The sequence below is a fragment of the Streptomyces sp. NPDC050147 genome (assembly GCF_040660195.1).
GTDB lineage: Bacteria > Actinomycetota > Actinomycetes > Streptomycetales > Streptomycetaceae > Streptomyces.
In genome coordinates this window covers 1-56153 of the sequence record NZ_JBFALJ010000019.1, presented here as the reverse complement: position 1 = coordinate 56153, position 56153 = coordinate 1, and the positions used below count along the sequence as shown (strand labels likewise).

Below are 56153 nucleotides of genomic sequence, written 5' to 3'. Positions count from 1 at the left end.
GGCACGGCCTTGCCGGGGGAAGGCGTCGCGGCGAGGACGCGGCGGGCCTCGGCCGCGTCGGTGACGGCGCCGCCGAGGTCGGGGAACGCGGCGCTCAGCGCGTCGACGAGGGGCCGTGCGGCCGGGGCGAGGCGGTCACCGTCCGCGCTCACGACGTGCGGGCGCGAGGCGGGGTCCCGTTGGTCGCCGTCCGTGCTCGCCGCCATCACCCCGCCTCCTGGGCGCGAAAGTAGGGGATGACCTTCTCGCCCCACTGCCGCAGGGTCTCCATGCATGCCTCCTGCGGGACGGTGCCCATCTGGATGAGGCACATGATCTCGTCGGCGCCCGCGTCGCGGAGCCGTTCCACGTACGCGATGGCGTCGTCGGCGGTTCCGTAGGCGTGATCGGCGTTGAAGGTGGCCGTGGAGGTGGGCCGTACCGGAATGTCGTGCTCGTGCAGCCGCGCGACGACCTGCTCGGCGGCCTCCCGCATCGCGGCCGCCTCGTCGGCCCCTTCGACCACGGCCTCGTCGGGGATGCCCGCGCCGCCGTACCAATGCCCGATGGACTGAGCGAAGAACCGCTGCCCGCGGATGCCGACGCGCCGGGCGCTCTCCCGGTCGTCGAGCACGATGGTCGGACAGAGCACGGAGAAGTGGTCGTTGACGACGCTGGACACGAGGCGCGCGTCACCGCGGCCCGCGATCGCCGTGTCGTACGCCGCCCGCATCTCGGCGATCGACTCGGGCCCCGCGAAGCCCATCACCAGCGCGCCGACGCCGAGTTCCGCGGCCTGCCGCAGGGTCTCGGTCCTGCTGCAGGCGAGGAAGAGCGGGGGGTGGGGGGTCTGCCGCGGCCGGGGCAGGATGGGGTGCGGATCGATGTCGAGCAGCGCGCCGTGATGCTCCAACTCCTCGCTCTCCCAGGCCTTCCCGATGATCTGCAGCGCCTCTTCGACCTCCTGGGTCGTACGTTCCTTGTCCACGCCGCACAGTGAGGTCTCCTGGAGCGTCCCGCCGCGCCCCGCCCCGAGGTCGAGCCGTCCGCCGGACAGCAGGTCGAGCATGGCGGCGCGCTCGGCGACCCGCGCCGGGTGGTTGAAGGCGAAGGGCATGCAGACCACGCCGTGTCCGATGCGGATGGTGCTGGTGCGCGCGGCGACCCAGGTCAGGAAGATCTCCGGGGCGCTCATGTGGGCGTACCACTTGAGGGAGTGGTGCTCGACGGCCCACACCCGGTCGAACCCCATCTCCTCGGCCCGGACGGCCTGTTCGACGCAGTCACGGATGAGTTGGTGCTCGCGCTCGACGGTGGGGTCGGCGAGCTGCGCTTCGAATATGACGGAGAACTTCACGTGCCCTCCAGGGAGTTGTGCCGCTGCGGTGTGCCGCTGTGCGCGCGGGCGCCCTTGTTTCGATTAGCCATATGACTAGTCGTCAGGTGTCGAATCCGCAAGAGGTCGCGCGCGGCGCCGGTGACGGTCTTCGGCATGTTTCCCAGGCAGCACGAAGACTTCCCCGGCAGGGCCGAAACGGCCCTGCCGGGGAAGCGCTGTCCCTCAGGTGCGGGGGGTCAGTTCGTGTTGAGCGTCAGGCCGTAGTGCCGCAGCGTGTCGTCCAGCGGCTGGAAGTACGAGGAGCCCTGGTCGTTCACCCCACCGCACGACTGGTTCGTCGGGCCGCCCGAGGTCATGCCTTGAGCCTGGTTGCCCGCGATGTACGCGCCGCCGCTGTCGCCGCCCTCCACGCACACCGTGGACCGGCCCAGGCCACTGACCACGGTGTCCGGACCGCCGTTGCGATCGGTGTAGGTGACGGTCACGTTGTACGCACCGACCCGTCCGCACGTCCAGCCCGTCGTCGAGCCCGACTTGCACAGGGTCGCGCCGACCGCCGCACGCTGACCGCCGCGCACCGCGACCGAGGCGCCGTTGCCCCAGGTGCCGACGGCCGTGGTGATCGAGGAGCCCGCCTGGATCGTCGCCAGGCCCATGTCCACGCTGTTGCGGCCGACCGCGAAGCGGGTCGTGGAGCCGGTCGCGAACTGCGAGCCGTTGAAGTAGAGGCCCGGGTTGCCGACCACGCAGTGGCCCGCGGTGACGAGGTACTGCCGGCCCGCGGCACTGCGTGCGCCGAAGCCGACCGAACACCACGAACCGGGCTGGTTGTTGATGTTCATGCGGCTGCCCGGAGCGACGGCCGCCTTCGCCTCCAGCTCCTGCCCGTTCTTGACGATACGGACGGCGTCGCCGTATCCGCGGGCCTTCTTGAGGAAGGCGCGCGCCGCAGGGGCGGTGGAGTCGGCCACCGTGACCTTGACCGTGTCGGAGGCCAGATCGGCTTCCCAGGAGGCTATGCCGCTCGGCACTCGCTCGGCCGCCGCCGCGTCGAGTGCGGAGGTGACGCGCGTCAGCTCCGCCTCTCCCCGACTCGGTATGCGCGCGGTCAGGCCGGTGGCCTTCACCTGCGCCGCCGCACGGGACGCGCGGACGTTCACGGTCAGTTCGCCCTTCGCGTCGAAGAACGCACCGTCCGTCCGGACACCGTCCCGGTGCAGCCGGTCCAGTCTCCGCTGCTGGCTCGCCTGTTCGTCCAGACGCCGTACGGCGGCGCTCTCGCTCACACCGAGCGTGTCCGCCAAGGCCTCGATCATCTGCGGCTCGTAGCGCGGCGTCGGGGGCACGTCGGCGTGCGCACCAGTGGCACCCGTCGTGACAACCAGGGCTCCGGCTGCCGCGGCAGCGAGGAGGTAATGCCGAACATGCGCCATGGGAATGCCTTCCAAGGGTAAGTGGGGGGTGGCATAGGGACGTTCGGCGCACCGGGGTGGGGTCAATTGGTGCACCGAACATCCATCGACGCCGTACCCGGGATTTCCCGGACCGCGCCGTTGGGCGAAACCTTCCCGTCACTTCGGTGGCCGCACAAGGCATGGCGAAGCACCGGCCCTTAAGGCGAAAGGGGTAAACACTTAATGCGCGCCCGCAGGCCTGGAGCGTGGGAAGAGGAGCCTCCTGCGCGTGCACAGCGGAACGCCGGGAGGCGGGAGTTGACGGCCCCTGAGCTGCTCGGCGTGAACGCCCGCACCGCGCCTCTTTCGACGAGGGCCGATGCCGGCGTGCCGATCGGTCCGAGCCCGATACGTGACGCGGAAGCGGCGTTACGGATATTGACGTACGCGGCCCGGCGGGGTTTGGTAGGCGAGGCGTCAGGCCGGGAATTCTTTTGTCCGTCGCCCGTGTCCGGCCATGTCCAGCGATGACACACAACGGCATTCATCGGGCAGTTGCGCCTGCTCCGTGAGTGCGGCTCGTCATCTGTCATGCCGGGAGGCGAAATTCGTGACGGTCACATCCGGGCTGACGTCGGACAATTCGGAATCCGGTACTGGGACGGTCTTTTCGACGGATTCCCCCGCTCCGTTCGCCGTGGCCCTGCGCGAAGCGGTGCGCCGCCGCGGGCTCCCCCTGGACCGGATCTGCGAGCGACTCACCGCCCGCGGCATCCGCCTCACGCCCGCGACCCTCAGCTACTGGCAGCGCGACCGCACCCGCCCCGAACGCTCGGACTCCCTGCGCGCCGTGGTCGCGCTGGAGAGCATCCTCGACCTGGCGCCCGGAGAACTCTCCGGTCTTTTGCGACCCCAACGTCCGCGCGGACGCCGCCCGGCCGTACGCATCGACGAGCACGCGACCCGCCGTCTCTATGGTCCCGCGTCCCGGCAGGAACAGGCACTCGGCGATGCCTTCCCCCGCTTCAACCAGGGGATCGCCATTCTCCTCACCCGCGAGGTCCTGCACCTGGACCGGCGGGGCTGCGTCAGCCGACTGACCATCAACCACCTGGTCCGCGCCGTCTGCGACGGTCCCGACCAGCTGATCAATCTGCACTTCCTGGACGATCCCGACGCCGGACTGCCCGAAGCGACCGTCCACTGCGGACAGCTGGAATCAATGCGGCAGGACGCGGCCTCGGGCGGTGTGATGCTCCAGATCGGCTTCGGCCGTCCGCTGTCGTTCGGCGAGACCACGACCGTCGACTACGAGATCCGCACCGCCTCGCAGGAACACCCGACGACACTCCACGAGCGGGGCATCCGCGGCAACCAGGACGCCTATCTCCTGCAGGTGCACTTCCCCCACGACCGGCCACCGGCGATCTGCCACTCCTACTACCGGGAGAACGCCTCCGCCCAGCAGCGCAAGGTACGCCCCCTGACCGTGGACTCCTCCGGCGCGGCCCACCTCTACGCGGCGCAGTGCCGCCAAGGCATCTACGGCATGAGCTGGCAGTGGCCGGACGAGGACTCCTAGGCCGGGGCCCGCACCGCTGGGCGCGGGCCCCGGCCCCGGATCACGCACCGACGTGCGCCCTGTGGATCAGAGGCCGAACTCCTGCGGGGAGAGGCCGAGCGCCGCGCACGCTTCGCGCAGGACCTGCTCCTCGGCCGGGGCGATGTACCCGTCAGCTCCGGCGACGACGAAGCCGGTCTGCACGACCGCCTTGGCCTCCATCGGCTTCTTCGCCGCCTTGGCGATCTCCTGCATGACCTCGGTCTTGCCCTGCTGGAAGTTGAACGACAGCTGGTCGACGTGCTTGTTGAACCGCTGCTGCAGCTGCTCGGGCGGGAAGTTCTTCAGTACGTCGTTCTGCAGGATCAGTGACTCCACGTGCCGGCGCTCGGCCGGGTCGACCGTGCCGTCGGCGGCGGCGACCAGGGCGCACATGGCCATGCTCGCGTCGCGATAGGCACCGCTCTTGAGCTCCGTCTTGAGGGAGGAGAGCTGGGACTTGAGCACGCCCACGAGCTGCGCCTTGGACCCGCCCGACCCCGACCCCGACCCCGGTCGTCCCTGACCGCCGGAGCTGCTGCGTGCCCCCTGCGACTGCTGCAGACCCTTGGCCTGGTCCTTGATCCGGTCCCACATCGCCATGCGTGCCACCTCGGCTACCTGTTAGCTCGTCCGCGCGCGTTCCACGCGTCTTTCTGCCAACGCCTCCCCGCCCCGCGAAGTTCCGTCGTCCACGGCGCCGGGGGACGGCTCGAACCAATGAACACCGATCAGGAACGAAGAAGCACCCAACGCCCCGCCCCGCCTAGCGTGATGGACATGGCAAACATCGCATCCGTCACCCTCGACGTGGCCGACCCCACGGCAGCCCAGCACTTCTACACCACGGCCTTCGATCTGGAGACGCAGCTGCGTCTGCGGGCCTCCGAGGAGCCGAGCACCGGCTTCCGTGGGTTCTCTGGGGCTACGGCGGCGTCATACAGGCCCCGGACGGGACGATCTGGAAGGTCGCGACCTCGGCCAAGAAGGACACCGGCCCCGTCACCCGGCTGATCGACGAGATGGTGCTCCTGCTGGGCGTCGCGGACATGACCGCGAGCAAGCGGTTCTACGTGGAGCAGGGCTGTGCCGTGGCGAAGAGCTTCGGACGCGTGTACTGCGAGTTCCGGGCCGGGGCGAACGCCTTCAAGCTGGCGCTCTACCGGCGTCGCGCCCTGGCCAAGGACCTCGGTGTCTCCCCTGACGGCACCGGCTCGCACCGCCTCGTGATCAGCGGCGACGCCGGGTCCTTCACCGACCTGGACGGCTTCGCCTGGGAGGCCGCGGCACCGGCACCGCGCGCCCACTCCGCGTGAAGCGGCCAGGTGTGCATGGGCCCGCGGGTCGTCGACGTCACCGCCAAGGCGCCTCGGCCAACGGCATCCCACCGTCCGCGCGTTGAGCCCGACCCGTCCTCAGCCGACCTGCGTGTGGAACTGCACGAGGCGTTGCTGGACGAGGTTCACCGTGCCGCGCTGACGGCCCGGCACGCGGCGCCGCAACGCGACCAGGGCCGGGCCGAGTTCGCGGACGGTGTCCGGGTCACGGATTTGCTCCCACTGGTGGTGGGCCAGGTCCGCGGCGGCCTCGACATCGGGGGCGTCGGGGGCTTGACCCGCGGTGAGCCTGGTGGAGACCACGGCGAGCCAGATCTCGCAGCTGCGTTCGGGGTCCTTGGCGAAGATCGCCAGATGTCCGCGAACCTCCATCCAGTGCACCACCTCGGGCGAACAGGGCCCGTACGTCCGCAGCGCCTCCTGCTCCCAGGCGGCGGCCATGGCCGCCGCCTCGCCATGGCGTCCCGCCTCGACGGCCTGGGTGATCGCCGCGTGCGGGTCCGCGCCGGGAGCCCCCGGCGCCGCCGCAGCCGGCACGTCGGAGGTGGGCGCCTGCTGCTGGGCGGGGACCGGTGCCCGGCCGCGCGGGCCCGCGGGTGCGCCGGTGGGGAAGGCGACGAGGGCGGGGTCGACGGACAGCAGCATGACGTCGGTCGCGCCCTCCTCCGCCGTCTGGGCCGCGACGTGCTGATGCAGCTCCGGCAGCGGCGGCCGGTGCCCGCTGCGCAGGACCGTCGCCAACGCCTTCATGTACGAGGGGGCCGCGACGGCACGCCGGCCGGGCGGCGGAGCGATGCGTCCGTAGAGCGCCACGCCCGCCCCCACTTCCAGGGGGCGCTGCGCCAGCTGCTGCCAACTGTCGGCGTCGGCATGCAGGTCGGCGACGACGGTCGTGCTGCCGGGCGGGCGCAGCCGTAGCTCCTGGGCGATCCAGTGCCAGGGGAATCCGGTGTAGCGCACCGTCGCCGCCGTGGTCCGCGCCAGGGCGACATGTTGCAGTCGCTGACGGCGATCGAGACTCAGCTGTCCGATCAGGTACACCGTCAAAGGCCCCGGCGCCATGGCGGCCGCACGCAGCCGAGTCAGCACGGTCTGCGGGTCGAGCGGGTCCGCCAGCTCCACGACACTCGCGGTCGCGGTACCGGCGAGCACCGCCGGAGACACCGCGGCGAGTACGGGCAGCACGGAAGCCGCGTCCACCATACGGGCCTTGCCGACCGGCGCCGCCGCAATCAGCAGCGCGGTCCCGGGCACCGTCCCCTCCCCATCAGTCACCAGAGCACCGTATCCGCTGCTCACCTCGGGGGCGGCAGCGGTGCTCACCATTTCACCTCGCCCGGCCCCACCGGCTTGCCTCCAGGGCTCCCTGACGGCGCGGGTGTCGGGCCGTACAGGGCGGGTATGGAGGGTGTTGCTCGGGGCAGCGGACGGTGTTGCCGGAGCCTGCGGCCGCCGCCGGTTTCGGCGGCGGCGGCCGCGGCGCTCCTGGGGGCGGGCTCCCCTTGGTGCCCCAGGAGCGGGTGTCCGCACCGGCCGGCGACCGGAGGCCGCGGGAGTGGCCCCCGACGCGACAGCCGGCGGGACGAGCCGGTGTCCATGCGTCCGCTGCAAGGAAGTACGGAACCGGCAGCCTGAGTTGCCGCTGTGCCTGCCGCTCGGCGTCAGAGCCTGAGCCGAGCGGTCGGGCCGGTCCGGGGGCTGGGGGCGGGCCTCGGCGCCAGGGTAGAACGAGCGGGCGGGGGCGGACAACGCCTTCTCCCTCCGGAACGACCTTGCCCTGGGCGCGAAATGGCCCGGCCGCCGAGGCGGGCGCGTCGGAGGTCCGGTGGCCGGTTCGGAAGGATGACCGATTACTTTCCGCGAGAGCTCCGGTCAGAACCCCCGTAACCGCGAAAATGAAGCGGCGACCACGACCGAATCCTTCAGGAGAGTTCCAGATGCGTACGTTGATCAGCACCGCTTTCGTCTCGCTCGACGGCGTCGTGGAGGCCCCGGGCGGCGAGCCCGGTTACCGGAACTCCGGATGGACCTTCAAGGACATCGAGTTCCTCCCGGAGGCGTTCGAGATCAAGGGCCGGGAGCAGGAGGAGGCCACGGCGATGTTGTTCGGCCGGGTCAGCTACGAGGCGTTCAGCCCTGTGTGGCCGGGCATGGAGGAGTTCGCCGCTTACAAGGAGATGCCGAAGTACGTCGTCTCCACCAGCCTCACCGAGGGGGACCTGGTGTCGGAGTGGGGCGAGACCACGATCCTGCGCTCCTTGGACGAGGTGGCCGCGTTGAAGAAGACCGAGGGCGGCCCGATCATCATGCACGGCAGCGCCGCCCTGAACCGGAACCTCTCCGACGCGGGTCTGATCGACCGCTACCACCTGCTCGTCTTCCCGCTGCTGCTCGGTGCGGGCAAGCGCCTGTTCAGCGACACGGACAAGGACGCCCAGAAGCTGCGGCTCGTGGAGCACGAGGCCTACGCCAACGGCCTGCAGAAGAACGTCTTCGACGTCGTCCGCTGAGGCCGTGGCCACCGGCCGCCAGCCCACTAGCCGCCCCGTACGACACAGTCCTCGGGCTGTGGCTTTCCGGTGGGCCAGGCCAGCTTCACGTACTCCAGCGTGCCCGGTCCCGCCTTCGTGCCGGGCTTCAGGGCTACGACCGCGAGCGGCTTGTCGTACGGGTTGCCCGCCTTGGTGAGGCAGATGCGGCCGCTGGTGCCGTTCACGCGGTTCTTCGACTGCATCGTGGCCCAGCGGTTGCCCACCTGCTCGGCGGAGGGGACGGCTTCTCCGGTGGGCTTCGCACCGCGGATCGCCTCGACCGCGGTGCGTACCCCGTCGTGCACCATCATGGTGCGGGAGTCGCCCAGTTCCTGTTCCGTGGTGAGCAGCGGCATCCGCAGGAGCAGCACACCCTGGCCCGCCCGGCCGCGCGGGGCCAGCCGCCGCCAGTGAGGCGGGTCCTCCTGGTCCGGACGGTAGTCGGCGAGTTCCTCGGTGCGCGGCTCGTCGGCCAGGAACAGTGGCCGCGCCATCCGTTCGCTCGCCACGAGCACCGTGCGCTCGCGGTGGCCGTCGGCCCGGTCGGCGAGCGTGGCCGCCAAGAGTCCACGGCCCACCGGCCAGTTGGCGTGTTGCAGCAGCACGGCGGGGCGGCCGACGCGGGTGAGTGCGGCGCCGATGCCGGTATAGGCGGCGTCCAGGTCTTCCCGCAGGGCGCGGAAGAGGAAGCCCTCGGCGAACTTGCGCTCCTCGCCGCCTGTTGGAAGTCGTGGGCGAGCAGCCGCAGTGCGGTGCCCGCGCTTCCGGCAGCGCCGGGATAGTCGCCGTAGGTGGCGCGCACCGGTTCGGCGCCGGTGCGCGCCAGCTTTTCCAGGAACTCCGTCAGCGTGGCTCCCACGAGGGGCGCCGCCGCGGGGGCGACGACCCCGGCGAGGGAAGAAGCCCTCGTCGTCGATGAGCCCCTCGAAGCCCAGTTCCCGGCCCATCCGGCTTACCCCCGTGCCGTGCGTGGCCGCAGCGCGGCGAGTGGTCAATGTCGCACGGAGCGTACTTGCATGGCTTCCGAATACATCAACTTTCCTGCATGAAAGGTCAGTTGGCGTATTCCCTGCGTGCGGGCCCCTCGGCTTCACTTGGTCGCGATGTGTCCGAGGGGGTCGGGCGCGGCCGCCAGCGCTTCGCACTCCACCTGCCAGGCGGGGTCGCCGGCACGCAGCTCGCTGCGGAGATAGGCGCAGGTGAGCCGCTGGACGGCGGACACGCGTGCGGGGTTCTCGTCCGTGGTCTCGGCGACGTCGTATCCGGAGATCCCGCCGAGCCCGTGCTCCGCGCCGAACAAGGTGAGCAGCGCCTTGCGGCCCGGCGAGAGGACGTACGGATCGGTGTGCCAGTCCGCGCCCGCGACCGTCATGTGGGCGGACTCGTCCTTGTCGCCCGCGACCACGAGCGTCGGCGTCGCCATCCGGGAGAAGTCCGCGGTCGAGAAGAAGGGCCAATTCCTGGCCACCTCGCCGGTGAGTGCGTCACCGCCCCTGCCGGGCGCGGCAAGAAGGACGCCCGCCTTGACGCGCGGGTCGGCCAGGTCCACCTCCGTTCCGTCCTGCGGGTCGGTGAGCCGGGCGCCGAGCAGCAGGCTCGCGGTGTGCCCGCCCATCGAGTGCCCGGCCACGGCGACCTTGCCGCGGTCCATGCGCCCGCGGAGCTGCGGGACGGCGGTCTCGACGGCGTCGAGCCCGTCGAGGACGCGCTTCATGTCCTCGACCCGCGACCGCCAGTACAGGGGCGCGCCGGGGGTGTCGGGGTCCAGGCTCAGCGTCCGCGAGCTCAGATGGGTGGGCTGGATCACGACGAATCCATGGGCCGCCCAGAAGTTCGCGAGGGGGGCGTAGCCGTTCAGGGAGGAGAGGTGGTGGGAGGGGCCCTGGCCGTGTGAGATGAGGATGACCGGCAGGTCGGTCCCGGTCACCGGCGCGGAGACCCGGATCTCCAGATCCACGGGCCGGTCGGGGGCCGGCAGCGCCACGGGGCTGACCGAGAGAACGGGGCTCGGCGAGCCGAAGACGTCGGCGTCATCGGTTATGGCGTTCATGTCACTCATGTCGGCCATCGGACTCTTTGCACTCATGGTGCGCGTTTCCCTTCGGTGGCCTCCACTGCCGGTTCCTTGCGGACCGGCAGCCAGGGAGGCGGTGAGGCAGCGAGGCGGTGAGGTAGACAGCCAGAAGCGTCCGGCTTCGGATATGCTGCAAGCGGAACGTTGTTCCGATTACGTGATGACGATACGGAACATCGTTCCGCTTTGTCAACGACCCCTGACCCGAAGGAAGGAGAGCGTGATGCCCACCGCAAGCAACTCCGGAGAGGTACCGGCCCGCAGCGCGCCCCGAAGCAAGCGGGCCGACGCGCGGCGCAACGAGCGGACGCTGCTCGCCGCCGCCGCCGCGGTGTTCGTCACCTCCGGCGTCGACGCGCCGATCCGCGAGATCGCGGCCAGGGCGGGTGTCGGGGTGGGGACGATCTACCGCCACTTCCCCACCCGGTCCGATCTCGTCGTCGCCGTCTACCGTCACCAGGTCGAGGCGTGCGCCGAGGCGGGCCCGGCCCTGCTTGCGGACGCCGAGTCCCCGCTGGCGGCGCTGCGCCAGTGGGTCGATCTCTTCGTCGATTTCCTGGTCACCAAGCACGGGCTCGCCCACGCGCTGCAGTCGGACAGCAGCGGCTTCGAGGCGCTGCACACGTACTTCCTCGACCGCCTGGTGCCCGTCTGTGAGCAACTACTAGAGGCCGCGGCCGACGCCGACGAGATCGAACCCGGTACGCGCGCCTACGAACTCATGCGCGGCATCGGCAACCTCTGCATCGGCCACGACAGCGACCCCGACCGCTACGACCCCCGCCGACTGATCGAACTGCTCCTTCAGGGACTGCGGCGGCCTCAGCCGTCCTGACTCCTGCCGGTCACGGCAACCACGGCGCCCCGGATTCAGCAAGCCGCCAAGGACAATTCAGTACGGCTTCTGGAAGTCGCCGGCCGAGCCTCAGACGTTCCGGCCGTGCTCACTCACCGCGACCCTGGCCAGCTTCGTCAGCATCATGCCGTTGCGGACCCCGATCACGTAGTCCACGGGGAGCCCGTGCATCCGGGTGCCGGGGCCCCTCAGAGGGTGCCAGTCCAGGATGAAGAGGGTGTGTTCGCCCCAGGGGATCAGGTTCATGGCGATCCGGGCCGCTCCGAGGGGGCCCGCCTTCGCCTCCAGTTGCAGGCGGCTCTCCGGTTCGCTGATGCGGACGACGCAGGTGTCGTCCAGGGCCAGCGGACCGACACCGACCCGGACCTTCAGGCGGGCGCCCACCGCGGGCCAGTGCGGGTCCACGGCGAGAACCTCCTGGGTTCCCGTCACCCACTCCCCGTACCGGCGGCCGTCGGACAGCAGACGCCAGACCTCGGTCGGCGAGGCCAGGATCAGACGGCGGCTCCGGGACACACTGACCACGCTCCTCCTGAGGGGTATGTGCCGATTTTTGCACTTTGCCGTCTGAGGTACCTTCCGGAGCGGCCGCTGCCGGGCGCCACGCCTTGTGCGAAGGTGACCGAAAGGGTGATCCCGTCCCTCGGACGCCTCGATCGCCTCGAACACTTCGATCGCCTCGACCGCAAGGAGCCGCATGCCCACCGCAGCCACCTCAGCGAGCCTGGCCCTCGACCTCACCTCGGGGCTGAAGACGCCTGACCTGGAGAAGCTGTACCAGGATCTGCACCGCCACCCCGAGCTCTCCTTCCAGGAGCACCGCACGGCCGGGATCCTCGCCGGACGGCTGCGCGGCGCCGGATACGCGGTCACCACCGGCGTCGGCGGCACCGGGGTCGTCGGCGTCCTGGAGAACGGCGAAGGGCCCGTGGTGTGGCTGCGCGGCGACATGGACGCGCTGCCGGTCACCGAGACCACGGGGCTCACGTACGCCTCCACCGTCGACGGTGTCATGCACGCCTGCGGCCACGACATGCACGTCACCTGGCTGACGTTCGCCGCCGAAGCCCTCGCGGCCGCACGCGACACCTGGTCGGGCACCCTCGTGGTGATCGGGCAGCCCGCCGAGGAGGCGGGCGGCGGAGCCCGGGCCATGGTCGTCGACGGGCTCCACGAACGCGTTCCCCGCCCCGACGCCGTCTTCGGCCAGCATGTCGCCCCCGGCCCCGCGGGCCTGGTCTCGCACACGCCAGGGCTGATCATGTCGGCCGCCGACGACGTGCACATCGTGGTGCCGGGGGTCGGTGGCCACGGCTCGCGGCCCGAGGCGGGCGTCGACCCGGTGGTGACGGCCGCGTACATCGTCACCCGATTGCAGAGCGTCGTGTCCCGTGAGGTGTCCGCGGCGGACTCGGTGGTGCTGACCGTGGGGCAGTTCCACGCGGGCCAGCGGCCCAACATCATCCCCGCGGAGGCCCGGCTCGGCCTGAACCTCCGTACGCAGGACGTGAAGGTGCGCGAGCGGGTGCTGGCCGCCGTCCGCCGCATCGTCGAGGGGGAATGCCAGGCCGCCGGGTGCCCGACGCCGCCCGAGGTGAACACCGGTGCCGGCTTCCCGGCCACGGTCAATGACGCGGCGCTGGACGCGGAGATCGCGGACGTGCACCGCGAACTGCTGGGCAGCGGCGGCGTGTTCGACTTCGGGCCCGCGATGGGCAGCGAGGACTTCTCCCTCCTCGTGCCCACCGGGGTGCCCTACGACTTCTGGTTCGTGGCCTCGACACCGCGGGCCGCCTGGCACGCCGCGCCGGGCGAGGAACTCGGTGAGAAGATCACCTCGGTGCCGGGCAACCACAGCCCCCTGTTCGCCCCGGACCTCTCGGTCCTGCTGCCGGGCGTACAGACCTTGGTGGGCGCCGCGCTGCACAAGCTGAGCGGCTGAGGCCCCGGGTGAACGACCCTCAGCGGACGGCCGCGTGGCCGGTGAGGGCCTGGCCGAGGGCGAGCGTGTGCGTCCCGCTCGTGCCCTCGTAGGTCGGCACGGCCGCGCCCGTGACACCTCCGACTATGCCGTAGCGCGCTTCGAGGCGGACGGTGCGGGTGGTGCGGGTGGTGCGGGTGGTGCGCTCGAACGCCGGTGACCTTACTACGCCGGTCAGCGGCTTGAGACCCCGCCGCTACCGGCAATTCGTCTGATCGTCTTCCGCTGGCCGCGCCGGTATGGGAGAACGCTCTGATGTGCGATGACGAACTGATGCCGCCCCGGGCGGACTTGACCGAACAGCAGTGGCTGCGGGCCGACGCCCCGCTCGCGAGGGACCTCGCCGCCACGTGGGGCCCGCGAGCCCTCGCCCCGCACCGGCGCACCCTGCTGGGCGGTGCCGCCGCCGGGGCCGCGCTCGCCGTGCTGCCGTTCGGCGTGGGGCAGGCCGCGGCGACGCAGGGCGCGGCGTCCCGGGGTGCGGCGCCCCAGGGCGTGGCGAAGTACCCCCTCCCCGACGCTCCGAACCCGAAGGGGGAGTTCGCCGTCCTGGTGACCGGGGACGCGGGAACCGGCGGCGAGGAACAGTTGGCCGTCACCGAGGCCGCCCGGCGGGTCTGCCGTGACGAGGGGATCTCCCTCGCCGTCGGCCTGGGCGACAACATCTACGAGAACGGGCCCGAGTCCGACCACGACTCCGAGTTCCGGGACAAGTTCGAGACGCCCAACACCGGCATCGACGTCCCCTGGCTCATGGTCCTCGGCAACCACGACTGCTCGGGCCTGATCCCGGGCAGCGGCGGTGACCCCTCGCGCGGCGACCGCGAGGTCTCCTACGCGGCGACCTCACCGCGCTGGTACATGCCGAGCCGCTATTACAACGTCGCCCTGCCGTCGCCCCAGGCCCCGGGCGATCCGGTGGTGGAGTTCTTCGCCCTCGACACCAACCCCGTGGCCTCGACCGTCGCGCAGACCTCGCCGCACTACCAGTGGGACGGGCCCTACATGCGCGCCCAGCGCCAGTGGCTGGACGCCGCGCTCTCCGCGTCCCAGGCCCGCTGGAAGGTGGTGCTCGGCCACCACCCCTACCTGAACAACGGGAAGCACGGCAGCGCCGGTTCGTACGACGGATTCCTCATCGGCCACTACACGCGGGGGATCCACCTCAAGGAGCTGTACGAGCAGGTGGTGTGCGGCCGTGCCGACCTGATCCTGTCCGGGCACGACCACACCCTGCAGATCCTGGAACCGACGACCCGCACGGCGGGCACCCGGCAGATAGTCTGCGGGGCCGCCGCCAAGTCCGGTGACGGCAGGGCCCACTTCGACCACCCCGCTGCCTGGCAGAACTTCTCCGACGTGGGGTTCATGGTCCTGAAGGCCTCCGAGCGGGCCATGACCGTGGACACCTACACGGTCGACGTCCCCGCCCGGACCGCACGTCTGGCCCACTCCACGACGACGTCCACCACGGTCGCGGGCCGCAGCGGCGTGGGCGCCGCGCGGGCCTGAGCCCTCGCCCCGAAGGCGCCGCCACGCACCTCGGTGGCGGCGCCTCACGCCTCACAGCAGCCGTGCCCCGCGCTTGGCGAGATAGCGGACCGGATTGACGTCGGAGCCGTAGCGGCGCTTGGTCCGGATCTCCAGGTGGAGATGGGGCCCGGTGGCCCGCCCCGTGGACCCGCTCCTGCCGAGCCGTTCGCCGGCGCGGACGCGCTCCCCCCTGCGCACGGAGATGCGGGAGAGGTGCGCGTACACGGCGTAGTGCCCGTCCCGCAGGCGCACCGTCACCGCCTTGCCGTACGCGCCCGACCAGCGCGCGAGGACCACGGTGCCCGCGCCGACGGCGTGCACCGGGGTTCCCGTGGGGACCGCCAGGTCGATGCCGGTGTGGTGGCCGGCGAGCCAGTTGCCGCGTATCCCGTAGCGGGCGGAGACGCGGAAGTCCCGGCGGATAGGCAGGGCGAACTTGCGCCGTGGTTTTTCCGGGTCGCGCGCACGGTCCTCGGGGATCGCCTCGTCCGCGTCGGCGAGGGCTTCCTCGAACTCCGCGTCGTAGCCGAGGCCGCAGCCGCCGTCCGGTTCCGATTCCGCGGCGGCCTGCGGCACGGGGCCCGCCACCGCCGTGAAGGCGCCGCCGGCCAGGAGGACCGCGGCGACGCCCAGTACGTCGCGTCGTGTGCTGCCCGCTTCACGCGGGCTGTCTATGTCGTAGCCCATGAAGGCCAGCACACCGGCGACGGGCCCCGCGCGCACCCCGAGTGCTCCGCTTGGCGTAAAGCCTCTCGGGCTCGTCCGCGCTCAGTCGAGGGTCGGCCGGTACACGGTGAGGGCCTCGGGGAGCTTGTCGAGGAGCAGCGCGGCGGGCGCCGGAGCGAGTTCGCCGTCGTACGCCATCTGTGTGCCCTCGGGAAGGCCGGAGATGACCAGACGCTGGGCCTTGGCGGAGGCGTACAGGCGGGTCTTGGTCAGCTGGCCGACGACCGCCGCGGCCAACAGGCGGCTGCGCGCGAAGCGCCCGCCGTGCGCGATGCGGATGTCGAGCAGCCCGTCGGCCAGGTCGTGCCTGCGCACCGGGGCGATGCCGCTGCTGCGGTAGGCGCCGTTGCCCGCGAAGAGCAGCCACATCGAGCGGGTCTTGCCGTTCACCACCGCGCGCAGCGGCCGCCCTGTGTGCAGGATCTGGGCGACGCCGAGCAGGGTGGCGGGCGGACCGCCGATTTTCGGGGACCACTCCTCCCTGATGCGTACGAGTTCGGGGTAGGAGCCGAGGCTGAACGTGTTCAGGAAATACACCGGCTCGGAGTGCGTCCTGCCGTGGGGGCCGGTGCCGACCAGGGGCTTGATCCGTCCGACGTCGGCCCGTACGGCACTGCCCTCGGCGAGGGCGACGCAGGCGTCCGCGACCGTGTCGACGCCGAGGTCGGCGGCGAAGTGGTTGAACGTTCCGCCGGGCAACACCATCAGCGGCACGTTGAAGTGCAGGGCCGCTGTCACCGCGGCGTTCACCGTGCCGTCTCCCCCGCACACGCCGAAGACCCCGCCGCGCCGGGCGGCGTCCCTGGCCGCCTCCTCCAGGACCTTGGGCAGCGGCCCCGCTTCCTCCTCGTACAGCACCACCTCCGCACAGGGCAGGATCGTCTTCAACTGCCTCACCGGGTCCATGAGTTGTGGCTGAGTTCCGGAAGAGGGGTTCACCACCACGATCAGGCCCTCGCCCTCGGGCAGCGCGGGCGCGTCCGCCCGGGGACGCGCGGGTGGCGGCATCTGCGACCTGGAGGGGACCATCCCGCGCACCGCGTAGGCGGCGCCCGCGCCGAGGGCCGCGCCGACCAGGACGTCACTGGGGTAGTGCACGCCCGTGTAGACGCGGGAGAAGGCCACCGACGCCGCGACCGGGGCCACGACCGCGCCGAGGCCCCGCGATTCCAGGGCCACACCCGTGGCGAAGGCCGCCGCCGATGCGGAGTGTCCGGAGGGGAACGAACTGGTGATCGGCTGCCGGGAGAGGTGCCTTATCACCGGCACCGTGTCGAGAACCGGCCGGGTGCGGCGCACCGCGCTCTTGCCCAGCGTGTTGACCGTGGCCGACGCGAGGGCCAGCGAGGCGACGCCGCGCACCGCCGCACGCCTGCCGCGCGCACCGCCGAGCGCCCAGATCCCCGCCGCGATGCCGAACCACAGCAGCCCGTGGTCGGCGCTCCGGCTCAGCCGGGGCAGGACGGGCTGCGCCGCCGGCCAGGAGCGGGCGGCCACACGGTGGAACACCAGGCGGTCGGTGGCGCCGAGCAGCCTGCGGATGTGCGACGTCGGGAGATCACTCATGAACCCCGTATACCCCCGCACGCTCTTCGCACCGCACACATCTTGCGCCGGGACCGTGACGTTCACTTCAATCAGTCATATGGCAGGTCCCCGCCCCACCTCACCGCAGCGCCCGGCCGCTCCACGGGGGCCCGCCGAGCTGCCGCCGACCGCGTGGGCCGTGCTCGGCCTGCTGTCCTTCCCCGGGGAGCGGACGGGGTACGAACTCAAGAAGTGGGCGGACGCCTCACTGCGCCACTTCTACTGGGCCCCCGCCATCAGCCAGATCTACGCGGAGCTGCGCCGCCTCGAAGCGCTCGGGTACGCGACGTCCCGGCGCTCGGGGCCCGAGGAGCCTCGCGCGAAGCGGTCGTACTCCATCACCGCCGAGGGCCGCGCCGCCCTGGTCGGATGGGCCGGGGGCGCCGAGGACGCGGGCCCCGCCGTCCTGAAGCACCCGCTGCTCCTGCGGGTCTGGCTCGGTCACCTCGCGGCGCCGGAGCACCTGCGGGCTCTGGTGGCCGAGCACATCGCGCACACGCGGGGCGAGCTGAAGGAGGTTCACGACGCGCTCGCGCGCGCGGACGGGGAGGCGGCCTGGACCCACCCGCAGATCGCCCTCCGCTGGAGCGGGCGGCGGCTCGAGGCGGAGATCGCGCTGGCGGAGGCGATGCTCGTCGATCTCACGGAAATGGCGCCGCCGACGGCCGCCCAGCACACGGAGGGGGGCGCCCGCACTCCCCTAGGTCAACCCCCGGGGGACTCGCCCACCCGCGGGTGACGTGGCTCGCGGCCCAGGGGCTCGAGCCGGTAGGACGGGCGGGGTCAGCCGACCCCGCCGTATGGAGCAGTGCAGCCGTGACCACCCGCGCCGTCCTTGTCGCCGCCGTCATCACCGGTCTTCTGCTCGGGATCGTGGGAAGCGATACGGACGACTCCGGTTCCGCCGGGCACCCCCGTACGGGCGGTTCCTTCGCGGAGGCGGGCCGTTAGGCTGCGACATTGCCGCGTGGCACCTCCCCGCGGCCACCGAGCCGCCGTCGACGGAAGCGAGTGAACCTTGAACTTCCTCACCATCGGTCACCGCGGGGTCATGGGTGTCGAACCCGAGAACACCCTCCGGTCCTTCATCGCCGCGCAAGCCGCGGGCCTCGATCTCATCGAGCTCGATCTGCATCTGAGCAAGGACGGCGCCCTGGTCGTCATGCACGACGCGGACGTGACCCGTACGACCGACGGCAAGGGACCGATCGCCGAGAAGACCCTGGCCGAGCTGCGGGAGCTCGACGCGGGGCGCGGTGAGCGCGTCCCCGTCTTCGAAGAGGTCCTGGACGCGGTGAAGGCGCCGCTGCAGGCCGAGATCAAGGATGTGGCCGCCGCCCGCGCCCTCGCCGAGGTGATGCACCGGCGCGACCTGGTCGCCCGCGTCGAGGTGATCTCCTTCCACGACGAGGCGATCGCCGAGATCGCCCGCCTGGTCCCCGGCGTACGCACCGCTCTCGTCGCGAGCCGCTACGGCACCGACGTCGTGGAGCGTGCCACGGCCGTCGGTGCCACCACCCTCGTCCTCAACATCAGGCGGTTGACGCTGGAGATCGTCGAGCGTGCCAAGAAGGCCGATCTGCGGATCATCGGCTGGGTCGTGAACACGCAGGACGATCTGCGGCTGGTGCGCGCGCTGCAGCTGGACGGGGCGACCACGGACTACCCGGAGATCAAGCGGACGGGTCGCTTCACGGCGTGACCCGGGCCCCGCTCAGACCAGCGGCTTGACGAGCAGCTCGAACTGCAGGTCGTCCCGCTGCGGAATGCCGAACCGCTCGTCGCCGTACGGGAAGGGAGTCATCTTTCCCGTACGGCGGTAGCCGCGCCGCTCGTACCAGGCGATGAGGTCGTCGCGTACGGAGATCACGGTCATGTGCATCTCCCGCACGCCCCACTCCTCGTGGACCCGCCGCTCGGCCTCCGCCATGATCACCTTGCCGAGACCCGCGCCCTGGAGCGCCGGGCTCACCGCGAACATCCCGAAGTAGGCGTGCTCCCCGCGGTGTTCGAGCTGGCAGCAGGCGACGATCCGGCCGTCCCGCTCGACCGTGAGCAGCTTGCTCGCCGGTGACTCGATGACGTCGACAACACCCTGCGGGTCGGTCCGCTGCCCCTCCAGGATGTCCGCCTCCGTGCTCCAGCCGGCCCGGCTGGAGTCACCGCGGTACGCCGACTGGATCAGCGAGACGAGTACGTCGACGTCCGCGTCGGTGGCGTCCCGGAAGGTGAGGTCGCTCGTGCTGGGGCGCGGGGCGGTGTCCATGGGGCGGGTTCTCCGATCTCTTGGGCCCACCGCTGCCGGACGCGGCGTGGGCGGGGCACCGTCGAGCGTATCCCCCCACTAAGGTGCGGCTGCATGGTGCATGTACTGAGCAGCAGGACCCTTCTCCGGCCCACCGACCCCGAGCGCTCGCGCGCGTTCTACGGCGAGGCGCTCGGCCTCGCCGTCTACCGCGAGTTCGGCACGGGCCCCGACCGCGGCACCGTCTACTTCCTGGGCGGCGGCCACCTGGAGGTCTCCGGCCGCTCGGAGGTCCCGCCCGCGCCCGGCCTCCAGTTGTGGCTCCAGGTGGCGGACGCGCGGGCGGCGCACGCGGAACTCGTGGCGCGGGGCGTGGAGGTGGTGCGGGAGCCGCTGAAGGAGCCCTGGGGGCTCGTCGAGATGTGGATCGCGGACCCCGACGGCGTCAAGATCGTCATCGTCGAGGTGCCGGAGGACCATCCGATTCGGTACCGGCCCGGGATCTGACGTAAGAATCCCTGACCTCTTGTTCTCTCTAGACCGGTCGGTCTATTGTCTCCCTGTGACCAAGACACGCGGAGAGACCCGCGCCCGCATCCTGCGCACGGCCGCCGATCTGTTCCAGCGGCAGGGCTACGGCGCGACAGGGCTCAATCAAGTGCTCGCGGAGAGCGGCGCCCCCAAGGGGTCGCTGTACTTCCACTTTCCCCGGGGCAAGGAGCAGTTGGCCGCCGAGGCCGTGGCGCTCGCCGGGGGTGAGATGGGCGCCCGCATGGCCTCTGTCGTCGGCTCCGCCGGTGGCCCGGAGGAGGCCGTTGTCGGGGTCGGGGAGTTGCTGGCGCGGGGGCTGCGCGAGTCCGGCTTCCGGGACGGCTGTCCCGTCGCCACCGTCGCGCTCGAACAGGCGGGGGGCGAGGGGCCCATCGGCGATGCCTGCCAGGTCACTTACGACGCGTGGCTTGCGGGGCTCGCGGAGGCGTTTCGCGGGTGGGGCGCCGCCGACGACGAGGCCACCGAGCTTGCCGAGCTCGTGATGTCGTCGTTGCAGGGGGCTCTTCTCCTCGCACAGGTGCGGCGTGACACCTCGGTCGTCTCGTCGGTCGCCCGGCGCGTCGGCTCGGTCGTCGCGCGGAGCCTGGAGAACGAGAAGGAGACGGGGAGGAACGCGTGAAGGTTCATCACCTCAACTGCGGGTCCATGCTGAAGATCGAGCCCACCTACGACGGGCCACCGCCACTCCACGCCGTGTGCCACTGCCTGTTGGTGGAGACCGACACGGACGGGCTCGTGCTCGTCGAGAGCGGGCTCGGGCGGGACGATGTGCGCGGGCCGCACGTGACCCTCGACCCGGAGTGGACCCAACTCGCCGCTCCTGAGCTCGACTTCGCCGAGACCGCGCTCTCCCAGGTCGAACGGCTGGGGTACGCGGCGTCCGACGTACGGCACATCGCGCTCACCCATTTGGACGTCGATCACAGCGGCGGTCTTCCCGACTTCCCCGAGGCGCGCGTGCATCTCATGGCCGCCGAGCTGACCGCGGCCCTCACCGAGGCGCCCAGCCGTCGCTACCGGCCCGCGCACTGGGCGCACGGCCCGCGCTGGGAGACGTACGAGGAGAAGGCCGGCGAGGAGTGGGCCGGATTCTCCGGGGTCCGGCAACTGAGCGGTCTCGGCGAGGAATTCCTGATCGTGCCGCTCGGCGGGCACAGCGCCGGGCACGCCGCCGTGGCGGTGCGCGACGGCGAGCGGTGGCTCGTGCATGCCGGGGACGCGTACTTCTACCACCGCGAGATCGCGCCGGACGCCCCGCACTCGCATCCCCTCATGGACATCATCCAGCTGGACGCCCAGGTCGACGCCGAACTGCGGGTCGCCAATCAGGGGCGGCTGCGGGAGGTGGCCACCCGGACGGAGGAGTTCACCGTCCTCAACGCGCACGACCCGTGGGACTACCTGCGGCTCGCAGGGGCAGGCGCCTGACGCGACGGTCCGGGGGTATTCGTCCGGCGGTCGCGGGGTACTCGGATTCCTCGCCCGGCGCACCCGACGTGCGCCGGGACGCCCCTCGTCGGAGGATTGACCGGACCCCTCGCCCAACCCTGGAGCGATCTCGTATGCAACGTCCCCGGATTCTGATCATCGGCGGTGGCTTCGCCGGTATGGAGTGCGCGCACAAGCTGGAGCGGTTGCTCAAGGCGCAGGACGCCGAACTGCGGCTCGTCAGCCCGCAGGACCACCAGCTGTATCTGCCCCTGCTCCCCCATGTCGCCTCGGGCGTGCTGACCCCGCAGTCGGTCGCGGTGCCGCTGCGCCGGATGCTGCGCCGTACGGCGATCGTGCCGGGCGGAGCCATCGGCGTGGACCCGAGCTCGAAGGCCGTGATCGTACGGAAGATCAACGGCGAGGAGGTCGTGGAGCGCTACGACTACCTCGTCCTGACCCCGGGCAGCGTGACCCGGCAGTTCGACATCCCCGGTGTGGACCAGCACGCCGTGGGCGTGAAGACGCTGGCCGAGGCAGCCTGGATCCGCGACCACGTGATCTCGCAGCTCGATCTCGCGGCGGCGAGCTCGGACCGCGCCGAGCGCGAGTCGCGGCTGCAGTTCGTGGTGGTCGGCGGCGGGTACGCGGGGACGGAGACGGCGGCGTATCTGCACCGCCTGACGAGTGCCGCGGCCGAACGGTACCCGGGGCTCGATCCAGCGGAGATCAAGTGGCACCTGGTCGATGTGGCGCCGAAGTTGATGCCCGAACTGGGTGACCGGCTCGGGGAGAAGGCCCTGGCCATCATGCGGCGGCGTGGCGTCGAGGTCTCGCTCGGTGTGACGGTGGACAAGGCCACCGAGGACACCGTCACCCTCACCGACGGGCGCGTGCTGCCCTGCCGGACACTGATCTGGACCGCCGGTGTGGCGCCGAGCCCGCTCATCGCCACGCTGGGCGCCGAGACCAACCGGGGCCGCCTGGTCGTCGACCCGGAGCTGACCGTCCCGGGCATGGACGGTGTGTTCGCGCTCGGCGACGCGGCGGCCGTGCCCGACCTGGCCAAGGGCGGCGACGCGATCTGCCCGCCGACCGCGCAGCACGCGATGCGCCAGGGATGGGCCGCGGCGAAGAACCTCACCGCGGCGGTGCGGGGCACGTCCCTGACCTCCTACCGGCACAAGGACATGGGCCTGGTCGTGGACCTCGGCGGCACCCAGGCCGTGTCGAAGCCGCTGGGTGTGCAGCTGACCGGGCTGCCCGCACAGATCGTCGCGCGCGGCTACCACCTGGGGGCGCTGCGCACCGTCACCGCCCGCTTCCGTACGGCCGCGAACTGGGGGCTCAACGCGCTCGCCGGCGACGACTACGTACGCACCGGGTTCCAGGCCCGGCGGCCGGCCACCCTCAAGGACTTCGAGATGACGGACGTCTATCTCTCGCCGGAGGAGATCCACGCGAGGATGACGTCGGAGGTGGCGGCACGTTCGATGGCCCCGGAGAAGCCGCTGTTCCCGTAGGGCCGTCGACAGGGACCACACGAAGGCCGGTGCTCGCCAGCTGCGGGCACCGGCCTTCGCGCGGGTGCACGACCCGGTGACGCGCGCACGCCGGAGCAGCGGATTCCTCCCTGGTCGTGCGGGCGGGCGGCGACTACCTGTGGTGGGGTAGGCGCCGCTTCGACGTGCCGAGGCGCTGGGCGGGGCGACGAAAGGCCGGTGCTTCAGGGCTCCGGAACGGCGCGGGGGCCGTCTGAGGACCGACGCCGCCGCCCAGATGCCCGACAGACGCCCCGGAATCCGCCGTCTGATTGATCACGGCGCGCGTCACGTCCGTACTACGCATCACCCGCCTGTCGCCACACGAAGGACTCCACCACCATGCGTATCGGCATCGATGTCGGTGGGACGAACACCGACGCCGCCCTTCTCGGGTACGACGACCACGTGATCGCGGCCGCCAAGTCACCGACCACCCCCGACATCACCTCCGGCATCACCGCGGCGATCCGGGGCCTCGCACCGCCCGTCGAATCCGTCACCGCCGTGATGATCGGCACCACGCACTTCCTCAACGCGCTCGTCGAGGGCGCCCGGCTCACCCCCGTCGCCGCCGTGCGCCTCGGCCTTCCCGCCACCGCCGCCCTGCCGCCCATGGCCGACTGGCCGGCGCGGCAGCGGGCCGCCGTCGGCGGGCACGGCTATCTCTGCCACGGGGGACGGGAGTTCGACGGGCGGCCGCTGTCGCCGCTCGACCCGGAGGAGTTGCGGCGGACAGCCGCCGACATCGCCGCGCGCGGCCTCACCTCGGTCGCCGTTTCGTCGGTGTTCTCGCCGGTCGCGGAGGAAGACGAGTGGCGCGCCGCCGACATCCTGCGGGAGGAGCTGGGCGAGGGCGTGCACTTCTCGCTCTCGCACGATCTCGGCCGGGTGGGGCTGCTCGCGCGGGAGAACGCCACGATCATCAACGCCTCGCTGCGGGATCTGGCCACCGTCATCGTCGAGTCGTTCGGCAAGGCACTGGCCGAGATGGCGATCACGGCGCCGTTCTTCCTGTCGCAGAACGACGGAACCCTCATGGACGTCGACTTCGCGCGCGCCTGTCCCGTCGCGACGTTCGCGTCGGGACCGACCAACTCGATGCGGGGCGCGGCGCTCCTCTCCGGGCTCGAGGACTGCGCGGTCGTCGACGTGGGCGGCACGACCGCCGACATCGGCGTGGTGACCGGGGGCTTTCCGCGGGAGGCCGCGGGCGAGAGCCTGACCGCGGGAATCCGCACCAACTTCCGTATCCCTGACGTCCTTTCCCTCGGCATCGGTGGCGGGTCCTTGGTGTCGCGCGACGGTGAGACGGGGCCGCGGTCGGTGGGCTACTCGCTGACGCGCGAAGCGCTCGTCTTCGGCGGTACGCGGCTGACGGCGACGGACCTCGCGGTGGCCGCGGGCCGCGCGGACCTCGGGGACAGCTCGCACGTGGCCCATCTGAGCCGTGAGTTCACCGGGCGCGCCCTGGACCGCGTGGCCGAGCGGCTCGCCGAAGGCGTGGACCGGATGCGGACCTCGGCGGCGGCGGTGCCGGTGGTCGTCGTGGGAGGCGGTTCCCTCCTCGTGCCCGAGGCGCTGCCCGGCTTCACCGATGTGCGCAGGCCGGACCACTTCGACGTGGCCAACGCGGTGGGTGCGGCGACAGCGCAGGTCGGCGGCGAGGTCGACCGGGTCTTCAGGGTTCCCGAAGGGCACCGGGACACAGTGCTCGCCGCGGCCCGCGAGGAGGCCGTCGGGCGTGCGCTGGACGCCGGGGCGCGCGCCGGGAGCGTACGCGTCGTCGACATCGAGGAGGTGCCGCTCGCCTATCTGCCCGGCGGTGCGACGCGCATCCGCGTCAAGGCCGTGGGCGATCTGGACCTGGGGCGTCCCGGTGAGGCCACCGCGTCCGGCGCCGGGATGGTCGCCCATGCGTGAGATCACCCTCGACAACCTCGACGACATCGCGCGGGGCGCCGGCATCCTGGGCACGGGTGGCGGCGGCGACCCGTACATCGGCAAACTGCTCGCCCGCGAGGCGATCCGCGCGCACGGCCCGGTGCGGGTCGTCCACATCGACGAGGTCGACGCGGACGCGACCGTCGTCCCCATCTCCGGCATGGGCGCGCCCACCGTCCTCCTGGAGCGGCTGCCGAACGGGCGGGAGGACGTGGCCGCGCTGCGTGCCCTGGAGAGACGCCTGGGGCGCCGGGCCACGCACCTGACGCCGCTGGAGGTCGGCGGGGTCAACTCGATGCTGCCAATCGCGTGCGCCGCGCGGGCCGGGCTTCCCTTGGTGGACGGGGACGCGATGGGGCGGGCGTTCCCCGAGGCGCAGATGGTGCTGCCCGGTCTCGCCGGGATCGCCAACTCGCCGATGGCGCTCGCCGACGACAAGGGAAACACCGTCGTCGTCGACGCCGTCGACAACCACGCCGCCGAGCGGATCGCACGCGCGGTGTGCGTGGAGCTCGGCTGCCAGATCAGTTGCGCGGACACGGTGCTGCGCGGCGATCAGCTCGCCGACGGCCTGGTCCCGGCGACGCTGACGCTCGCCGGGCGGCTGGGCGCCGCGGTCCGCGAGGCGCGTGCCGCGCACGGTGATCCGGTGGCGGCGGCGCGGTCGCTGCTGGCCGGCATCCCCCTCCTGACGGGCACGGTGGCCGACGTGGCCCGTCGCACGGAGGGCGGCTTCGCGCGTGGACACGCCCGCGTCGAGGGGACGCGGGGTGACGCGGGCCGGGTGCTCGAACTCGGCTTCCAGAACGAGCACTTGCTCGCCACTCGCGACGGGGTGACCGTGGCGACCACGCCCGACCTGATCTGCGTACTGGACAGCGAGACCGGTGACCCGGTGACCACGGAGGGCCTGCGTTACGGCCTGCGCGTCAGCGTCATCGCCGCCCGCTGCGATCCACGCTGGATCACTCCGGGCGGCCTCGCGCTGACCGGGCCCCGCTGCTTCGGGTACGAGGTGGACTACCTGCCCTTCGGGTCGGCCGCCTGATGCGCGGTGCTGGACGGTCGCAGGGTGATCGTCCGTCGCGTGTGCTTCTCCACCGCCTGCCTGGAGTAGAGGAGCGGGAAGGAACCGTCGGCGGCCCAGCTCGCGAACAGGTCGTCGTAGTGCGGGCTGCCCGGAAGGCCGGACTGACCCGGCGAGTTCATCGCCACGGAGTCGTCCCAGGAGCCGACGTCCACGACGATCCGAAAGGTGGCCCCCGCGGTCTGCCGGAACCCGGGCCCGTAGGCGGCGGCTCCCACGGTGTCCCCGCTGCCGCCACGCGGGACCGGGCCCACGGCGGCCCACTCCGGGGCGGTCCCGTCGAGCAGAGCGGCGATGGGGTGGTGCGGGTGGGCGTGGTGGAGGGCGCCCCAGGACCAGGTGGCGGGGTCGTCCCCCAGGAGCCCGGTGAGCTCGTCCACGGCCGCGGCGAGCGTGCCGAGCAGCAGCGCGGGGTCCGGGTCGCCGTCCAGGAGCTCCAGATCGACGCGGGCGTCCGCCGCGGCGTCCTCGGCGGGCAGGACGCACGTCAGGGCCCGCTCACGCCGCTCCTCGCCCACGACCCCGCGAAGGGCACGCGTCAGGAGGGCGGGCCGCAGATGCCGCCGGTACCAGACCTCGAAGAGGGCGGCGGCCGGGGACTCGGCGGTCAGGCGCGTGTCCCAGTGGCGGAGGAGGGAGAGGGCGGTGGTAAGGCGGGCGGCGGGTGCCGGGGTGTGGCCGGTGACGCTCGCGTCCGCCGGGATGCTCGCGTTCGCTGGACTGCCCGAGTCTGCCGGGATGCTCGCGCCGGTGCCGGTAGCGGCCGCTGGAATGCCCGAGACGGCCGGGATGTCCGCGCCGGTGCCGGTAGCGTCCGCCGGAATGCTCGCGTCCGCCCGGACGTCCGCGTCGGCGTCGGCGTCGGCGTCGGCGTCGGTAGCGTCCGCCGGAATGCTCGCGTCCGTCCGGATGTCCGCGCCTGTGCCGGGAGCGGTCGCCGGAATGCTCGCGTCCGCTGGGACGCTCGCGTCCGCTGAATTGCTCGCGTCCGCCGGAATGCCCACACCTGCGCCGCTAGCGGCCGCCGGGTCCGCGCACACGCCGTCGCCGGGCCCGCTGACCCCGTTCGCTCCGTCTTCGGAGGCGACCTGGCCGGGGGCGGAGGTGTCGGCAACCGAGGTGTCAGGCGCGTTGGATCCAGACATCTCCGGCACGCTGGATCCGGGCATCGCTGGGTCGCGGGCCGGGGCATCGGCGTCCACCAGCGCCGTGAGCAGCCTCTGTATCCGCCGCGCCGGCAAGCTCACGTAGTCCGTCTGCAGTCGTACGCACTCCTCGACCGTCCAGGACTCGTGTGCGCCGAGCTCCTCCGCGATGCGGTCGTGGCGGGTCGGTGCGTACCAGTCGTACGTCACCGTCTTCTCCGCGTTCGGGTACGTCGGCGGCAGGTTCAGCTGGTTGGCCGTGGCGAACCAGCCCTCGGCCGGGTCGCGGACGGAGGGAAGCTCCTCCACGTCCAGGAAGCCGTCCCATTCGTAGCGGCCGTCGCCCGGCACCGGGAGCGTGCCGTCCCAGCCAGGGCGGACGGGGACGCGGCCGGCGGGCCGCCAGCCGATCGTGCCGTCCGGGGACGCGTAGACCTGGTTCTCGCCGGGGGCGCCCCAGCGGCGCATCGCCGCCACGAACGCGTCGGGACTCGCCGCCCGCATGTAGTCCATGCTGCCCAGGTAGGGGGCCATGCCAGGGCCGAGCCAGGCGGCGCGGACCGCGAACGCGGCGTTCTGCTCGGGGAGTTCACGGATGACCGGACCGTGACGCGTGAACCACAGGTCGGCAGCGATCGCCTCGCCGTCCCGTACCGGAATCGTCTCCGTGACATGCGTCATCGGCTCCCAGCGTTCCTGATACCAGTACTCGTGCGGGTTCTTCGGGTTCGTGCGGTAGACGTACAGATCCTCTTGGTCGATCGGGAAGATCGTCAGGCCGAAGGCGACGTGACCGTTGTGGCCGATCGAGATGCCGGGCAGGGCCGGTTCTCCCGCGCCGATGGCGTCGATGCCCGGCGCCGAGAGGTGCGCGAGGTAGCGCAGCGCGGGCAGCGCGATCCCGCGGTGCGGGTCGTTGGCCAGGAGGGGGCGGCCGGTGGCCGTCCTGGACGGGGCGATGACCCAGTTGTTGGAGCCGTCCAGGCCCTGGCGGGGCGCCGCGTCCGCTGCCCACGGGGGCGTGGTCGCCATCTCGTACACGCGCAGGACGTCGGCCGGGATGACGGAGAGGTCGAGGCCCTCGGGGACGCGGAGCCGGTGCGGGGCGGGCTCGCGGCGACGGCGCAGCTCCTCCGCCTCGGGGCCGTGGTCGCGGAGGGTGAGCGCTCGGACGACCTCGTCACGGAGGTTGTACTGCAGGCCGTGGCTGCGGATGCGGGCCACGTCCGAGGGATGCCAGTACGCCGGCCGGTAGCGCAACAGGGCGAACTCGGGCGGCAGTTGTGCCGCGTCCGCGCGGCACAGCGACACGTACGCGTTGATGCCGTCGACGAAGGACGTCGTCACCCGCTCCGTGTCGTCTCCGTACGCGCGCCACTCCTCGGCCATGTCGCCGCGGTAGAGGAAGAGGCGGGCGGCGCGATCGTGTTCGGCGTACCGCTCCCCCAACACCTCGGCGAGCAGGCCGAGTCCGCGTCGGCGCCACAGGTCGAGCTGGAAGAGGCGGTCGCGGGCCGCGTTGAAGCCCTGGGCCAGGAAGAGGTCGTCCTGGGACGCGGCGTACAGGTGCGGGACGCCCCACCGGTCGATCCGGATCTCCACGGGCTCCTGAAGACCCGGCACCTCAAAGATGTCCCTGTCCCGCCTGTCCCGCCTGTCCCGCCTGTCCTGCCTGTCCCGCCTGTCCTGCTTGCCCTGCCTGTTCTGCTTGTTCTTCATACATGCCTCACTCACGCGGGTCAGGTGAAGTTACGCTCCGGTCGCGGCCGGAGGTGTGGGGGTGCACCGGCCGGGGCATCCGCACCCGGACGGCCGAGAGGTTTAGGGTTCAGATGTGAGCAGCGAGCAACCGCGTGAGACCTACGTCCCCCGCGCCACCGTCGTGGTGGCTTCGTCCGCAGGCGGCATCGAGGGGCTGCAAGTGCTGCTCAGCGGCCTTGGCGCCGATTTCCCGGCGGCAGTGCTGGTGGCCCAGCATCTCCGCCGCGCCCGTGAGACGCACATCGTCGCCATCCTGTCCCGCCACACCGCGCTGGCCGTCAAGCTGGCCGAGGACGGCGAGCGCCCCGGACCGGGAACCGTGTACATCGCCCCGCCCGACCACCATCTGTGCGTCCGGGAGGACGGCACACTGCAGCTGACCCGGGAGCCCCCGGTCAACCGGTCCCGTCCCGCCGCCGACCCACTCTTCCGTACGGCCGCCGAGGCGTTCGGGCCCCTGCTGATCGCCTGTGTTCTCACCGGGGCCGACGGCGACGGCGCCCGTGGAGTGGAAGTGGTGAAGTCGGGCGGCGGCACCGTCATCGTCGAGGACCCCGCCTCGGCCAAATTCCACGGGATGCCCAAGGCCGCGATCGAGACCGGACGGGTGGACTACGTGCTGCACGCCGAGGACATCCCCGCCCGCATCCAACTGCTCGTGCGGCGACACCAGGGCTGAGCGGCCGGTCACCGGGCCTCTGCCTGTGTCGCGTGCTCGTCCGGTACCGCCGGGGCGGTGGCGGTCTTTCCGGTGGGACCTGGGCCCGGGGCGAGCCGGACGACCGCGAGCAGCACGACGAGGTTGGCGGCGAGCGCGATGATGCCGCCGTTCACGCCGTGGTACGGATCGTTGTCGGTGGCCCACAGCGCCGTCATCACCGCGAGCCCGGTGAGCATGCCCGCGACTGCGGCCCGCGCGGTCAACCGCCGCCAGTACAAGGCGAGGAGCACCACAGGCACGAGCTGCGCGAGACCCTCGTACGACAGGACGGAGAGCTCCACGAGGGTGTTCGGGTAGAAGAGACTGCCCGCGAGGGCGATCAACCCCGCGACGACGCAGACCAGTTGAGAGAGCCGCTTGGCCCGCATGTCGTTGGCGTCGCCGGACGTCCCGGCCGCTCGGCGGCGCGCCCTCGGATCGGCGCCGTTGCCTCCGCCGAGGACCGTGCGGCCCCACAGCGTGCCGATGGAGAGCATGAAGACGCTCATCGGGACGATCGCGGAGAGAGCGCCCGCGACGCCGATGAGCGCGACGACGGGTGCGGGCAGCGAATCGGTGACGAGGCTGAAGAGGGCCAGGTCGGGGTTGCCCAGGGTCGGCATCACGAACAGGGCCGTCGCACCGACCACCATCGGGACGAAGAGGAGCAGTTGGTACCAGGGCAGGAGCAGCGCGTTGCGGCGCAGCGCGTTCGGGCTCTTCGCGCTGAGGTAGCCGGCGACGGTGGTCGGGAAGATGGTGATCGTCACGGCGTTGAGCACCACGGTGCTCAGGAACCACATGGCGTTGCGCCCGCCGGACTCGTGCCCGGGGAAGGTCAGCCACTCGGGCTTCTCGGTCACCATGCGCTGCATGAAGTCGCTGAAGCCTCCGAGGTAGTGCATCGGGATGTACACCGCGAGGAAAACGACGGCGACGATCACCAGCATGTCCTTGAGCGCGCTCACCCACGCCGAGCCGCGCAGGCCCGACACGAGGATGAAGACCTCCGCCACGACGAAGGAGATGACGGCGGCGACCTTGAGATCGACGCTGCCGTACGTCATCGCGTTCACGACGACGCCCATGCCCTGAATCTGCACCTGGATGTAGGGGACGATGAAGACCGTCGCGACGACGGCGACGAGGATGCCCACCGGTCGTGAGCGGAACCGGAATTCGGCGATGTCCGCGATGGAGATCAGGCCGTGTCGGGACGCGTACGTCCACAGGGCGGGACCCACGACGTACGCGACGGCGAAACCGACGGTCAGATAGGCGACCAGGTAGAGGATCGGCGCGCCGAAGGAGTACGACCATCCCGCGGTGCCGAGGAACGAGAAGCTCGTGTACGTCTCGCCGGCCATGAGCAGCCAGATGAACAGGACGCCGAGTCCGCGGCTGGAGACGGACCACTCGGCGAGGCCCTTGGACCTGCCGCGGGCGCTCCACACACCGATCAGGATCGTCGCGACCATGGCGAGCCCGAAGATGGTGGTGGCGACGGCTGCGGAGCCGGTCATCGGCGGCCTCCTTCGGTGTCGGTGCGCGCGAGGTCGTCGGCGAGGTCATCGACGAGGTCGTCGGCAGGGAGAGGTTCGACCGCGCCCGTGCGGTACGCCGGGTCGAGCCGGGCCGCGAGCCAGATGACCAGGGGGCTGATCACCGTGGCGGCGATGACCCAGGCCAGGAGGAAGGGGACGCCCAGGATGCGGGGCTCGATGCGGTTGGCGATAAACGGGGCCGAGCCGTAGAGCAGGACGGGCACCAGGAGCAGCCAGAGAGAGGGGCGGGCCACGCTGCGGAGGGTGGGAAGGCCGTCGAGGGGGCTGCCTTGCTCGTTGACTTTCGCACTGTGTTGCGCGCCGTCGTCAGCTGTCGGGGGCATGGGGGGACTCCTTGTGGGGCGGCATCAGGGGCACGCCGGGAAGCGGGGGGGAGAGGGGAGGGGGAGGGAGCGAAGGAGCGTCACACGGACGGGTCGTAACGGCCGTCGACCGCCGTCCAGCCGCCGTCGACGCTCAGCACGGCGCCGGTGACGAAGGTGGACGCGTCCGACACCAGATAGGCGGCGGCGCCCGCGAGTTCGTCGGCGCGTGCCCACCGCTTGAGCGCGGAGGCCTGGGCGTAGGCATCGAACCATGCGGGATCGGCGGCGATCTGGTCGGTGAGTGGAGTACGGACGACGCCGGGCGCGACGGCGTTGAACCGCACGCCCCGCGGCCCCCATTCCGCGGCTGCGGTCCGCAGCAATTGGATCAGCCCCGCCTTGGACGCGGCATACGGCCCCTGCCCCGGCTCCACTTGGAAGGCCCGCATCGAGGCGAACCCGACCACGCTCCCCCGTCCGCGCTCGGCCATGCCGGGGGCGACCGCCTGGATGAGCGTGAGGTAGGAGCGCAGGTTCAGCGCGATGACACGGTCGAACTCGTCGAGGCTGTAGTCGGCGAGGCGCTTGCGCACGTTGGCCCCGACGGTGACGACGAGCCCGTCGAGCGGTCCCCACGCGGCGACGGCGGCGCGTACGGCGTCGGGGTCGAGGACGTCCAGGGGGTGGGCGACGGCGGTGCCGACGCGCGGGTCCGCCACATCGTCCGGGTTCACCGCGAGCGTCGCCGTCCGAGCCGCCCCCTCCATGTCCCGGTCGGCGACGATGACGTGCGCGCCTTGGGCTGCCAGCGCGCGAGCGGCCTCACGGCCGATGCCACTCGCGCCACCCACGACGGCGACGCTGCGGCCGTCGAGCCGGAACAGATTGCTGTAGTCCATGGTGATGTTGCCTTCCGTGCCAGGGCTCAGGGCCGGTTGTGATGGTTGTCTGCTGAGGGGCTGGGGGTGGGGGGTGGGGGCGTGGAGAGGGCTGAGGCTGGGGCCCGTGGCGGTGGTCGGGACCCGTGGCCGAGGCCGCAGGGCCCGTGGCCGGAGCCGGTGCCGGAGCCGGTTCCGGTGCCGGAGCCATGGCCCGAGACCGGGACCGAAGCCGGAGCCGTGGCCCGTGCCCGTGCCCTTGCCCGGAGCCGGGACCGGAGCCGGAGCCGGGGCCGTGGCCCGTGCCCGGAACCGGAACCGGAGCCGTGGCCGAGACCGGAGCCGTGGCCGGAGCCGTGGCCGAGACCGGGACCGGAGCCGTGGCCGGAGCCGTGGCCGAGACCGGGACCGAAGCCGTGGCCCGTGCCCGGGACCGAGACCGAGACCAGGACCGGAGTCGGGGCCATGGCCCGTAGCCGGAGCACGTGGCCCGAGGCCGTGGCCCGTGGCCCGAGGCCGAGGCCGTGGCCCGTGGCCGAGGCCGTGGCCCGTGGCCGTGGCCGTGGCCGTGGCCCGTGGCCGTGGCCGTGGCCGTGGCCCGTGGCCGAGGCCGTGGCCGTGGCCCGTGGCCGAGGCCGTGGCCGTGGCCCGTGGCCGAGGCCGTGGCCGAGGCCCGCGCCCGAAGCCCGCGCCCGAAGCCCGCGCCCGAAGCCCGCGCCCGAAGCCCGCGCCCGAAGCCCGCGCCCGAAGCCCGCGCCCGAAGCCCGCGCCCGAAGCCAGCGCCCGAAGCCCGCGCCCGAAGCCAGCGCCCGAGGCCAGGTGTCTCGGCAGAAGGGCGGCTTCGGTTGGGGGGAGGCGCGAGCGAGGCAGCCGTGCAGCGCGGCCCCGCCCGGCCACCCGGCCCTCGGGAAACCGCGGTTTCGCCGGGATGGCGGAGCGCGTCCGCCGCGGGTTCCGGGGCGGTGGCTGCCTCCCTTCCGGGCCCAGGACCCTAGGGCCGGACGACCGCCATCCGTGTCACCGTCATTTCCTCGATCGCGAATCTGGGGCCCTCGCGGCCGATGCCCGAGTCCTTGACGCCGCCGTAGGGGGCGATGTCGCTTCGGTATCCGGGGACTTCGTTCACCACTACGCCGCCGACCTCCAGACGGTCCACGGCCTCCAACGCGGCCCGCAGGCCGCGGGTGAAGACGGCCGCGTGCAGGCCGTAGCGGCTCGCGTTGACGACGTCGTACGCGGTGTCCAGATCCGGCACCGTGCGCAGGCAGACGACCGGACCGAAGATCTCCTCGTCCCAGGCGGGCTCGCCGTCGGGGACCTCGGCGAGCAGCGTCGGGGCGACGCACCGGCCACCCGTGTCGCGGGCTCCCCCGGCCACAAGGCGCGCGCCCGCCGCCCGCGCGCGTTCGATCCAGTCGAGCACCCGCTCCGTGGCCGTCTCGTCGATGAGCGCCGAGACGCGGGTCCCGTCGTTGCGTGGGTCGCCGACCACCACGTCCGGCAGCCGCTCGGCGAGCCGCTTCTCGAACTCCTCCGCGACGTCGGCCACGACGACGACCCGCTGTACGGAGATGCAGGCCTGGCCCGAGGCGTAGAACCCGCCCCGCACCACCGCGTCGGCCGCCGCGTCGAGATCGGCGTCCGCGGCCACGACGAGCGCCGCGTTGGAGCCGAGTTCGAGGACCACCTTGCGGGGCGCCGCGTCCCGCGCGATGCGGTGGCCGACCGCGGCCGACCCGGTGAAGGAGACCGCGGCGACCTCCGGATGCGTGGTGAGCGTACGGCCGACCGCCGCGTCCCCCGTGACGAGCTGCACCGCTCCGGCCGGCGCGCCCGCCGCCACGAGCCGCTCGCGTACGAGATGGACGAGCCGCAGAGTGGCCAGCGGCGTCGCGGGGGCGGGCTTGACGATCACCGGGCAGCCCGCGGCGAGCGCCGGTGCGATCTTGTGGGAGGCGAGAAGCACCGGGTAGTTGAAGCCCGCGATGCCGACCACCACGCCGACGGGCCGCCGCGTCCAGTAGCCGAAGAGGCCCTCACCGGACGGCTGGAGGTCGAGCGGCACGGTCTCGCCGTGCAGATGGGCCACCTCGTCGGCGGCGGACTCCCAGGTGGCCACGGACCGCCGCATCTCGACCTGGCAGTCGATCCGCGGTTTCCCGGTCTCCAGGACGAGGAGGTCGACCAGTTCCGGCACCGCGTCGGCCAGCGCGGCGGCCACCCCGGCGAGCACCTGCCGCCGCATCCCGGCGGGCATCCTGCCGACCTTCGCGCGTACCGCCGCGGCATGCTCGACGGCCCGCCCCGCGAGGTCCGCGTCGCCGATCGGCGCCGTGCCGATCTCGCTGCCGTCGTACGGGAAGCGGACGGGCCCACTGGCGGGCGCGGCCACCCAGCCGTCCCCTACGGGCAGCCCTTCGGGGCAGGTCATCGCGCACCTCCGGTGGCGCCACCGCTGTTCAGGAACGCGTGCGCCGCGGCGGCGTACACGCGCGTGTACTCGACGATCTCGCGCACCTCGACGAACTCGTCCTTCTGGTGCGCGATCCACTTCCCGCCGGGTCCGTAGACGACGGTCGGCAGACCGGCGTCGCGGGTGAGGATGGTTCCGTCCGTGGTGCCGGGCACGGCACCGAACGGCGGCGGGGCGCCGTGCACCTGGCGGTGCCCCTCGACGAGAGCGGTGACCACGGGGTGGTCCTCGGGGACTTCGACGGCGGGCCGGTCGTCGACCACGGTGAGCCCGACACCCACCCCGACGGTCCCGGCCGCCTCCGCGGCGAACCCCCGCACCCGCTCGACGAGTTCGGCGTGGTCGGTGCCGGGAATCGTACGTACGTCGATGCCGACGAGGCCATGTGCGGGGATCACGTTGAGCTGGTCCGGGTCTCCGCCGTGCAGGACGGTCGGCGTGACCGTCACGCTTCCGGCGTGCGGATGGGTGCCGTACCTCTTCTGGGCCCAGTCCTGCACGTGGGCGAGCGCCTCGACGATGCGCGCCCCGGCGACGACGGGGCTCTTGGCCTCCTGCGGCATGGCGCCGTGGGCCATCACCCCGTCGAGATCGAGCCGGAGCCGGATGCCGCCACGGGCGGAGGTGCACACCTCGTACCCCTCGGGCTCGCAGACGATGACCCCGTCCACCTCGCGCGCGAGCGGGGTGGCGGCGAACGCCTTCGCGCCGAGCATCAGTCCTTCCTCGTCGCACAGCACGCCGATGACGACGCGGCCCGGGAAGGGGCCGGCGAGTTGGAGGGCCCGCACCGCGTAGATCATGGCCGCGACGCCGGACTTCATGTCGGCGGAGCCGCGCCCCCACAGTCTGCCGTCGCGGATCTCCGCGCCGTAGGGATCGACGCTCCAGTCCCCCGGCTCCCCTTCCGTGACGACGTCGATGTGGCCCTCGAACATCAGGGTCGGCCCGTCGCCGCCTCCGCCCTCGATGACGGCGACGGTGTTGGGGCGCCCCGGCGCGATCTCCACCACGTCGTACGTCCAGCCGAACTCGGTGAAGAGCCTGGCGACGAGGTCGGCCGCGGGCTGCTCGACCACGGTGGCTCCGGCCGCGTTGACGGTACGCAGCCGGACCAGATCCTGGGTGAAGGCGATGACGGCGGCGGTGTCGACGGCCGGGTCGGCGTCGGGAGCACTTGAGCTGGTGGGACCCGAGCTGGTGGGACCTGAGCTCGTGGGACTTGGGCTCGTGGGACTTGATGTGGTGGGACCTGAGCTGGTGTGCATGGAACCTCCAAGTCGGCCGACCACGAGGCCAGTCGACTGGTCAGACCAGTTGAGTTCCCGTACTCTGCCTCCACGTTCACGGCCGGGTCAACCACCAGATCTTGGTTTTCCCGCGCCGGCATCGTGTGTCAGCTACGTACCGTGGAGGGGGCGGGCCGATGGCCGCCGACGACGCCGACCTGTTCCGGCCGGTCACACCGGTCCGCGCCTATCAGCGGGTGGCCGAGCAGATCGAGGAGCGCATCCTCAGCGGTGATCTGCCGCCCGGCTCCCGACTGCCCGCCGAGCGCGAGCTGGTCAACCGCTTCGGCGTGGGCCGCTCCACGGTCCGCGAGGCGTTGCGCGTCCTGCAGTCGGCGGGCCTGATCCGCTCCCGCCCCGGCGATCCGCTGGGCGCCGAGGTGCTGGGCGTCTCGCCCGACAACCTCAGCCAGGCCCTGGGTCGCCTGACCCGCTCCAGCGTGGCGACGCTCGGTGAACTGGTGCAGTTCCGCATGGTGTTGGACGCCGAGAGCAACCGCCTGGCGGCTCGCCTGCACGACGGGGACGACCTCGCCCGGATGCGCGAACAGATCACCCGCATGGAAGCACTCAGCCGCGGCGGCCCGGCATCCCTGCACGCGTTCAGCGAGGCGGACGCGCTCTTCCACCGGGCGATCGCCGAGGCGAGCGGCAACTCCCTCCTGGGCCTGTGCGCACGTGCCGTGCACGAGGCGGTGGTGGAGGTCATCGAGAAGAAGATCGCGGGCGTCACGGACACCACCGCCTGGATGGAGCGCTCCATAGCCCATCACCGCGAGGTCCTGGCGGCGATCGCCGCGGGTGACGGCCCCCTCGCCGCTCGCCTCGGCCGCACGGCCCTGCACGAGTACTACGCGGAGCATGTGGAGCCGGAGGCCACGCAGTTGCTGGCGGCGTCGGTCGAGGACCATTGACGCCTGCGGGACCCGGTCAGCCGACGGCGCCCGTCACCCCCTGAACCCCGGCGAAAGCCCGAGCCGCCCCTCAAGCTGCCCGAGCAACTCTCCCAGCAGTTGGCTGAGTTGAGCCTGCCCGCCCTCATCGATCCCGCCAAGGACAACGGTCTCGTAGGCGAGCTGATCGGGCAGGATCGAGTCGACCAGATCACGGCCCGCGTCCGTCAGGCCGACGTGCGAGACACGGCGGTCCCGCGTGTCGGCACGCCGGTCCACCAGCCCACGCTCCTGGAGCTGCTTCAGGCGCTTGGTGACGGCGGCACCCGAGGAGAAGGTCTCGCGGGCCAGTTCACCGGGGGTCAGTTCGTGACCGGTCCGCCGCAGCGCGCCGAGAAGATCGAACTCGGGGCGGGTCAGCCCGACCCGACGCAACGGCGCGTCCTCAGCCTGCTGCAGGAGGGCCGCGCACCGGTTGATACGCCCGATGACCTCCATCGGACCGGTATCGACATCAGGCCGCACAGCCCGCCACTGCCGCACGACAGCGGCGACGGTGTCACGCGGGGCGCCGCTCGTCGCGGGGGCGCCGCTAGTCGCGGGGGCGGGGCTGGTCGTGTCGTTGGCTTCCGCGTGGGACGCGGGATTCGCCGCCGTGTCCCCTTTGCTGCCGTTCCTCATGTGGTGCCGCCCTCGCCCTTCCCGTCGCGCCCAGCTCTTCACACCCGTACGCGTTCGCCCTGCTCCATGCCACGTACCGTCGCCGCGAGCGTACGGTGTCCGGCCTGCTCGGCGGCCATCACCCGCTCTTCCGGCAGGGCGCGCTGCCACCACTCGCCTGCCGCCGCGTCATGGGCGGTGCGCAGATCGACCAGCGCGGCGGTCAGACCGCGGCGCGCCGGGCGCAGAGTGGCGGGGGTGGGGGACGCCAAGGCCTGCTCGGCGCGGGCGCGGGCCCGGTCCGTGGCGTCGATGGCCAGCTCGATGTGGTCGGCGGCGCGCCGGTTGGTGACGGCGATCGCCGCGACGATGCCGAGCAGCGCGCCGACGAACGTGTCCACGACCCGGTCGAGGATCAGCTCTCCGGGCTGCTGGAACCGGGCGAACTCGGTGACGAGCAGCGCCATCGGCGTGACGCACACACTGCCCAGCCAGTAGTTGCGGCCGATCAGTGCCTCCGCCCCGAAGGCGAGCGCCAGGCAGCAGACGATCAGCGCGGCGTGGTTGAGGTGGGCCAGCGGGGCGATCGCGGCGAAAGCGAGCACTCCGACGAGGTTGCCGACCACGCGCTGCACTCCCCTGTTCCAGGTGAGCGTGACGTTGGCCTGATAGAGGGACGCCGCCGTGACCAGCGCCCAGTAGGGACGACCGACGCCGAGGGCCAGCGACGCGTACCCCGCGAGTGCGCAGCCGACCGCCGTACGCAGCGCGATGGGCAGCAGCGGCGATCCGGGGCCGATACGCCGCCACAGGGAGGCCTTGACCGCCCCGTCCGCTCCGGCCGCCAACTCTGCTTCCACGCCGAGGAGTTCGTCGTCCTCTTCGTTCCTTACGCCGCCGGGGCGCGGCACGGCGCCTGTGCCGCGCAGGCCCGCCGCCCAGGAGCGCAACTGGTCGGGGTCCGCCGTCGATGGCGCCGCCAGCGCCTCCTCGGCGCGGATGACCAGGCGTTCCAGGGCGCGCCGCGCCGCCGTGCGCGCACCGGTGGCGAGCAGTGACTGCCAGGCCGCGTGGACGGCCGCGGCCGCCGCGGGGCGGGCGCGCTCACGGCCGGGACCCGAGGCCTCGGCGTACGCGGCGGCGGCCCGCAGGGCCCGCGCGGTGGCCCGGCGCTCGGGGCCGTGCGGCCGCACCAGGGCGGGGGCCATGCCGACCAGCCAGGCCACGGCGCCCGCGCCGAGCGTCAGGGCGAGGTGGCCCGGGACCTGCCCGATGGTCTGCGGCGCGAACAGCGTGGCGGAGCTGATGAACGTGAAGATGAGGTGTCCGGGCGGGCCGATGCGGGTCGCGTCGCAGAGCGTCTTCTGCGCGGCGGCGAGCAGCGCCCCGACGGCCACGAGCGCCGCCGCCGACGTGGTGAGCGAGGCGGCGACCAGGGCGATGCCGACGCTGGCGAGCATGCCGAGGACGACCCCGGCCAGAGCACGGGCCCGGGCGGCGTAGGGGAGGTTGTGGGTGTAGAGGGCGCAGAACGAGCCGGCCATCGTGTACATGACCAGATCGAGACGGCCGATCGCCAGGAGCGTCAGATTCGGTATCGCGGTGGCGACCGCCACGCTGGACGCGGGCTTGAACCAGATGTCGGACGGTCTGCCCGGACGCAGTACACCGGCGAGCGGAAGTCGACGGACACGGGACGCGCCGGCGGATCTCGACGGGCTGGGCGAAGGGGGCGGTGCACTGCTCATGGATAAAAGATTAGCAAGTGTTTTACTCGAAAACGATTCGGAAGCGGGTCGGGAGCGATCAGGAAGCGATTCGCCTGCCGTGCGCTGCCGGCTCTCACTGTCTGGAGCTGCCCGGTGCGGCGACCCGCGCCGGGGGGCACCGCCCGCTCCCCTCCGCGCTCCCCGCGTACACCCATGCGCTCGCGTACGACTCGCCGCGCGAGGGCATCGACCCGAAGGACACCGTCGATCGGGGAGGTGCGCGGTGCACGGACCGGCGCAGGCCGGCTGGCTGCTCGTCGCGCTGTGCGCGGCGACCGGGTCCTACTGCCTGCTGCGGATGCGCAGCAGGGTCGAGGCGCAGCGACGGACCGCCGGCGGCGAGGCGCTCATGGGGTTCGGGATGGCCCTGATGGCCGTGCCCGCGGCCGTCCTCGCCCCGCCGCGCTGGGCCTGGCTGGGATATGCGGCCGTGTTCGGCGCTGCGGCGCTGCGCGCGCTCTGGGCGGTCCGCGGGAACCGGCACCACCTGCATCACCTGGTCGGCGCGTGCGCGATGGTCTACATGGCGGTGGCCATGGCCGCGACACCGACGGCGCACGCGGGCCACGGCGGCGGTGGCGCCCCGGCGCTCACCGGAGCGCTGCTGCTGTACTTCGCCGGGTACGTGCTGTGGTCGGGCGTCCGCCTGCTGCCCGTCCCGACGCTCGCGGCGACAGAAGGCGGAGGCGGTGGCGGTGGCGGAGGCGCGGTCATGGGGTGGGCCGACCGCACGGAGCTGGCGATGGTGTGCCGCCTGTCCATGGGGATCGCCATGATCGCGATGCTGCTGACTCTGTAGCTTCGCGCCTGCCGACTTCCCTGGAAGACCCTGCGGCCGGGCCGGCCCGGCGCCCGTCGGGCGGGCAAGGAAGCCGCCCCGTAAGGGGTGATATCCCGCGGTCGGCCGTGTCGTGCGTCACTTGAGGCGATAGGCCATACCCTCCGGCAGCGCCGCCCTCATAGTCTTGACACATGTTGCTCCCTGTCGCGCTGTTGCTGCTGGGCGCCCTCACCGCCGTCGTCGCCCCGCGCCTCCTGGCACTCGCCGACTGGCCGGAGCGCGAACCGGTGGTCGCGCTGTGGGCGTGGCAGTGCGTCGTGGCGGGTGTGCTCATGTGCTGCGCCCTGTCGATGACCCTGAGCGCCGCCGCCGCGTGGCAGGCCGTGCGCGGCCATGTCTTCGCCCCCGCACCGCACGACGTGGTCGACGCGTACGCGCTCGGGGCGGGTGGCTCCTGGGCTCCCGCGACCGCCGTGGCGCTGGCCCTGGGCGGCGTGTGGACCGCGGCGATGCTGACCCGGGAGATCGCCCGCGCCCGAGCAAGGCGCCGCAAGGGGCGCACCGAACTCCGCCTGCGCGCACCGCTGTTGCCCGGAGAGGAGCCCGGCGCCGACCGTCTCGTCGTCCTGGAGGGCGAGCGCCCCGACGCCTGGTGGCTGCCGGGGGCCGCTCCCCAACTCGTCGTCACCACAGCCGCGTTGCGCCGCCTGAAGGGCCGACAGCTGGATGCCGTGCTCGCCCATGAGCAGGGGCACGCGCAGGCACGGCACGACTGGCTCCTGCACTGCTCGGGCGCGCTGGCCACGGGGTTCCCGCAGGTGCCGGTCTTCGCCGCGTTCCGGGACGAAATGCACCGGCTCGTCGAACTGGCCGCCGACGACGTGGCCTCGCGGCGCTTCGGGCGTCTTACGATCGCTCTCGCGCTGGTCGAGCTCAACGAAGACCGGGGCGTGTTCGGCCCGTGCCCGACCCCGCAGGCACACGTGCCGCAGCGGGTGCACCGGCTGCTGTCCGCGCGGCCACGGCTCACGGCGGGGCGACGGCTGCGGCTGACGGCAGCCGCGGCGCTCGTGCCGGTCGTCCCGCTCCTGGTGACGTTCGTGCCTGGGCTGCGCGCACTGGGGTAATGGCGTGAGGGCCCGCCTCCGGAGACGGCGGAAGCCGGGACTCGTCCCGCGGGACGACACCCCGGGATGGCCCCCGGCACCGCCCGTCGGCGAGGATCTGTCCATGCACCCTGCCGCCCCCCTCGACTCGCCGCCCCGTCCGCGTAGGCCCCGCGCCCCGCTCGTCGCCGCGTTCCTGTGCGTCCTCTCGCTCCTGCTGATCCTCGTGGTCGAGTTGGAGTGGGGCCCGCTCGGCACCCTCGACGGCGACATCGCGCGCACCACGCACCGCTGGGCCGTCGCGCACGACGGCGTCACGCACGCCAGCCGCATCCTGACCGACTGGGTGTGGGACCCGTGGACGATGCGCGCGCTGATCGCCGTGGTCGTGCTCTGGCTCGCCTTCCGCGGGGAGCGCCGGCCGGCCCTCTGGCTCGCGGTCACCTGCGCGGTGGGCACCGTGGTGCAGCAGGGCCTCAAGGCCGCGGTGGACAAGCCGCGCCCGACGTGGCCGGACCCGGTGGACTCCGCACACTTCGCGGCGTTCCCCTCGGGTCACGCCATGACGGCGACGGTCGTCTGCGGGCTGCTCCTGTGGCTGCTGCGCATGTACGGCGTCGGCGCCGCCGTGTGGCGTACGAGCGTCGCGATCGCCGCGCTCTCCGTCATCGGGGTCGGCGTGACCCGCGTCTGGAACGGCGTGCACTGGCCGTCGGACGTCGTCGGCGGCTGGCTCCTCGGCTCCCTGATGGTGACACTCGCGATCGCCACGTACGCCTCGCGCCCGGCCGCACGCACACCCGGACCCGCCTAGCAGCCCCGTCCCTGCCGGTCGAGCGTCCCCGACACCCGACGCCCGACACCCCACACCGCGATGGCAACCCCACGACCTAGGCCACCGGCCGGGCGGCAGGGGGGCTCGACCTCGGCGTCAAGCGTGTGGGCGACGGAGTCGCGATCCGGCGCTTCGGGCGATCACGCCAACGTGCATTGACTGTTGACGTCCCTCTCAACGGAAGTCCGAGGCGTGGTCCACCGCCCACTCCTGGAAGGAGCGGGCCGGGGCGCCCGTGATGCGCTCCACTTCATCGTTGACAGGCTCCGGATTGTCGAGCATCTCCGCCTGGGCCGGCACCACGGCCTCCACCAGCTCTGCCGGGTAGCCCGCGGCCTTCATCTGCTCGACGGCCTCGTCCAGTGTGACCTCCTCGAACCGCAGTGGCCGCCCGATCGCCTCGCCGATCAGCGCCACCTGCCGTTCGTGGGAGATCAGTTCGGGGCCGGTGATCAGAGGGCGGGCGCCGAGCAGGGCATCGGTCGTCAGCGCCTGAACGGCGACCGCAGCGATGTCCGCCTCGTGGATCAGCGGGCGGGCCAGCTTTGCCAGCGGCGCCCGGACCACACCGGTCGTACGGACCTCCTGCGCCCAGCCCAGCGTGTTGCTCGCGAACCCGGTGGGCTGCAGCGCCGTCCACTCCAGGCCCGATGCCTCGACCAGCCGCTCCAGCTCCGTATGGAACATGGAGATCGCCTCGCCCGGCTCCTCCTCCTCGTCCCCGACCCCGGCGGATGACAGATACACCACCCGTCGGGCGCGCTTCCCGATCGCGTCGATCACGTCCGACGCGCCCTCGGCGCTCAGGAACGGCCACACCAGGAAGACCGAATCGACGCCCTCCAGAGCCGTGTCCAGCGACGCGGGATCACCGAGATCGCCGCGTACCGCCTGCACACCCTCCGGGAAGTCCGCCTCCCCTCTCACCAGGGCCCGCACGGGCACGCCCGCCGCGTGCAGTTGGGTCACCACCGCGCCGCCGACCTTTCCCGTCGCGCCGGTCACCAGAATCCTGGGCTGTGTCATCGGAATCTCCTCGTCTCGCTGTTCGATGACACGACTCTCGTACATCAACCAAGGTTCAGGTCAAGCACCGGCCGGAGTGGCCGTCAGATGCTGTTCGAGCGCCCCCCGGCAACGGCGGCCAACACGCCAAAGGCCTCCGAGCCCTCCAAGGTCTCCAACGCCCGCCCCGCGAAGCAGACTTGACCACCCCTCTGCCGGTCCCGGAGGATCCCTGGCATGAGGATCAAGGGCGCGCTCTTCGATTTCTCCGGGACGCTGTTCCGCGTCGAGTCCACCGCGGCCTGGCTCCGGGCGGTGCTTCGGGAGGCCGGACTGCCGCACCCCGTAGCCGAGTTCGAGCGGCTGGCGGAGGGGCTCGAGCGGGTCGGGGCGCTGCCGGGCGGGGCGCGGCCCGGCCTCGTTCCCGAACGGCTGGCCGCGTTGTGGGCCCAGCGCGACCGCAGCGCCGCCCAACACCGTGCCGCGTTCACCGGCCTCTCGCGCGAGATCCCGCTGCCCGATCCGCTCCTGCACGACGCCTTGTACGACCGACACATGCGACCGGAGGCCTGGTGTCCCTACGCCGACGCGGCCGAGGTGCTCACCGGGCTCCGTGACCGGGGCGTCCGTGTCGCGGTAGTCAGCAACATCGGCTGGGATCCGCGCCCCGTCTTCCGCGCGCACGGCCTCGACCCGTACGTCGACGCGTACACCCTGTCGTACGAGCACGAGATCCAGAAGCCGGACCCACGCCTGTTCGCGCGCGCCTGCGAGGCGCTCGGCGTCGATCCGGCGCACGCGCTGATGGTCGGCGACGACCGGCACGCGGACGCGGGCGCCGCCGAGCTCGGCTGTACCGTCCACTTCGTGGACCATCTGCCCGTGGACCAGCGGCCGGACGGACTGCTCCCCGTCCTCGGGCTCGTCGACCGGGGCTGAGGTGTCAGGCGTCCACTCGCACTCCGCCGCACGGAAGGTGCCGCGGTGGTGGTCAGGGTGCGGTGCGGTTCATGAACGGTAGTTCTCGACCTCGGCCGCGGGACGGACCCGCGCCTCGTCCGGGTTCTCGCCGAACTCCGCCTTCGCGCGCCGCTGGCGCAGCAGGTCCCAGCATCGGTCCAGCTCGCGTTCGAGCTGGTCGAGCCGCGCGCGCTCCGTCGCCTCGTCGATCGCTCCGGATGCCAGGGACTCGCGCAACGTCCGCTCGTCGTCGACCATCGACGCGATCCGGGACAGAATCTGCTCTTGATCCATCTCAGTACGCCTCCTCGGCCCCCCGGCCCACTCTAAGGAGGGTTCGGCCGATCGGCACCTGTGAGCAGGCAACACTCCCCCGCGGTGTTGCCTGCCCCAGGTCGCACCGGACCATGAGGCGACCGCTGAGGGTCTTGGTCCGCGACACACTGAGTATACTGGCTCGCAGCCAGTCAACGCAGGAGTTACAGGATGTCCCCGCGTAGCGCATCGGTCAATGAAGAGTTGCGGAGGCGTTCCAGGGAACGGCTCCTGCAGGCGACGGTCGAGCTGGTCAGCGAGCGCGGGTACGAGGCGACGACGCTCGGCGACATCGCGGACCGCGCGGGCTCGGCCCGCGGCCTGGTGTCGTACTACTTCCCCGGCAAGCGCCAGCTCCTGCAGTCCGCGGTGCACCGCCTGATGCACCGCACGCTCCAGGACGCCCTCGAACGGGAGCCACGGTCGGCGGACGGTGACGAGCTCCTGGCCCGCGCCATCGACGCGATCCTGGGCCTGGCCCGTGACCAGCCGCTCCTCATGCGCACGCACATGGCGGGGATCCTCCAGGCGGACGGATTCGTGCGCTGCCCGGAGCAGCAGCACCTCGCCGAACTGCTCCGCGACACCGTCGTACGCCATGGGTCGCCCGACGTGGACACCGACTATCCGCTGCTGCGGGCGCTGCTGATGGGTGCGGTCTTCGCGGTGCTGCTCCCGGGGGCGCCGATGCCGCCGTCCGCGCTACGGGCCGAGCTCTTCCAGCGGTACGGGCTCGCCTGGAAGCTCGGTGTCCCGCCGGGCGACGAGCCGCCCGGCGGGACACATGCGCGCGTCACCGATCAGGCCGCGCAGGAGACGCGGTCCACTCAGCGGTCCGCGCGACAGTCCGCTCAGTCGAAGTAGTCCGGCTGAGTCTGGACGTTGAGCTCACTGACGCGGACCCGCTCCGCGGGGTCCGTCCGCTTGTCGTCGATCTTCAGGACGTCGAAGCCCTTGGCGATGTCGTTCGAGTAGACATAGCCGTTGTAGTAGTACGCCGACCAGGAGCCGGCGGTCTGGATCACGTCCGTGCTGAGCGGACCGCGCTCGAAGTAGCCGATCTCCTTCGGCTTCGAGGAGTTCGTGAAGTCCCAGACCGAGACGCCGCCCTGGTACCAGGCCTGGACCATCAGGTCCTTGCCCTTGACCGGGATCAGCGAGCCGTTGTGGGCCACGCAGTTCTCGGTCGCGGCCTGGTGGCGCGGGATCTTGTAGTAGCTCTTGAAGACGAGCTTGCGGTGGTCGCCCTTGCCCTTGATGTCATAGATGCCGTTGGCGCCGCGCTCCGGGCCGGTCGCCTCGTCGCAGGTGGCACCGCTGCCGCCGCCCAGCTCATCGGTGAAGACGACCTTGTTCGCCTTCTGGTTGAAGGTCGCCGAGTGCCAGAACGCGAAGTTCTTGTTGTCCTGGACCTGGTCGATGACCTTGGGCTTCTCGGGGTTCTTGATGGAGAAGATGATGCCGTCGCCCATGCAGGCGCCCGCCGCGAGGTCCTTGGAGGGCAGCACGGTGATGTCGTGGCAGCCGGTGGTCTTGGAGACGCCCGGGTTGGTGGGACCGCCCGGGTTGCCGCCGCCGTCGGGGCCCTCACCAGGGAAGAGCACGGGGAAGTCGACGACCGCCGCCTTCTGCGGGGCCTTGCGGGGCACCTTGATGATGGAGATGCCGTCGTGCGGCGGCTTGCAGTCCGGGAACGTCGCGCTCGGGGAGTACGAGGAGACGTACACGTAGACGTTCCTCTTCTCCGGCACCAGGGTGTGCGTGTGCGAGCCGCAGGCGGTCTCGACGGCGGAGACGTACTTCGGGTTGGCCTTGTCGCTGATGTCGAAGACCTTCATGCCCTCCCACGAGGACTTCTCCGTCGCGGGCTGCGTGGTGCTGCTGCAGGAGTCGTCGCTGCGGGAGGAGTCGGTGGAGAGGAAGAGCAGGTTCCCGGAGACGGAGATGTCGTTCTGCGAACCGGGACACAGGACCTGGGAGACGGTCCGCGGCTTCTTCGGGTTGCTGATGTCGAAGATGCGGAAACCGTCGTAATTGCCGGCGAAGGCGTACTTTCCCTGGAATGCGAGGTCGGAGTTGGTACCCGGCAGCGCGTCCTTGGGGATGTTGGCGAGATGCTTGATGTTGGCCGAGTGCACGATCTCGTCGGGCGCGGGTATCTCGCCGCTCTTGACGGCTGCCCTCGCCTCGGCGGCGTCACTCTTCGACACGCTCTTCGGCGCGGCGGGCGAGTCGCCCGGATCGGGCGTCGCTCCGGCGGGCGCCGCGCTGAACAGCGCGGCGATCAGACCGAGCGCGGCCGCGCCGACGCCGAAGCGTCTGCGCCGTGTTCGGGGGTTGTTCAACAGGGTCACTGCGTCCTCCCTAGTAGCCGTTCGTAGTTGAACGGTTCACGGACACCCCGCAGTATCGTGCTCATCATGCTCAGATCAACAGATGGCAACGCATCTGTAATGAAAGATTTTGATCTCCACCGCACGTAAGCGTGTTAGGACGGTCCTCAACTCCCCCGCGTGCCACAGGAGGCAGCCGTGCACCACCGTCGTACGCCCGCCGTCGCCATGTTCCTCACGGCAGCCGTTCTCGCGCTCGGCGCCTGTGATTCGGGAGGTTCCGACTCCGGTTCAACACCGGAGAAGAAGGCAGCGCCCGGCCCCTCCGTCATCGCACCCGGCAAGCCGGGTGAGACGGCCGCGACGATGTCCGCCGAGGACGCGGCGAAGAAGAGAACCGACGACGACAGCCCCAACTCGGCGGACTTCACCTACACCCAGATGATGATCACGCACCACGGCCAGGCGCTGAAGATGACCGAACTCGCCCCGAAACGTGCCAAATCCACGAATGTCAAGCGTCTCGCCGACCGCATCTCGGCCGCGCAGCGACCCGAGATCGGCGCCATGAAGGGCTGGTTGAAGAGTCACGGCGGAGCGAAGAAGCACGCAGGCCACGACCACGGGACGATGCCGGGCATGGCCACCGAGGGGCAGCTGAAGCAGTTGCGCGCGGCGAAGGGCAAAGCGTTCGACGAGCTCTTCCTGAAGCTGATGATCACCCACCACAACGGCGCCGTCACGATGGCCACGGATGTGCTCTCCGACGGGAACAACATCCAGGTCGAGGAGATGGCCAACGACGTGATCGCACAGCAGACGACGGAGATCACCAGGATGCGCGAGATGTGAGGCGTGGGGCGTTCGCCGCGCCGCGTCAGATGTGGCTGCGGGCGGCGGCGTCCCGCTCGTCACGCGGCTCGTGGTCGCGTCGCGGCAGCAGCAACGGAGTGGCGAGGATGAGCACCCCGGCGATCCCGACCGCGGTACGCGGCCCCGTGACGCCGGCCAGCAGGCCCCACAGGCCGGTCATGGCCGCGATGGAGAGCTTGCTGGTCACCGACCACGCGGACAGGGTGCGGGCGACGCGGTCCGCCGGGGTGTGGTCGAGCCGGTAGGTGGCGAACACCGGGTTGAACACACCCGAGCACATGATCAGGCCGAACTCGACGACGATGACGAGCACGAGTCCCGCGACGCCGGGTCCGATGAAGGCGAGGCCGATGAGCCAGCACGCCCGCAGCGTCCCCGCGGTGAGCAGGACCCGGTGCCGCCCGAACCGCTCGACGAGCCGCCCCGCCATCCGCGAGCCGATCAGGCCGCCGACGCAGGGCGCGGCGAAGGCCAGGCCGTACTGCCAGGGCGCGAAGCCGAGTTCGCCGACCATCAGGACGATCAGCAGGGGCGATGTCGCCATGATCAGGCCGTTGTTCAGCACCGTGTTGAAGAAGAGCGGGCGCAGCACGGGGCCCGCCAGGATGTAGCGCCACCCGTCCAGCAGGTCGCCCGCCCGGAAGCGTGCCGGCCGCCCGGTGCGCACGGGGTGCGGTTCCTTGCCGCCGATCGCGCGGACCCCGAGGGCGGAGAGCAGATAGCTGACCGCGTCGGCCACCACCGTCATCACCGGGCCGAAGAGCCCGATCGCGACCCCGCCGAGGGGCGGCCCGAGCATCAGGGCGGTCCAACTCGTGGACTCCAGGCGGCCGTTCGCGACGAGCAGGTGTTCCGGTCGTACGAGCGCCTTGAGGCACGCGCCGCTCGCCGCGCCGAAGGCGATGTCGGCCGCGCCGACGACGACCGCCACGAGCAGGAGCTGGCCGAAGCCGAGCAGACCGAGCGCGTACGCGGCGGGGACGCTGAGCAGCGCCGCGCACCGGACCAGGTCCATGGCGATCATCACCGCCCGCTTGCGGCGGAACTCCACCCATGGCCCCAGCGGCACCGCCACCACCGCGCCCACCGCGAAGCCCGCCGCCGCGAGGACCGACACCTCGGTCGGGCCTGCGTCCAGGGCCAGGATCGCGATCAGGGGGAAGGCGTCGAAAGCGAGCCGTGTACCGAACGTGCTGACCGTGTAGGCCGCCCACAGCCATCCGAACTGCCTCCCGAGGGCCGACCGCCTGGCCTCCATGCCCGGTGCCACCCCTCGCCACGCGCTCGAACGCATCCACTTCGACCCGCAGCATCCAATACGGCGACAGGCACACCGGTCAAACGACCGCCGAAGGCCCCTCAGCGGCGGTTGTGGCGCGGTGGCAGGGCGCCCGCGTCCCTGGCGGCCCCGATGAGCTTGAGGGACCCGCGGCGGCTGCGCCCGGTCGCCCGCATCACCGCGAGGACGGGATCGCGCCCCTCGGCCTGCGCGGCTCGGTACTCCTGAGCCACCATGAGCCGCCCCTCGCGTCCGCGCGGCCAGGCGGGGCGGGCGCGTCGTACGCCGTGTGGGTCCTGGGGGATGTCGTCGCCCGGCTGCCGCGGCTGGGCGTGCAGCCCCTCCAGGGTGATCCGCCCTTCCGACACCACGGCCCGTGCGTCGACGGTGGCTCCGTCACCGAAGGTCAGCCGCACATGAAACGAGGGCGAGCCAACAGCATTCGGTCGATAGTGATCAGAATCGCCAAGAAAGGGGCTCTCAGGCACATTCAAAAGGTAGCCGGGCGATCGCATTAGGTCACGAACGGCACGCGGGGCCGCGCGGCGACCACACCGGAAGCCGGGCGCCCGGACCGGTGCCCGGGTCAACGCGCCCCTCACGGCGTCTCCCCCTTCCCGCACGGGGGTGCGATGCTGGATCCACCCCCCGAGGCCGCCTCGCGGAAGGAGCACCGCCGTGCTGCAGGTCGCCGTCGTCGGATCGGGCCCGAGCGGGGTCTACACCGCGCAGTCCCTCATTCAGCAGGACCTCGTGCCGGGAGTACGCGTCGACGTCATCGACCGGCTCCCCTGCCCGTACGGCCTCGTCCGTTACGGTGTCGCGCCCGACCACGAGAAGATCAAGTCCCTCCAGAACAACCTGCGCACGGTCCTGGAACACGACCGCGTCCGCTTCCTCGGAGGCATCGAGATCGGCCCCGCCGGCTTCCCCACCGCGCGCCTGCTCGACCTGTACCACGCGGTGGTCTACTGCGTGGGCGCGGCGGCGGACCGCAAGCTGGGCGTGCCGGGCGAGGACCTGCCCGGGAGCCACTCGGCCACGGAGTTCGTGTCCTGGTACAGCGCGCACCCGGACGCGACGGCCGACGGTTTCATCGCAGGCGTGGAGTCCGCCGTGGTCATCGGCGTCGGGAACGTCGCGGTGGACGTCGCCCGGATGCTGGCGCGCGGCGCGGCCGAGCTGCGGCCCACCGACATGCCGCAGGCGGCGCTCGGCGTCCTGGCCGGGAGCCGGGTGCGCGAGGTCCACATGGTGGGGCGGCGCGGCCCGTCGCAGGCACGCTTCACCACCAAGGAGCTGCGCGAACTCGGCTCGCTCCCGGACACCGAAGTGATCGTGGACCCCGCGGAGCTGGCGCTCGATCCCGCGTACGCCGACCCCTCCGGCCTGCCCGCGGTGGGCCGCCGCAACGTCGAGGTGATGCGCGGCTGGGCCGAGCGCCCGGTGCGGCACCTGCCGCGCAGCATCCGGCTGCGCTTCTTCCTGCGTCCGGTGGCCGTGACGGAGGCGGCGGGGCGCGTCGGCGGGGTGCGGTTCGAGCGGACGCTGCCGGACGGCCGCGGTGGGGTGACGGGGTCCGGGCAGTACGAGGACATCGCGGGGCAGCTCGTCCTGCGCTCGGTCGGCTATCGCGGGGTGCCCATCGACGGGCTGCCGTTCGACCCCGGACTCGGCACGGTGCCGCATGCGGCGGGGCGAGTGCTGCGGGACGGCGCCGCGTCACCCGGCGAGTATGTGGCGGGCTGGATCAAGCGGGGGCCGACGGGCGTGATCGGGACCAACCGCCCGTGCGCCAAGGAGACGGTGCTGTCTCTCCTGGAGGACGCGTCCGCCCTGGTACGCAAAGGGGTGCCCGAGGATCCGCTGCGGGCTCTCCGCGACGCCGGTCTGCACCCCGTCGAGTGGCAGGGCTGGCTCGGGATCGAGCGCGCGGAGGCGGCGCTGGGCGCGGGACTTGGCCGTGGGCCTGTGAAGATCCCGGACTGGCCGGGGCTGCTGGGCGCTGCGCGCGGCGGTGAGCGGTGAGGCTGAGCCGTGGGCTGTGCGGGACTGTAACCGCGGGCCGGTGGGGGCTGGTCGCGCCGTTCCCCGCGCCCCCTACGGGGCTGTCGTCCGCGGGCCGATGGGGCTGAGCGCGCCGTTCCCCGCGCCCCCTACGGGGCGCTCGTGCGCTCTGCCTGTGCCGTTGCCGCTGTGAGGACGGCTTCAAGGAGCCCCGGGAACATCGCGTCCAGATCCTCGCGGCGCAGGCCGTTCAGCTTGGCCGTGCCGCGGTAGATCTGCTGGATCACGCCGCTCTCGCGCAGCACCCTGAAGTGGTGGGTGCTCGTGGACTTCGTGACGGGCAGCTCGATCTGCGAGCACGAGAGCCCGTCGAGGCCTGGCTCGCATCCGGCGAGCTGCCGCACGACCCGCAGGCGCATCGGGTCCGACAGCGCGTGGAGCACACCCTCGAGACGGATCTCCGCGCGCTTCGGGTGGTCGAGCTCACGGCTGCTGATGGGTGCGGCGGTCGTCATGACGGCTCCACTTCGTCCGGGCTTCACGTTTCTCGAAGGCCTCCATAGTACGAGAGTCATCGTAGTTTGACATCTGCCGTACTACGAGGTCTATCGTACGAGACGTACCGAAGTCCGTGACGAATGGAGTCCGCCGTGAGCGCGCTGTTCGAGCCCTACACCCTGCGATCGCTGACCGTCCCCAACCGTGTGTGGATGGCGCCGATGTGCCAGTACTCGGCCGAGGTGTTCGGGCCGAACGCGGGTGTGGCCAATGACTGGCACTTCGCCCACTACGGGGCCCGCGCCACCGGTGGCACCGGCCTGATCCTCGTCGAGGCGACCGCCGTGAGCCCCGAGGGCCGCATCAGCCCCGCGGACCTCGGCATATGGAACGACACGCAGGTCGAGGCGCTCCGCCGCATCACCGGTTTCCTGAAGACCCACGGCACCACTCCGGGCATCCAGCTCGCCCACGCGGGCCGCAAGGCGTCCACCGACCGCCCCTGGAAGGGCGGCGGACCCGTCGGCCAGGAGGAGCACGGGTGGCAGCCGGTGGCGCCCAGCGCGCTCCCCTTCGACGAGGGCCACCACCTGCCGCACGAACTCACCACGGAGGAAATCCGCGACGTCGTCGGCCAGTTCGCCGACGCGGCCCGGCGCGCGCTGGACGCCGGCTTCCAGGTGGTCGAGATCCACGGCGCCCACGGCTACCTCATCGGCGAGTTCCTCTCGCCGTTCAGCAATCACCGCGACGACGAGTACGGCGGCTCCTTCGAGAACCGCTCCCGGTTCGCCCTGGAGGTCGTCGACGCCGTCCGCGCCGTGTGGCCCGAGGAACTGCCCCTCTTCTTCCGGATCTCCGCGACCGACTGGCTGACGGAGAACCCCGAGGACGAACGGGAGGGCTGGACGGCCGACGACACGGTCCGGTTCGCGCAGGAACTGCACGCCCACGGCGTGGACCTCCTGGACGTCTCCACCGGAGGCAACGCCCCCAGGGCGCGCATCCAGGCAGGCCCCGGCTACCAGGTCCCGTTCGCGGCGCGCGTGAAGGCGGAGACCCCGCTGCCCGTGGCGGCCGTCGGCCTGATCACCGACCCCGAGCAGGCCGAGAAGATCCTCGCCAACGGCGAGGCGGACGCCGTACTCCTGGGCCGCGAACTCCTGCGCAACCCCTCCTGGGCCCGCCACGCGGCGCGCGACCTGGGCGGCGACGTCGCCACGCCCCAGCAGTACCACCGCATGGTCTGAGCCCTCGCCTCGCGGGGCTGCGCACGGCCGCCGCGGCCTTGGCCGAGGGCGGGGACTGGGGTCATCCCTAGGTAACACCCCGAAGCGGCGGCCGGGGCGGGGTTCGTACCGTGGCACTGTCGCGATGTGTCACGGTTCGGGGCCTGTACCGGCCCTCGGGAGGGCTTTGTGCGCTACGTCATCGAGGTGTTCCGCTCCCCTGGGGGCGTGCACGGCCATGTGGTGGACGAGGGTTGCGGGGAGGGGGGCACGGGCTGCCGCACGCAGTTCCACGGCTGGCTCGAACTGCTCTCGCTGCTCGAACCGCCCCCCGACGCCGCGTCGACGGAGTCCGGGGAGCACGCCACTGCGCCGGGGGACGACTCCTGTGACGCCTGATACCGGTTCGCGGGAACCGGCTCCTCGGGAGTGGCGAATCAGCTTGTCCCCAGAGCGGTTCCGGCATCATCGTGGACGTTCGGGGCCATGCGCCCGGCACGGGTCGCCGTCACAGTCCTGGCGTCCGTACCGGGTGCCGACATGTGGGGGCGGTGATGACGACCGGCGGCATACTGCACGGCCATGTCCACGCACCGGCGCCCCATGAGGCGTTCTCCGGCCGAACGCGCGAACTCGCCGCGCTCCAGGAGGAGTTCCGCCAGGCACGTGAGGGCGTGCCGCGCCTCGTCCTGATCGACGGGCCGGGCGGCATCGGCAAGTCGGCGCTGGTGCGCAGGTTTCTGGACACGGCGGGCGACGCCTGCGTGCTCCAGGCCAGCGGCGAGGAGAACGAGAGCGCGCTGCCCTGCGGGGTGCTCGCCCAGTTCGTCGGACAGAGCCCGATCCCGCTGCCGGACTCCCTGGGTTCGCTGGTCCGCACGCCTCGCTCGGCGCCCGGAACCCTGCCGCCGCTCGCGGCGGGGTTCGGACTGCTCGACCTGCTGAGCGAGCTGCAGGACAAGGGGCCTGTCATCCTGGTGCTCGACGACGCCCACTGGGCCGACTCGGCTTCGCTGAACGCGCTCACGTTCGCGCTGCGGCGGCTGCGCGTCGACAAGGTCCTCGCCATCGTGACGGCGCGGGACCCGCAGGCGCCCCAGCTTCCGGACGGCATCCGCAGGTTGCTGGCCGATGTCCGCACCCGGCGTATCCCGCTGCACGGTCTCAGTCCGGACGAACTGGGCTCCCTCAGCGCACAGATGGGCAGCCACCGGTTGCCGCACTCCGCGTCCGTACGCCTGCGGGACCACACGCACGGCAATCCGCTGCACGCCCGCGCGCTCTTGGACCAGGTGCCCGCGCGCGTCCTGCGGGACGTCACCACACCGCTGCCCGCCCCGCGTTCGTACGCCATGCTGGTGCTCGCCAACCTCGCGGAATGCGGGTCACAGGCGCTGCGGCTCGTCCAGGCGGTCAGCGTGCTCGGGCTCTCCTGCCCGCTGAGCACGGCCGCCTCGCTCGCCCGTGTCACCGCGCCCCTGCCTGCTCTCGAACGGGCCGTCAAGGCAGGCCTGTTGAAGGAGACGCAGCCGGGCGCCGCCCCGGAGATCGCCTTCCCGCACCCCCTCGTCCATGCGGCGGTCTACCAGGACATCGGCCCCGCCCACCGCGCCGACCTGCACACGCGGGCCGCCGCCCTGGTCGCCGACGACTACGCGAGCCTGCGCCACCGCGTGCTCGCCGCCACGGGCCCGGACGAGCAGTTGGCCGCCGCCCTCGCCGCCTGCGCGCGACGCGAGGCGGCCACCGGCCAGTGGGCCGTGGCCGGCACCCACCTGCGGCACGCCTCGCGGGTGGCGACCACCGGTCAGGAGCGCGACCGGCTCGCCGTCGAGGCGGTGGAGGCTCTGCTGCTCGACGGCCGGGTGCACGAGTCGGCCGAGCTCGCGGCGGGACTGCCGCCCGGCGCGGACCCGGCGTTGCGCGGCTACGTACGCGGCTATGTGGCGCGGGTCCAAGGCCGCATGGAGCAGGCCCAGACCCTGCTCGTCGACGCCTGGAACCAGTGCGACCACGACAGCGATCCCTCGCTGGCGGCGCGGGCGGCGGAGCAGCTGAGCTACGCCGCCGTGATGCGCGGGCGCTCCTCCGACGCCGCGCAGTGGGCGGAGCGTGCCCAGCGGCTCTCCACCCTCCAGGGGCCGAGCCGGATGCTGCGCTTCAACCATCTCCTCGCGCTCGGCCTCAGCGGGTCCGCGAAGAAGGCCATCGAGCTCGTCGGTGACCTTCCCGATCCGCTGCTCGTACCGCCCTCCAGCATCGACCTGCTGTTGGCGCGGGGGCAGTTGCGGCTCTGGTCGGACGACCTGCTGGGGGCGCGGTCCGACTTGCTGGGTGCCGTCGCCAACTGCCGCAGGGGGACGGTGCCGTTACGGCTGCTCTCCGCATCGGCGCTCGCGCAGACCCTGCACCGGCTCGGCGACTGGGACGAGGCGCTGATCCACGCCGAGGCGTCCGCCTCGATCGCCGACGACAGCGAGCAGTCGTGGCTGAAGCCCGTCACGCACGCCATCGCGAGCTGGATCCTCTCGGCACGCGGCACATGGGACCGCGCGTCCGCGCACCTACGGCTCGCGCTCGACGCGCCGGGCTGCGACGAGAGCGCCCTCGCCTACGCGTATGCGGCGTCCGCACACGGGGCCTTCGCCGAGGCGCGCGCGGAGCCGGAGCGGGTCGTCGACGCACTGCGGCCGCTCCTGGACTTCGCCTCGCACGACGGGGTGAACGAACCGGGCGTGGTGTCCTGGCGTGAACTCCTGGTCGACGCGCTGATCCAGCTCGGCGACCTCGACGAGGCCCAGGCGGTGCTCGTGCCCTACGAGGAGCGGGCGCAGGCGCGCGGGCAGCACGCGGCACTGTCCGCCGCGGCACGGGTGCGCGGCAATCTGCACGCGGCGCGCCGGGAAACCGACCGCGCCCAGGCGTCGTTCCTGCGCGCGCACGACCAGGCGGCGCAGATCCCCTCCCCGTTCGGCCGCGCCCGCGTCCAGCTCGACCACGGGGCGTTCCTGCGCCGGATCGGCCGCCGCTCGGTTGCCGTGACCCAGCTCCAGGCGGCGTACACGACGATGAACGATCTGGATGCCAGGCCCTATCTGGCGCGGTGCGAAAGGGAGTTGGACGCCTGCGGGCGTGCCGCGCCCCCGCGGCCCGCGCACGACCCGGCGGAAGTCGACTCCGCCGCCGAAGGGCTCACCCCGCAGGAGCTGGCCGTCGCGCGTCTCGCGTCGCAGGGGTTCACCAACCGGCAGATCGCCACCGCGCTGGCACTGAGCGTCAAGACCATCGAATACCACCTGGGCCACACCTATACGAAGCTCGGCATCACCTCGCGCATCGGACTGGTGCACCACTTCGCCCCCCAGGACCGGCGCACGTCGTCCTAGGCCCGGGTGGGCCCGGGCCCTCCCGGGGCCCGAGCCCGTCCACACCGGGGATATCCCTGGGCGGTCCCCTGAGGCACCCCTGCCGCCGACCGGCGTAGTTTCTTGGCTGGTGAGGGGATGGGACGCACCGCTGGGGGGGTCGCAGATGTCAGGGACCGCGGCGGGGTTTCCACGGATACGGGTGACGCGCCATCACGTCACCGCCGGCCTGCCCGTCCGTGTGCGCTCGGGGGTGCACGGGCCGCGGGCCGGCCTCCCACCCCTGCCGGCCGTTTCGGGGGACCGCGCCGTCCTGCACACGGCCCTGCGCGCTCCGCGGGACGCGGTGATCGAGGTCGACGGCGAGAACGTGGTGCCGGCCGTGCACGCCGTGC

At 72.0% G+C, this 56153-nt stretch carries 51 protein-coding genes and 2 pseudogenes (1 of these 53 running past the window's edge); 28 read left to right on the top strand and 25 right to left on the bottom strand.

Annotated features, from left to right (window positions below; genetic code table 11):
- The 3 genes from AB0I94_RS26710 to AB0I94_RS26700 all read right to left on the bottom strand — a co-directional run.
- Window positions 1-206: the 5' portion of an alpha/beta hydrolase gene (locus tag AB0I94_RS26710; protein WP_363312201.1), read on the bottom strand. Its footprint begins 865 nt before the window's first position; the window shows 206 of its 1071 coding nt (coding positions 1-206); its start codon is at window positions 204-206; its stop codon lies beyond the left edge, outside the window.
- Complete coding sequence (locus AB0I94_RS26705; protein ID WP_363312200.1) at window positions 206-1336, bottom strand: LLM class flavin-dependent oxidoreductase; 1131 nt, start codon at window positions 1334-1336, stop codon at window positions 206-208. The genes AB0I94_RS26710 and AB0I94_RS26705 overlap by 1 nt, the downstream gene beginning before the upstream one ends.
- A 218-nt stretch (window positions 1337-1554) precedes the next feature.
- Complete coding sequence (locus AB0I94_RS26700; RefSeq protein ID WP_363312199.1) at window positions 1555-2751, bottom strand: S1 family peptidase; 1197 nt, start codon at window positions 2749-2751, stop codon at window positions 1555-1557.
- A 571-nt stretch (window positions 2752-3322) separates the two neighbouring features.
- On the opposite strand from AB0I94_RS26700, the gene AB0I94_RS26695 reads away from it, so the two are divergent.
- Complete coding sequence (locus AB0I94_RS26695; RefSeq protein ID WP_363312197.1) at window positions 3323-4294, top strand: XRE family transcriptional regulator; 972 nt, start codon at window positions 3323-3325, stop codon at window positions 4292-4294.
- Window positions 4295-4360: 66 nt separating this feature from the next.
- On the opposite strand, the gene AB0I94_RS26690 is transcribed toward AB0I94_RS26695, so the two are convergent.
- Window positions 4361-4915 (bottom strand): TerB family tellurite resistance protein, encoded by a 555-nt coding sequence (locus tag AB0I94_RS26690; protein ID WP_363312196.1) that lies wholly within the window; start codon window positions 4913-4915, stop codon window positions 4361-4363.
- Window positions 4916-5092: 177 nt separating this feature from the next.
- Here AB0I94_RS26690 and AB0I94_RS26685 point away from each other — a divergent pair.
- Window positions 5093-5628, top strand: a pseudogene (locus tag AB0I94_RS26685) (glyoxalase).
- A gap of 99 nt (window positions 5629-5727) precedes the next feature.
- Here the strand turns inward: AB0I94_RS26685 and AB0I94_RS26680 are convergent.
- Window positions 5728-6903: a hypothetical protein gene (locus tag AB0I94_RS26680; protein ID WP_363312313.1), complete on the bottom strand. Its 1176-nt coding sequence runs from the start codon at window positions 6901-6903 to the stop codon at window positions 5728-5730.
- A gap of 683 nt (window positions 6904-7586) precedes the next feature.
- Here AB0I94_RS26680 and AB0I94_RS26675 point away from each other — a divergent pair.
- Complete coding sequence (locus AB0I94_RS26675; RefSeq protein WP_363312195.1) at window positions 7587-8159, top strand: dihydrofolate reductase family protein; 573 nt, start codon at window positions 7587-7589, stop codon at window positions 8157-8159.
- Between the two features lie 26 nt (window positions 8160-8185).
- Here the strand turns inward: AB0I94_RS26675 and AB0I94_RS26670 are convergent, their stop codons facing one another.
- Both AB0I94_RS26670 and AB0I94_RS26665 read right to left on the bottom strand, forming a co-directional pair.
- On the bottom strand, window positions 8186-9175 hold the full coding sequence (locus tag AB0I94_RS26670) for a hypothetical protein (protein WP_363312194.1): 990 nt from the start codon (window positions 9173-9175) through the stop codon (window positions 8186-8188).
- A 95-nt stretch (window positions 9176-9270) separates the two neighbouring features.
- Window positions 9271-10230, bottom strand: a complete 960-nt coding sequence (locus AB0I94_RS26665; RefSeq protein ID WP_363312312.1) for an alpha/beta fold hydrolase — start codon at window positions 10228-10230, stop codon at window positions 9271-9273.
- A 247-nt stretch (window positions 10231-10477) separates the two neighbouring features.
- Between AB0I94_RS26665 and AB0I94_RS26660 the strand changes: the two genes are divergently transcribed.
- Window positions 10478-11089 (top strand): TetR/AcrR family transcriptional regulator, encoded by a 612-nt coding sequence (locus AB0I94_RS26660; protein WP_363312193.1) that lies wholly within the window; start codon window positions 10478-10480, stop codon window positions 11087-11089.
- A 90-nt stretch (window positions 11090-11179) separates the two neighbouring features.
- Here the strand turns inward: AB0I94_RS26660 and AB0I94_RS26655 are convergent, their stop codons facing one another.
- On the bottom strand, window positions 11180-11626 hold the full coding sequence (locus AB0I94_RS26655; protein ID WP_363312311.1) for an SRPBCC family protein: 447 nt from the start codon (window positions 11624-11626) through the stop codon (window positions 11180-11182).
- A 181-nt stretch (window positions 11627-11807) separates the two neighbouring features.
- Here AB0I94_RS26655 and AB0I94_RS26650 point away from each other — a divergent pair, with 181 nt between their 5' ends.
- Together AB0I94_RS26650 and AB0I94_RS26645 are read left to right on the top strand one after the other, a co-directional pair.
- Window positions 11808-13052, top strand: a complete 1245-nt coding sequence (locus AB0I94_RS26650) for an amidohydrolase (protein ID WP_363312191.1) — start codon at window positions 11808-11810, stop codon at window positions 13050-13052.
- A gap of 294 nt (window positions 13053-13346) precedes the next feature.
- Window positions 13347-14603: a metallophosphoesterase gene (locus tag AB0I94_RS26645; protein WP_363312190.1), complete on the top strand. Its 1257-nt coding sequence runs from the start codon at window positions 13347-13349 to the stop codon at window positions 14601-14603.
- Between the two features lie 51 nt (window positions 14604-14654).
- Here AB0I94_RS26645 and AB0I94_RS26640 read toward each other — a convergent pair whose 3' ends face one another.
- Both AB0I94_RS26640 and AB0I94_RS26635 read right to left on the bottom strand, forming a co-directional pair.
- Window positions 14655-15347 (bottom strand): M23 family metallopeptidase, encoded by a 693-nt coding sequence (locus AB0I94_RS26640; RefSeq protein WP_363312189.1) that lies wholly within the window; start codon window positions 15345-15347, stop codon window positions 14655-14657.
- Window positions 15348-15392: 45 nt separating this feature from the next.
- Window positions 15393-16916 carry a phosphatase PAP2 family protein gene (locus tag AB0I94_RS26635; protein ID WP_363312188.1) on the bottom strand — a complete coding sequence of 508 codons (1524 nt, stop codon included), beginning with the start codon at window positions 16914-16916 and terminating at the stop codon, window positions 15393-15395.
- A 79-nt stretch (window positions 16917-16995) separates the two neighbouring features.
- Between AB0I94_RS26635 and AB0I94_RS26630 the strand changes: the two genes are divergently transcribed.
- The 3 genes from AB0I94_RS26630 (at window position 16996) to AB0I94_RS26620 (ending at window position 18639) form a co-directional block, all read left to right on the top strand.
- Window positions 16996-17676 (top strand): PadR family transcriptional regulator, encoded by a 681-nt coding sequence (locus tag AB0I94_RS26630; RefSeq protein WP_363312187.1) that lies wholly within the window; start codon window positions 16996-16998, stop codon window positions 17674-17676.
- Window positions 17677-17753: 77 nt separating this feature from the next.
- Window positions 17754-17888 (top strand): hypothetical protein, encoded by a 135-nt coding sequence (locus AB0I94_RS26625; protein WP_363312186.1) that lies wholly within the window; start codon window positions 17754-17756, stop codon window positions 17886-17888.
- A 67-nt stretch (window positions 17889-17955) separates the two neighbouring features.
- Complete coding sequence (locus AB0I94_RS26620; RefSeq protein WP_363312185.1) at window positions 17956-18639, top strand: glycerophosphodiester phosphodiesterase family protein; 684 nt, start codon at window positions 17956-17958, stop codon at window positions 18637-18639.
- Between the two features lie 12 nt (window positions 18640-18651).
- Here the strand turns inward: AB0I94_RS26620 and AB0I94_RS26615 are convergent, their stop codons facing one another.
- The gene (locus tag AB0I94_RS26615; RefSeq protein WP_363312184.1) at window positions 18652-19203 is read right to left on the bottom strand and encodes a GNAT family N-acetyltransferase; all 552 of its coding nucleotides are present in this window, start codon (window positions 19201-19203) and stop codon (window positions 18652-18654) included.
- Between the two features lie 93 nt (window positions 19204-19296).
- Here AB0I94_RS26615 and AB0I94_RS26610 point away from each other — a divergent pair, with 93 nt between their 5' ends.
- From AB0I94_RS26610 to AB0I94_RS26585, 6 genes are all read left to right on the top strand, one after another.
- Window positions 19297-19689 (top strand): VOC family protein, encoded by a 393-nt coding sequence (locus AB0I94_RS26610; protein WP_363312183.1) that lies wholly within the window; start codon window positions 19297-19299, stop codon window positions 19687-19689.
- A 55-nt stretch (window positions 19690-19744) separates the two neighbouring features.
- A complete protein-coding gene (locus AB0I94_RS26605) occupies window positions 19745-20353 on the top strand; it encodes a TetR/AcrR family transcriptional regulator (RefSeq protein WP_363312182.1) in 609 nt (202 codons plus the stop codon).
- Complete coding sequence (locus AB0I94_RS26600) at window positions 20350-21162, top strand: MBL fold metallo-hydrolase (RefSeq protein WP_363312181.1); 813 nt, start codon at window positions 20350-20352, stop codon at window positions 21160-21162. The genes AB0I94_RS26605 and AB0I94_RS26600 overlap by 4 nt, the downstream gene beginning before the upstream one ends.
- Before the next feature lie 134 nt (window positions 21163-21296).
- Window positions 21297-22685: an NAD(P)/FAD-dependent oxidoreductase gene (locus tag AB0I94_RS26595; protein ID WP_363312180.1), complete on the top strand. Its 1389-nt coding sequence runs from the start codon at window positions 21297-21299 to the stop codon at window positions 22683-22685.
- A gap of 360 nt (window positions 22686-23045) precedes the next feature.
- Window positions 23046-24626, top strand: coding sequence for a hydantoinase/oxoprolinase family protein (locus tag AB0I94_RS26590; RefSeq protein ID WP_363312179.1), 1581 nt, complete (start codon window positions 23046-23048; stop codon window positions 24624-24626).
- Window positions 24619-25695 (top strand): DUF917 domain-containing protein, encoded by a 1077-nt coding sequence (locus AB0I94_RS26585; protein ID WP_363312178.1) that lies wholly within the window; start codon window positions 24619-24621, stop codon window positions 25693-25695. The genes AB0I94_RS26590 and AB0I94_RS26585 overlap by 8 nt, the downstream gene beginning before the upstream one ends.
- On the opposite strand, the gene AB0I94_RS26580 is transcribed toward AB0I94_RS26585, so the two are convergent.
- A complete protein-coding gene (locus tag AB0I94_RS26580) occupies window positions 25668-28598 on the bottom strand; it encodes a penicillin acylase family protein (protein WP_363312177.1) in 2931 nt (976 codons plus the stop codon). The two genes, AB0I94_RS26585 and AB0I94_RS26580, sit on opposite strands and share 28 nt — an antisense overlap.
- A 115-nt stretch (window positions 28599-28713) precedes the next feature.
- On the opposite strand from AB0I94_RS26580, the gene AB0I94_RS26575 reads away from it, so the two are divergent.
- Window positions 28714-29319 carry a chemotaxis protein CheB gene (locus AB0I94_RS26575; protein ID WP_363312176.1) on the top strand — a complete coding sequence of 202 codons (606 nt, stop codon included), beginning with the start codon at window positions 28714-28716 and terminating at the stop codon, window positions 29317-29319.
- An 8-nt stretch (window positions 29320-29327) separates the two neighbouring features.
- On the opposite strand, the gene AB0I94_RS26570 is transcribed toward AB0I94_RS26575, so the two are convergent.
- From AB0I94_RS26570 to AB0I94_RS26550, 5 genes are all read right to left on the bottom strand, one after another.
- Window positions 29328-30863 carry a sodium:solute symporter family protein gene (locus AB0I94_RS26570; RefSeq protein ID WP_363312175.1) on the bottom strand — a complete coding sequence of 512 codons (1536 nt, stop codon included), beginning with the start codon at window positions 30861-30863 and terminating at the stop codon, window positions 29328-29330.
- Complete coding sequence (locus AB0I94_RS26565; RefSeq protein ID WP_363312174.1) at window positions 30860-31228, bottom strand: DUF3311 domain-containing protein; 369 nt, start codon at window positions 31226-31228, stop codon at window positions 30860-30862. Before AB0I94_RS26565 ends, AB0I94_RS26570 begins: the two co-directional genes overlap by 4 nt.
- A gap of 80 nt (window positions 31229-31308) precedes the next feature.
- Window positions 31309-32109, bottom strand: a complete 801-nt coding sequence (locus AB0I94_RS26560) for an SDR family oxidoreductase (RefSeq protein WP_363312173.1) — start codon at window positions 32107-32109, stop codon at window positions 31309-31311.
- A gap of 970 nt (window positions 32110-33079) precedes the next feature.
- Window positions 33080-34519 carry an aldehyde dehydrogenase family protein gene (locus tag AB0I94_RS26555; RefSeq protein WP_363312172.1) on the bottom strand — a complete coding sequence of 480 codons (1440 nt, stop codon included), beginning with the start codon at window positions 34517-34519 and terminating at the stop codon, window positions 33080-33082.
- A complete protein-coding gene (locus tag AB0I94_RS26550; RefSeq protein WP_363312171.1) occupies window positions 34516-35829 on the bottom strand; it encodes a M20 family metallopeptidase in 1314 nt (437 codons plus the stop codon). The genes AB0I94_RS26555 and AB0I94_RS26550 overlap by 4 nt, the downstream gene beginning before the upstream one ends.
- Before the next feature lie 158 nt (window positions 35830-35987).
- Between AB0I94_RS26550 and AB0I94_RS26545 the strand changes: the two genes are divergently transcribed.
- Window positions 35988-36764 (top strand): FadR/GntR family transcriptional regulator, encoded by a 777-nt coding sequence (locus tag AB0I94_RS26545; RefSeq protein ID WP_363312170.1) that lies wholly within the window; start codon window positions 35988-35990, stop codon window positions 36762-36764.
- Between the two features lie 33 nt (window positions 36765-36797).
- Here the strand turns inward: AB0I94_RS26545 and AB0I94_RS26540 are convergent, their stop codons facing one another.
- The gene (locus AB0I94_RS26540; protein WP_363312169.1) at window positions 36798-37424 is read right to left on the bottom strand and encodes a MarR family transcriptional regulator; all 627 of its coding nucleotides are present in this window, start codon (window positions 37422-37424) and stop codon (window positions 36798-36800) included.
- Between the two features lie 38 nt (window positions 37425-37462).
- Entirely contained in the window at window positions 37463-39151 is a 1689-nt protein-coding gene (locus tag AB0I94_RS26535; protein WP_363312168.1) for an FUSC family protein, read from the bottom strand.
- Between the two features lie 244 nt (window positions 39152-39395).
- Here AB0I94_RS26535 and AB0I94_RS26530 point away from each other — a divergent pair, with 244 nt between their 5' ends.
- From AB0I94_RS26530 to AB0I94_RS26520, 3 genes are all read left to right on the top strand, one after another.
- Window positions 39396-39971 carry a DUF5134 domain-containing protein gene (locus AB0I94_RS26530; protein ID WP_363312167.1) on the top strand — a complete coding sequence of 192 codons (576 nt, stop codon included), beginning with the start codon at window positions 39396-39398 and terminating at the stop codon, window positions 39969-39971.
- A gap of 173 nt (window positions 39972-40144) precedes the next feature.
- Window positions 40145-41080 carry a M56 family metallopeptidase gene (locus AB0I94_RS26525; protein ID WP_363312166.1) on the top strand — a complete coding sequence of 312 codons (936 nt, stop codon included), beginning with the start codon at window positions 40145-40147 and terminating at the stop codon, window positions 41078-41080.
- Window positions 41081-41183: 103 nt separating this feature from the next.
- On the top strand, window positions 41184-41873 hold the full coding sequence (locus tag AB0I94_RS26520; RefSeq protein ID WP_363312165.1) for a phosphatase PAP2 family protein: 690 nt from the start codon (window positions 41184-41186) through the stop codon (window positions 41871-41873).
- 195 nt (window positions 41874-42068) lie between these two features.
- Here AB0I94_RS26520 and AB0I94_RS26515 read toward each other — a convergent pair whose 3' ends face one another.
- Window positions 42069-42920 (bottom strand): NAD(P)H-binding protein, encoded by an 852-nt coding sequence (locus AB0I94_RS26515; RefSeq protein ID WP_363312164.1) that lies wholly within the window; start codon window positions 42918-42920, stop codon window positions 42069-42071.
- A 216-nt stretch (window positions 42921-43136) separates the two neighbouring features.
- On the opposite strand from AB0I94_RS26515, the gene AB0I94_RS26510 reads away from it, so the two are divergent.
- Window positions 43137-43838 (top strand): HAD-IA family hydrolase, encoded by a 702-nt coding sequence (locus AB0I94_RS26510; RefSeq protein WP_363312163.1) that lies wholly within the window; start codon window positions 43137-43139, stop codon window positions 43836-43838.
- 69 nt (window positions 43839-43907) lie between these two features.
- On the opposite strand, the gene AB0I94_RS26505 is transcribed toward AB0I94_RS26510, so the two are convergent.
- On the bottom strand, window positions 43908-44153 hold the full coding sequence (locus tag AB0I94_RS26505) for a DUF2630 family protein (RefSeq protein ID WP_363312162.1): 246 nt from the start codon (window positions 44151-44153) through the stop codon (window positions 43908-43910).
- A 192-nt stretch (window positions 44154-44345) separates the two neighbouring features.
- Here AB0I94_RS26505 and AB0I94_RS26500 point away from each other — a divergent pair, with 192 nt between their 5' ends.
- Window positions 44346-45038: a helix-turn-helix domain-containing protein gene (locus AB0I94_RS26500; protein ID WP_363312161.1), complete on the top strand. Its 693-nt coding sequence runs from the start codon at window positions 44346-44348 to the stop codon at window positions 45036-45038.
- Here the strand turns inward: AB0I94_RS26500 and AB0I94_RS26495 are convergent.
- On the bottom strand, window positions 45026-46528 hold the full coding sequence (locus tag AB0I94_RS26495) for a hypothetical protein (protein WP_363312160.1): 1503 nt from the start codon (window positions 46526-46528) through the stop codon (window positions 45026-45028). The genes AB0I94_RS26500 and AB0I94_RS26495 overlap by 13 nt on opposite strands.
- A 207-nt stretch (window positions 46529-46735) precedes the next feature.
- Here AB0I94_RS26495 and AB0I94_RS26490 point away from each other — a divergent pair, with 207 nt between their 5' ends.
- The gene (locus tag AB0I94_RS26490) at window positions 46736-47359 is read left to right on the top strand and encodes a DUF305 domain-containing protein (RefSeq protein WP_363312310.1); all 624 of its coding nucleotides are present in this window, start codon (window positions 46736-46738) and stop codon (window positions 47357-47359) included.
- A gap of 25 nt (window positions 47360-47384) precedes the next feature.
- On the opposite strand, the gene AB0I94_RS26485 is transcribed toward AB0I94_RS26490, so the two are convergent.
- Both AB0I94_RS26485 and AB0I94_RS26480 read right to left on the bottom strand, forming a co-directional pair.
- Entirely contained in the window at window positions 47385-48638 is a 1254-nt protein-coding gene (locus AB0I94_RS26485; protein WP_363312159.1) for an MFS transporter, read from the bottom strand.
- Window positions 48639-48739: 101 nt separating this feature from the next.
- On the bottom strand, window positions 48740-49147 hold the full coding sequence (locus AB0I94_RS26480) for a DUF6214 family protein (RefSeq protein ID WP_363312158.1): 408 nt from the start codon (window positions 49145-49147) through the stop codon (window positions 48740-48742).
- Window positions 49148-49337: 190 nt separating this feature from the next.
- On the opposite strand from AB0I94_RS26480, the gene AB0I94_RS26475 reads away from it, so the two are divergent.
- Window positions 49338-50687, top strand: coding sequence for an FAD-dependent oxidoreductase (locus tag AB0I94_RS26475; protein WP_363312157.1), 1350 nt, complete (start codon window positions 49338-49340; stop codon window positions 50685-50687).
- Window positions 50688-50815: 128 nt separating this feature from the next.
- Here the strand turns inward: AB0I94_RS26475 and AB0I94_RS26470 are convergent, their stop codons facing one another.
- Complete coding sequence (locus tag AB0I94_RS26470; protein ID WP_363312156.1) at window positions 50816-51181, bottom strand: helix-turn-helix domain-containing protein; 366 nt, start codon at window positions 51179-51181, stop codon at window positions 50816-50818.
- A gap of 135 nt (window positions 51182-51316) precedes the next feature.
- Between AB0I94_RS26470 and AB0I94_RS26465 the strand changes: the two genes are divergently transcribed.
- The 4 genes and pseudogenes from AB0I94_RS26465 to AB0I94_RS26450 form a co-directional block, all read left to right on the top strand.
- The gene (locus AB0I94_RS26465) at window positions 51317-52414 is read left to right on the top strand and encodes an NADH:flavin oxidoreductase/NADH oxidase (RefSeq protein WP_363312155.1); all 1098 of its coding nucleotides are present in this window, start codon (window positions 51317-51319) and stop codon (window positions 52412-52414) included.
- Window positions 52415-52582: 168 nt separating this feature from the next.
- Entirely contained in the window at window positions 52583-52792 is a 210-nt protein-coding gene (locus AB0I94_RS26460; RefSeq protein ID WP_363312154.1) for a hypothetical protein, read from the top strand.
- Between the two features lie 155 nt (window positions 52793-52947).
- On the top strand, window positions 52948-55779 hold the full coding sequence (locus AB0I94_RS26455; protein WP_363312153.1) for an AAA family ATPase: 2832 nt from the start codon (window positions 52948-52950) through the stop codon (window positions 55777-55779).
- A gap of 271 nt (window positions 55780-56050) precedes the next feature.
- Window positions 56051-56153: pseudogene (locus tag AB0I94_RS26450) on the top strand (hypothetical protein); the annotation flags it as partial.

Bases quoted from the DNA above. Each gene is read 5' to 3' on its own strand.
- AB0I94_RS26700 (WP_363312199.1), bottom strand. From the start codon at position 2,751: ATGGCGCATGTTCGGCATTACCTCCTCGCTGCCGCGGCAGCCGGAGCC.
- AB0I94_RS26690 (WP_363312196.1), bottom strand. From the start codon at position 4,915: ATGGCGATGTGGGACCGGATCAAGGACCAGGCCAAGGGTCTGCAGCAG.
- AB0I94_RS26675 (WP_363312195.1), top strand. From the start codon at position 7,587: ATGCGTACGTTGATCAGCACCGCTTTCGTCTCGCTCGACGGCGTCGTG.
- AB0I94_RS26665 (WP_363312312.1), bottom strand. From the start codon at position 10,230: ATGAACGCCATAACCGATGACGCCGACGTCTTCGGCTCGCCGAGCCCC.
- AB0I94_RS26660 (WP_363312193.1), top strand. From the start codon at position 10,478: ATGCCCACCGCAAGCAACTCCGGAGAGGTACCGGCCCGCAGCGCGCCC.
- AB0I94_RS26650 (WP_363312191.1), top strand. From the start codon at position 11,808: ATGCCCACCGCAGCCACCTCAGCGAGCCTGGCCCTCGACCTCACCTCG.
- AB0I94_RS26645 (WP_363312190.1), top strand. From the start codon at position 13,347: ATGTGCGATGACGAACTGATGCCGCCCCGGGCGGACTTGACCGAACAG.
- AB0I94_RS26635 (WP_363312188.1), bottom strand. From the start codon at position 16,916: ATGAGTGATCTCCCGACGTCGCACATCCGCAGGCTGCTCGGCGCCACC.
- AB0I94_RS26630 (WP_363312187.1), top strand. From the start codon at position 16,996: ATGGCAGGTCCCCGCCCCACCTCACCGCAGCGCCCGGCCGCTCCACGG.
- AB0I94_RS26615 (WP_363312184.1), bottom strand. From the start codon at position 19,203: ATGGACACCGCCCCGCGCCCCAGCACGAGCGACCTCACCTTCCGGGAC.
- AB0I94_RS26610 (WP_363312183.1), top strand. From the start codon at position 19,297: ATGGTGCATGTACTGAGCAGCAGGACCCTTCTCCGGCCCACCGACCCC.
- AB0I94_RS26595 (WP_363312180.1), top strand. From the start codon at position 21,297: ATGCAACGTCCCCGGATTCTGATCATCGGCGGTGGCTTCGCCGGTATG.
- AB0I94_RS26590 (WP_363312179.1), top strand. From the start codon at position 23,046: ATGCGTATCGGCATCGATGTCGGTGGGACGAACACCGACGCCGCCCTT.
- AB0I94_RS26585 (WP_363312178.1), top strand. From the start codon at position 24,619: ATGCGTGAGATCACCCTCGACAACCTCGACGACATCGCGCGGGGCGCC.
- AB0I94_RS26580 (WP_363312177.1), bottom strand. From the start codon at position 28,598: ATGAAGAACAAGCAGAACAGGCAGGGCAAGCAGGACAGGCGGGACAGG.
- AB0I94_RS26570 (WP_363312175.1), bottom strand. From the start codon at position 30,863: ATGACCGGCTCCGCAGCCGTCGCCACCACCATCTTCGGGCTCGCCATG.
- AB0I94_RS26565 (WP_363312174.1), bottom strand. From the start codon at position 31,228: ATGCCCCCGACAGCTGACGACGGCGCGCAACACAGTGCGAAAGTCAAC.
- AB0I94_RS26560 (WP_363312173.1), bottom strand. From the start codon at position 32,109: ATGGACTACAGCAATCTGTTCCGGCTCGACGGCCGCAGCGTCGCCGTC.
- AB0I94_RS26555 (WP_363312172.1), bottom strand. From the start codon at position 34,519: ATGACCTGCCCCGAAGGGCTGCCCGTAGGGGACGGCTGGGTGGCCGCG.
- AB0I94_RS26550 (WP_363312171.1), bottom strand. From the start codon at position 35,829: ATGCACACCAGCTCAGGTCCCACCACATCAAGTCCCACGAGCCCAAGT.
- AB0I94_RS26545 (WP_363312170.1), top strand. From the start codon at position 35,988: ATGGCCGCCGACGACGCCGACCTGTTCCGGCCGGTCACACCGGTCCGC.
- AB0I94_RS26540 (WP_363312169.1), bottom strand. From the start codon at position 37,424: ATGAGGAACGGCAGCAAAGGGGACACGGCGGCGAATCCCGCGTCCCAC.
- AB0I94_RS26535 (WP_363312168.1), bottom strand. From the start codon at position 39,151: ATGAGCAGTGCACCGCCCCCTTCGCCCAGCCCGTCGAGATCCGCCGGC.
- AB0I94_RS26525 (WP_363312166.1), top strand. From the start codon at position 40,145: ATGTTGCTCCCTGTCGCGCTGTTGCTGCTGGGCGCCCTCACCGCCGTC.
- AB0I94_RS26520 (WP_363312165.1), top strand. From the start codon at position 41,184: ATGCACCCTGCCGCCCCCCTCGACTCGCCGCCCCGTCCGCGTAGGCCC.
- AB0I94_RS26515 (WP_363312164.1), bottom strand. From the start codon at position 42,920: ATGACACAGCCCAGGATTCTGGTGACCGGCGCGACGGGAAAGGTCGGC.
- AB0I94_RS26510 (WP_363312163.1), top strand. From the start codon at position 43,137: ATGAGGATCAAGGGCGCGCTCTTCGATTTCTCCGGGACGCTGTTCCGC.
- AB0I94_RS26505 (WP_363312162.1), bottom strand. From the start codon at position 44,153: ATGGATCAAGAGCAGATTCTGTCCCGGATCGCGTCGATGGTCGACGAC.
- AB0I94_RS26500 (WP_363312161.1), top strand. From the start codon at position 44,346: ATGTCCCCGCGTAGCGCATCGGTCAATGAAGAGTTGCGGAGGCGTTCC.
- AB0I94_RS26490 (WP_363312310.1), top strand. From the start codon at position 46,736: ATGTTCCTCACGGCAGCCGTTCTCGCGCTCGGCGCCTGTGATTCGGGA.
- AB0I94_RS26485 (WP_363312159.1), bottom strand. From the start codon at position 48,638: ATGGAGGCCAGGCGGTCGGCCCTCGGGAGGCAGTTCGGATGGCTGTGG.
- AB0I94_RS26470 (WP_363312156.1), bottom strand. From the start codon at position 51,181: ATGACGACCGCCGCACCCATCAGCAGCCGTGAGCTCGACCACCCGAAG.
- AB0I94_RS26455 (WP_363312153.1), top strand. From the start codon at position 52,948: ATGACGACCGGCGGCATACTGCACGGCCATGTCCACGCACCGGCGCCC.